This is a genomic window from Cupriavidus sp. 05T313, from assembly GCF_056396665.1.
Genome location: NZ_JBFTLX010000077.1, coordinates 1 through 44558, shown reverse-complemented (window position 1 = coordinate 44558; position 44558 = coordinate 1). Strand labels below are relative to the sequence as shown.

Annotated in this window: 35 protein-coding genes and 1 pseudogene; 25 read left to right on the top strand and 11 right to left on the bottom strand. The window is 66.5% G+C overall.

Going from position 1 to position 44558, the window contains the following annotated elements:
* On the bottom strand, positions 1-354 hold a 354-nt coding region (locus AC1DKD_RS18310), incomplete at its 3' end, for a segregation and condensation protein A (protein WP_477143541.1).
* 34 nt (positions 355-388) lie between these two features.
* Positions 389-577 (bottom strand): DUF3460 family protein, encoded by a 189-nt coding sequence (locus tag AC1DKD_RS18305; protein WP_035863727.1) that lies wholly within the window; start codon positions 575-577, stop codon positions 389-391.
* A 202-nt stretch (positions 578-779) separates the two neighbouring features.
* On the opposite strand from AC1DKD_RS18305, the gene AC1DKD_RS18300 reads away from it, so the two are divergent.
* The 3 genes from AC1DKD_RS18300 to bamE all read left to right on the top strand — a co-directional run bounded on the left by AC1DKD_RS18300 (position 780) and on the right by bamE (position 7504).
* Entirely contained in the window at positions 780-2666 is a 1887-nt protein-coding gene (locus AC1DKD_RS18300; RefSeq protein WP_477111292.1) for an autotransporter assembly complex protein TamA, read from the top strand.
* Between the two features lie 64 nt (positions 2667-2730).
* Positions 2731-6897: a translocation/assembly module TamB domain-containing protein gene (locus AC1DKD_RS18295; RefSeq protein WP_477111291.1), complete on the top strand. Its 4167-nt coding sequence runs from the start codon at positions 2731-2733 to the stop codon at positions 6895-6897.
* A 58-nt stretch (positions 6898-6955) separates the two neighbouring features.
* Positions 6956-7504, top strand: a complete 549-nt coding sequence (gene bamE / locus AC1DKD_RS18290) for an outer membrane protein assembly factor BamE domain-containing protein (RefSeq protein WP_477111290.1) — start codon at positions 6956-6958, stop codon at positions 7502-7504.
* A 104-nt stretch (positions 7505-7608) separates the two neighbouring features.
* On the opposite strand, the gene metG is transcribed toward bamE, so the two are convergent.
* Both metG and AC1DKD_RS18280 read right to left on the bottom strand, forming a co-directional pair.
* Complete coding sequence (gene metG / locus AC1DKD_RS18285) at positions 7609-9678, bottom strand: methionine--tRNA ligase (RefSeq protein WP_477111289.1); 2070 nt, start codon at positions 9676-9678, stop codon at positions 7609-7611.
* Positions 9679-9991: 313 nt separating this feature from the next.
* On the bottom strand, positions 9992-10624 hold the full coding sequence (locus AC1DKD_RS18280; protein ID WP_035863736.1) for a YiaD family glycine zipper/OmpA-like lipoprotein: 633 nt from the start codon (positions 10622-10624) through the stop codon (positions 9992-9994).
* Between the two features lie 305 nt (positions 10625-10929).
* On the opposite strand from AC1DKD_RS18280, the gene apbC reads away from it, so the two are divergent.
* The 16 genes and pseudogenes from apbC to AC1DKD_RS18200 all read left to right on the top strand — a co-directional run bounded on the left by apbC (position 10930) and on the right by AC1DKD_RS18200 (position 27896).
* Positions 10930-12018, top strand: coding sequence for an iron-sulfur cluster carrier protein ApbC (apbC, locus tag AC1DKD_RS18275; protein WP_035863737.1), 1089 nt, complete (start codon positions 10930-10932; stop codon positions 12016-12018).
* A 5-nt stretch (positions 12019-12023) separates the two neighbouring features.
* On the top strand, positions 12024-12602 hold the full coding sequence (locus AC1DKD_RS18270) for a DUF3305 domain-containing protein (RefSeq protein ID WP_477111288.1): 579 nt from the start codon (positions 12024-12026) through the stop codon (positions 12600-12602).
* Between the two features lie 16 nt (positions 12603-12618).
* On the top strand, positions 12619-13272 hold the full coding sequence (locus AC1DKD_RS18265) for a DUF3306 domain-containing protein (protein WP_477102993.1): 654 nt from the start codon (positions 12619-12621) through the stop codon (positions 13270-13272).
* 100 nt (positions 13273-13372) lie between these two features.
* Positions 13373-15541 carry a 4Fe-4S binding protein gene (locus AC1DKD_RS18260; protein ID WP_477111287.1) on the top strand — a complete coding sequence of 723 codons (2169 nt, stop codon included), beginning with the start codon at positions 13373-13375 and terminating at the stop codon, positions 15539-15541.
* Between the two features lie 107 nt (positions 15542-15648).
* Positions 15649-16287 (top strand): TorD/DmsD family molecular chaperone, encoded by a 639-nt coding sequence (locus tag AC1DKD_RS18255; protein WP_441625022.1) that lies wholly within the window; start codon positions 15649-15651, stop codon positions 16285-16287.
* 207 nt (positions 16288-16494) lie between these two features.
* Positions 16495-16704 carry a formate dehydrogenase gene (locus AC1DKD_RS18250; RefSeq protein ID WP_441625004.1) on the top strand — a complete coding sequence of 70 codons (210 nt, stop codon included), beginning with the start codon at positions 16495-16497 and terminating at the stop codon, positions 16702-16704.
* 56 nt (positions 16705-16760) lie between these two features.
* Complete coding sequence (locus tag AC1DKD_RS18245) at positions 16761-19778, top strand: molybdopterin-dependent oxidoreductase (RefSeq protein ID WP_441625002.1); 3018 nt, start codon at positions 16761-16763, stop codon at positions 19776-19778.
* A 37-nt stretch (positions 19779-19815) separates the two neighbouring features.
* Positions 19816-20484: a formate dehydrogenase FDH3 subunit beta gene (fdh3B, locus tag AC1DKD_RS18240; RefSeq protein ID WP_477111286.1), complete on the top strand. Its 669-nt coding sequence runs from the start codon at positions 19816-19818 to the stop codon at positions 20482-20484.
* Entirely contained in the window at positions 20481-20714 is a 234-nt protein-coding gene (locus tag AC1DKD_RS18235; protein ID WP_477111285.1) for a hypothetical protein, read from the top strand. The genes fdh3B and AC1DKD_RS18235 overlap by 4 nt, the downstream gene beginning before the upstream one ends.
* Before the next feature lie 40 nt (positions 20715-20754).
* Entirely contained in the window at positions 20755-21963 is a 1209-nt protein-coding gene (locus tag AC1DKD_RS18230) for a formate dehydrogenase subunit gamma (RefSeq protein ID WP_441624996.1), read from the top strand.
* A gap of 48 nt (positions 21964-22011) precedes the next feature.
* Complete coding sequence (locus AC1DKD_RS18225) at positions 22012-22413, top strand: hypothetical protein (protein ID WP_441624994.1); 402 nt, start codon at positions 22012-22014, stop codon at positions 22411-22413.
* Between the two features lie 13 nt (positions 22414-22426).
* Complete coding sequence (locus AC1DKD_RS18220; RefSeq protein ID WP_477111284.1) at positions 22427-22969, top strand: superoxide dismutase family protein; 543 nt, start codon at positions 22427-22429, stop codon at positions 22967-22969.
* Between the two features lie 57 nt (positions 22970-23026).
* Positions 23027-23857 carry a formate dehydrogenase accessory sulfurtransferase FdhD gene (locus AC1DKD_RS18215; RefSeq protein WP_477111283.1) on the top strand — a complete coding sequence of 277 codons (831 nt, stop codon included), beginning with the start codon at positions 23027-23029 and terminating at the stop codon, positions 23855-23857.
* 203 nt (positions 23858-24060) lie between these two features.
* Positions 24061-24627 carry a dCTP deaminase gene (gene dcd, locus AC1DKD_RS18210; protein WP_017230746.1) on the top strand — a complete coding sequence of 189 codons (567 nt, stop codon included), beginning with the start codon at positions 24061-24063 and terminating at the stop codon, positions 24625-24627.
* 153 nt (positions 24628-24780) lie between these two features.
* Positions 24781-26738 (top strand): annotated as a pseudogene (locus tag AC1DKD_RS18205) (Orn/Lys/Arg family decarboxylase).
* A gap of 177 nt (positions 26739-26915) precedes the next feature.
* The gene (locus AC1DKD_RS18200; protein ID WP_441624987.1) at positions 26916-27896 is read left to right on the top strand and encodes a quinone oxidoreductase family protein; all 981 of its coding nucleotides are present in this window, start codon (positions 26916-26918) and stop codon (positions 27894-27896) included.
* An 82-nt stretch (positions 27897-27978) separates the two neighbouring features.
* On the opposite strand, the gene AC1DKD_RS18195 is transcribed toward AC1DKD_RS18200, so the two are convergent.
* From AC1DKD_RS18195 to AC1DKD_RS18175, 5 genes are all read right to left on the bottom strand, one after another.
* Complete coding sequence (locus tag AC1DKD_RS18195; protein ID WP_441624985.1) at positions 27979-29718, bottom strand: TRAP transporter large permease; 1740 nt, start codon at positions 29716-29718, stop codon at positions 27979-27981.
* Complete coding sequence (locus AC1DKD_RS18190) at positions 29715-30257, bottom strand: TRAP transporter small permease subunit (RefSeq protein ID WP_477143540.1); 543 nt, start codon at positions 30255-30257, stop codon at positions 29715-29717. Before AC1DKD_RS18190 ends, AC1DKD_RS18195 begins: the two co-directional genes overlap by 4 nt.
* Before the next feature lie 205 nt (positions 30258-30462).
* Positions 30463-31872, bottom strand: a complete 1410-nt coding sequence (gene argH, locus AC1DKD_RS18185; RefSeq protein ID WP_441624983.1) for an argininosuccinate lyase — start codon at positions 31870-31872, stop codon at positions 30463-30465.
* Positions 31873-31979: 107 nt separating this feature from the next.
* Positions 31980-32717 carry an anti-sigma factor gene (locus AC1DKD_RS18180; RefSeq protein ID WP_477111282.1) on the bottom strand — a complete coding sequence of 246 codons (738 nt, stop codon included), beginning with the start codon at positions 32715-32717 and terminating at the stop codon, positions 31980-31982.
* Entirely contained in the window at positions 32714-33385 is a 672-nt protein-coding gene (locus tag AC1DKD_RS18175) for a sigma-70 family RNA polymerase sigma factor (RefSeq protein ID WP_441624979.1), read from the bottom strand. Before AC1DKD_RS18175 ends, AC1DKD_RS18180 begins: the two co-directional genes overlap by 4 nt.
* 155 nt (positions 33386-33540) lie before the next feature.
* Between AC1DKD_RS18175 and AC1DKD_RS18170 the strand changes: the two genes are divergently transcribed.
* On the top strand, positions 33541-34158 hold the full coding sequence (locus AC1DKD_RS18170; RefSeq protein WP_428177847.1) for a ferritin-like domain-containing protein: 618 nt from the start codon (positions 33541-33543) through the stop codon (positions 34156-34158).
* Positions 34159-34325: 167 nt separating this feature from the next.
* Here AC1DKD_RS18170 and ppc read toward each other — a convergent pair whose 3' ends face one another.
* Complete coding sequence (gene ppc / locus AC1DKD_RS18165; RefSeq protein WP_477111281.1) at positions 34326-37331, bottom strand: phosphoenolpyruvate carboxylase; 3006 nt, start codon at positions 37329-37331, stop codon at positions 34326-34328.
* Between the two features lie 79 nt (positions 37332-37410).
* Between ppc and hemC the strand changes: the two genes are divergently transcribed.
* Genes hemC through AC1DKD_RS18150 form a run of 3 tightly spaced genes read left to right on the top strand, consistent with a single transcriptional unit; the run spans position 37411 to position 41802 of the window.
* Positions 37411-38415, top strand: a complete 1005-nt coding sequence (gene hemC, locus AC1DKD_RS18160) for a hydroxymethylbilane synthase (RefSeq protein ID WP_441624975.1) — start codon at positions 37411-37413, stop codon at positions 38413-38415.
* 9 nt (positions 38416-38424) lie between these two features.
* Positions 38425-40608: a fused uroporphyrinogen-III synthase HemD/membrane protein HemX gene (gene hemDX / locus AC1DKD_RS18155; protein ID WP_477111280.1), complete on the top strand. Its 2184-nt coding sequence runs from the start codon at positions 38425-38427 to the stop codon at positions 40606-40608.
* A 3-nt stretch (positions 40609-40611) separates the two neighbouring features.
* Positions 40612-41802, top strand: a complete 1191-nt coding sequence (locus tag AC1DKD_RS18150; RefSeq protein ID WP_045235965.1) for a heme biosynthesis protein HemY — start codon at positions 40612-40614, stop codon at positions 41800-41802.
* Positions 41803-41916: 114 nt separating this feature from the next.
* Here the strand turns inward: AC1DKD_RS18150 and AC1DKD_RS18145 are convergent, their stop codons facing one another.
* A complete protein-coding gene (locus tag AC1DKD_RS18145) occupies positions 41917-43431 on the bottom strand; it encodes a cryptochrome/photolyase family protein (RefSeq protein WP_477111301.1) in 1515 nt (504 codons plus the stop codon).
* 184 nt (positions 43432-43615) lie between these two features.
* On the opposite strand from AC1DKD_RS18145, the gene AC1DKD_RS18140 reads away from it, so the two are divergent.
* Both AC1DKD_RS18140 and AC1DKD_RS18135 read left to right on the top strand, forming a co-directional pair.
* Positions 43616-44323 (top strand): pseudouridine synthase, encoded by a 708-nt coding sequence (locus AC1DKD_RS18140; protein ID WP_441625018.1) that lies wholly within the window; start codon positions 43616-43618, stop codon positions 44321-44323.
* Positions 44324-44428: 105 nt separating this feature from the next.
* A partial coding sequence (locus AC1DKD_RS18135; protein WP_477143542.1) for a YqgE/AlgH family protein occupies positions 44429-44558 on the top strand: 130 nt, incomplete at its 3' end.

Below are 44558 nucleotides of genomic sequence, written 5' to 3'. Positions count from 1 at the left end.
CAGCATGGCCGCCATCAGCAGGTACTCGGCCGCCAGCTCAAGATTGCTCTTGCGGATCTGGTCGATATACGTGAGGTACTGGCGCGTCACTTGCGCCATCGGGATATCGAGGACGTTGAAGTTCTGCCTGCGGATCAGGTAGAGCAGCAGGTCCAGCGGCCCTTCGAACGCTTCCAGGAAGATTTCCAGCGCATCCGGCGGGATGTACAGGTCCTGGGGCAGCTTGAACAGCGGCTCGCCATACAGGCGCGCGAAGGCCATGCCGTCGACGGCGGCCGGCGTGGAGTCCTGTCCGGGTGCCACGCTGGGCAGCTCGATCGGCGGCTTCAGCTTGTCCTGCTCGCTCTGGTTCATCTAGGGGCGGGCGCTCGAGGGGGCGGGTACGGCTTCAGTCCAGCGAATAGACGTAAGGCTTCTGCGCCACGCGGGAGGCGTCGGCGCGGGCACGTTCTTCGAGATTGATCGGGCTCTTGTCCCACAGCAGGGCGCGGCCCTGGCGTTGTTCCGCTTCGAGGGAAGGGCGCTCATCCTTGAGCGACTTCAGGAACTGGGTGATATCCGATTCGTAGAGAGCCATGACGGGAAACAGTGGGGAATTGTCGAACGAGCCCGGATTTTACCGTATTGGCAGGGTCAGTAACGGGATTGCACGCGATTCCGCCATTTTGATCCCACACCCCTGATGCGCGGCCGCCCGGGGGTGGTCTTTTTGGCGCCATCGGGCAGGCTGGCCGCCCGGGTGTGGTCAAATATCGACTTTGCGTGACGTGCACCAATCGATGAGGATGGATCCAGGGTCCCCGCGTACCAGGCCCGCCGGCTTTGTCGCCGCCTCCGGCGCAGAGCCGGGGGCGGCGGCCGCGCTGCGCCGCCTGGCGTGTCCGTTGCTGGCGGCCCTGGCGCTGTCCGCGGGGCCGGCCGCTGCCGCCTACAAGGTCGAGGTGGAGGCGCCCAAGGCGATCAAGGAAATCCTGCAAGACCACCTGGACCTGTCACGCTACAGCGCGCGCGACGACATCTCGCCGGACCAGTTCAACTACATGGTCGAGACGGTTGGCGAGCAGGTCCGCCAGTTCACCTCCACCGAAGGCTATTTCGATCCGCAGACCACCGCCAAGGTGGAAGGCAGCGGCGATAAGCGCACCGTGACCATCACGGTGGACCCTGGCGCGCGCACCGTGATCCGTGCGGTCGACGTTAGCGTGAGCGGCCCCGCCGCCACCCAGTCGCCGGAGCAGATTGCCGAAATCCGGGCCAAATGGGGCCTGCCGGTGGGCGAGCCGTTCCGGCAGGCGGACTGGTCCAAGGCCAAGGAGGACGCCCTGGTGGAGTTGCAGAGCCATACCTACTACGGCGCCCGCATGACCGGCTCGCAGGCGCGCGTCGAGCCGGACGAACATGCGGCGGACCTCAGCGCGCGTTTTGCCAGCGGCCCGGCATACCGCATGGGACCGCTGAAGATCAGCGGGTTGCGGCGTTATCCCGAGCAGATCATCCGCAACGTCAATCCGCTGTACGAGGGCGAGCCGTACCGCGTGGAGCGCCTGCTGGAATTCCAGCGGGCAATCCAGAACCAGCCCTATTTTTCCAACGTGCAGATCGACCTGGGCCAGCAGGAGTCGACGGATCAGGGCAAGGTGACCGAGGCGGGCACGGCCAGCGACGCCGAGCCAAAGGTCGACATGAACGCCGACAAGGTCACCGTGCCGGTGTATGTGCGCGTGCGCGAGTATCCCGTCAACCGGCTCTCGAGCGGCGTGGGCTACACCACCGATACCGGCGCCCAGGTCGAAGGCCGCTATTCCTATTACAACCTGTTCAACCGTGCCTGGGTGTTCGACTCGCAGGCACGCATCGAGCAAAAACGCCAGTACGTTTTCGCCGAGATGGCCATGCCGCCCGATAGCAGGACGTACCGCAACAGCGTCTACAGCAGCTACGAACGCACCATCGACCTGGAAAGCACCGACCTGACCAGCCTGCGCACCGGCCTGAAGCGCTCCCGCTCGCGCGAGAATTACGACACCACCATCTCGCTGGACTATTACTACGACAACCTGCAGCCCTTCGGCGAGCCGAACCAGCTCAGCCGGGCGCTGGTGCCGGCTTTCGCATGGACGCGGCGCGACGTGGACAACCCGGTGTTCCCGCGCCGCGGCAATGTCATCAACACGCAGGTTGGCGTGGCGGCCCAGCACGTGCTGAGCGACGAGACCTTCTTCCGTGTCTATGGCCGTATCCGCCAGTACATCCCGGTGGGCAAACGCGACCTGGTGGTGGCCCGGCTGGAACTGGGCGCCGATATCACCAGAGGCGACGTCACCAAGGTGCCGGCCTCGCTGCGCTTTCGCGCCGGCGGCACCGATTCGATCCGGGGCTACAGCTATCAGTCGATCGGCACGCGCGACGGCGCCAGCGTGCTGCCCGCCAAATACCTCGGCACTGCCAGCCTGGAATACCAGTACTGGTTCCTGCCCGACTGGGGCGCCGCGGTTTTCTGGGACGTGGGGACCGCCACCGACAACCTGACGGGCGTCAAGCTCTACAACGGCGTGGGTATCGGGGCGCGCTGGCGCAGCCCGGTCGGGCCGGTGCAGCTCGATATCGGCTACGGCATCCAGGAGACGCAGTTCCGCCCGCATATATCACTTGGAGTTGCGTTCTGATGGCGATGCGACCCTGCCGGCAGGCCGGCGCCTCCCGTCCACGCAGCCGCAAGGCGTTTGCCGCATGAGTATCCCCGACATGCCTCCCGTTCCCGCCCGCGATGCTGGCGCACCCGGACCGGCGCGTCCGCGCCGGGCGCGCGTCTGGCTCTGGCTGGCGTGGCTGGTGGCGGTGTTGCTCGTGCTGCTGCTGGCGGCGCTGTCGGCCGTGGCGCTGGCCCTGCGCACCGAGGCGGGTACGCGCCAGCTGTGGTCAATGGCCACGCGGCTGTCCGACGGCGCCTTGTCCGGCAAGCTGGAGGGCGGCACGGTGGCCCAAGGCCTGCGCCTGCGCGATGTGGTGTTCGCGAGCGGCGAGACACGCGTGACGGTGGACCGCCTCGATGGCGACTGGTCGTTCAACTGGTCGCCGACCCGCTTGCATGTCAAATGGCTGCGCATCGGTGCGGTGACGCTGCGTTTGCCCCCGGCCCAGCCCGACAGCGCGCCTGCGACGCTGCCCAAGTCGCTCGAGCTGCCGCTGTCGGTGGACGTGGATACGCTCACCCTGGCACGCCTGGCCTTGCTGGAGGGGCCGCCGGCCACGCCCAGCGAGATGGTGTTTGCCGATCTGGCGGGTTCGCTGCACTCCGACGGGCAGCACCATCGCGCCAGCGTGGAACACCTGGTCACGCCGTATGGCAAGCTCGCCGCCAATGCGCAGATCGCCGGCCAGGCGCCTTTCGCGTTGACCGGCGCGGGCCTGCTGGAGGGCAGCTGGGAGAAGGAGTCCTTCAGCATCAGCGCCAGCATGCGTGGCTCGCTCGCCGCCCTGCGCGCGGAAGTCGAGGCCAGCGGCGATCGAATGCGCGGCCGCGCCGGGGCCGACCTGACGCCGTTCGGCAAGGTGCCGTTCACCCATGTGGTGGTCAACGGCGAGCATATCAATCCGCGCCTGTTCAGCGCTTCGGCGCCGCAAGCCAACCTGTCCGTGCAGGCCGAGTTGCGGCCGGTGGACGGGGCGGGCGCACCGGCACCGGCGGCGGCGGTATCCTCGTCGGCGGCTGCCAGCGCCCCGGTTGCAACGGCATCGGCGGTTCCCGCCTCCGCCGCCGGCGCAAAGCCCGCCGGCGCCACCGACGAGGCGCCCCTGCGGGTAGCGGGCGACGTGCGCATCGTCAACCATGACGCCGGCAAGCTCGACGCCGAGCGCCTGCCGGTGGAATCGGTGCAGGGGCACATCGAGGTCAGCGAGACGGCACAGGCGGTGCGCGACCTGCGCGTGGCACTGGCCGGTGGCGGCGAGATCCGTGGCGGCGGCGCGCTGCACGAGGGCCGCGGCGGCTTTGACCTCGACGTGCGCAACCTCGACCCGCAAGCCCTCTATGGCAGCCTGAAGCGCGTGCGTTTGTCCGGCCCGGTGATCCTGCGGCTGGAGCCCGGCCGCCAGAGCGCGGCGCTGGACCTTGCCGGCGGCGAGTTCAAGCTGTTCGCCGATGCGCGCCTGGACGCCGAGGCAGTGACGCTGACCGCGCTGCGCGCCGGCATCGGCTCGGGCACGCTCAACGCCGAGGGCAAGCTTTCGCTCAAGGACGAGCAGCCCTTCAGCTTCAAGGGCAAGCTCACCAACTTCGACCCCGCGCGCGTCGCCACGGTGGCGCCCGGCCGCATCAATGCCGATTTCACTGCCAGCGGGACACTTGCGCCGGAGTTGCGCGTGGGGCTCGATTTCTCGGTGCGCGACAGCGTCTATGCGGGGCTGCCTATGCGCGGCGAGGGCAAGCTGCGCCTGGCCGGCGAGCGCCTGCTGCCGAGCCAGGCCACGATTGACATGGCCGGCAACCAGGCTCAGCTCAGCGGCAGTTTCGGCGCGCGCGGCGACCGCCTGAAGCTGCACGTGGACGCGCCGCAGCTCGAGCGGCTCAAGTTCGGCGTGGCCGGCGTGCTCAAGCTCGATGCCGACGTCACCGGCACCCTGGCGCGGCCGGAAATCGTGGGCACCTATAGCGCCCAGTCGCTGGTGGTGGGCCCGCACCATGTCGCCAGCGCCAGCGGCAGCGCGGAGCTGCGCGGGGGCCTGGATGGCACGCTCGCGCTGCAACTGAACGCACGCGACTATCGCGGCCCGGTTGCCACGCTGCGCACGCTCGACGTGACACTCAGCGGCACCCAGGCCAGGCACAGCTTCGAGCTGAAGACGGCCGGCGCGCTGCACGACAAGCCGATGCAGCTGACGCTGGCGGGGCAGGGTGCCTGGCAGGGCCAGGCCGGCTGGAACGGCACCATCCGCACCCTGGAAGAACGCGGCACCGTCAATGTGCGGCTGATAGCGCCTGCACAGCTGCTGGTGGCCGACCAGCATGTGCGGCTGGGCGCCGCCGGCCTGCAGTTCGAGCGCGCCCGCGTCAATGTGGACAGTTTCGAGTTCGATCATGGCCGCATCCGCACGCAGGGCAAACTCGACGGCTTGCAGGTGGCAAACCTGCTGCGCCTGGCCGAGGCGCTCAGCGGCGAGGCGCCGCCGGTGCGCTCGGACCTGGTGCTGGACGGGCGCTGGAACATCACGCTGGCCGAGACCGCCTCCGGCTTCGCCGAGTTGCGCCGCCGCAGCGGCGATGTCTCAGTGAGCGCGGGTCGGGGCTTCACCACGCTGGGACTTGGCGAGAGCGCGCTGCGCGCCGAGTTTGCCGGCAGCCGCGTCAACCTGCGCGGCGGCGTCGAAGCCGCGCGCCTCGGGAAGCTGGTGGTGGACGCGTCCGCCGGGCTGCTCCAGGACCAGGGCTTGATGACGGTGACGCCGGCTTCCGCGCTGGCGGGCAAGGTGTCGCTGGATGTGCCGAAGATCAAGACGCTGGAAGCGTTCACCGGGCCGCAATACGCGTTCGATGGCAAGCTGGCGGCCACCCTGCAGCTTGCCGGCACGGTCGGCAACCCGTTGCTCACCGGCAATATCGACGGCAGTGGCATCGCTATCACGCTGTACGACCTGGGCATCCGCCTGACCGACGGCATCGTGCGCGTCGCGCTCGATCAGAACGCCATTGAGCTCAAGCAAGTGGAATTCCGCGGCGGCGACGGCAAGATCGTGGCCACCGGCAACGTGAAGCTGGGCGAGACCGATCCCAACCTGACTGGCAAGATCGTGGCCGACAAGCTCCAGATCTTTGCCAGCCCCGAGCGCACCCTGATCGTTTCCGGCGATGCCAGTATCGTGAACGAGAACCGCCAGATCGTGATCCGCGGCAAGTTCCGCGTGGACAGCGGCCTGTTCGACCTGCCCAAGGCCGGTGCCCCGGAGCTGGGCGACGACGTGGTGGTGGTGCGCCGCCGCGACCAGCGCGAGATCAAGACTGCCGCCACGCCCGTGCCGGAAACCAGGCCGGCCAGCCGCTTCAGCCCGCTGATCGATCTCACGCTCGACCTGGGAGACAACTTCCGCTTCCGCGGGGCCGGCGCGGACCTGCGCCTGGGCGGCCAGCTCGGCATCAAGAGCGCGCCGCTGACCCCCCTGCGCGCCACCGGCACCATTCGTGTGACCGACGGCACCTATGAAGCCTTCGGGCGCAAGCTGAACATCGAGCGCGGCATCGTCAATTTCAACGGTCCGGTGGACAATCCCAACATCAATATCCGCGCCATGCGCCGCAACCAGGAGGTGGAGGCCGGCGTGGAGGTGACCGGCACGGTGCGCCTGCCGCGCGTCAGGCTGGTGTCGGAGCCGAATGTGCCGGAGGAGGATAAGCTGTCATGGCTGATGTTCGGTTATGGTGCCGAATCCGCCGCCGCCGGACAGCAGAAGCAACTGGGTGGCGCGGCCCTGGGCGGCGCTGCGCTGGGGATGATCGGCGGGCGTGCCGGCAAGGGAATCGTGCAGCATTTCGGCATCGATGAGTTTTCCATCGGTCCGAGTACCGCGGGCCTTAACGACCAGCAGGTGGTAAGCGTGGGCAAGGCCGTGACCGAGCAGATCTCGGTGGGCTATGAGCAGAGCCTGACCAGTGCTTCCAGCGTGTTCAAGCTGACCTGGGCATTCTCGCGGCGCTGGTCCCTGGTTGCCAAGGGTGGTTCGATCAGTGGCCTGTCCCTGTTGTTCAACCGCCGCTTTGACAGTTGGGGCAATCTGTTCACCGGCGCGGGCGGCCGCGCCAGATCCGAAGGGAGCCAGACCGATGGCAGCAATGAAATCAACAGCAAAACCGGCGACGATGCCCCCCGCGGTGCCACCTCGGATGCCGCGCCTGCGCGGCCCTGAGGGGCAACGCTATCGCCCCCCTTCAGATACTGCCGCGTCGTACCGACGCCTTGCCGCCATGGGACTGATTTCCTCCGTGCTTGCCCTGTTCGGGTGCGACCAGCAGAAGGTCGACGAAGCGATGAAGAAGGCGGGTGATGCCGCGCGCTCTACCTGGAACTCGGTCAAGCCCGATAGCCAGCTGTTCAAGGGCATCGTGGTCGGCGAGTCGGGCGAGGAGGACGTGCGGCGCCAGGCCGGGCGCCCGGAGATTGTCTGGGAAGAGGATGGGGGCGGGCGCCGCCTCGAATACCCGCGCGGGCCGGAGGGCGGCACTACCTGGATGGTGACGATCGGCGCAGACGGCAAGGTGCGCGCCATCGAGCAGGTGCTGACAGCGGAAAACTTCGCGCGCGTGCGGGCCGGAATGAGCCGCGACGACATCCGCCGCCTGCTGGGCAAGCCCACCAAGGTGGAAGCCTTCGCGCTCAAGAAGGAGGAGGTCTGGGGCTATCGCTGGTGGGAAAGCTCGCAGGAGAAGGCCTTCTTCAACGTGCATTTCAATGCCGACGGCAAGGTAACCCACACCTCGCGCAGCGACGATCCCTCCAAGATGCAGGGCGGCTAGCCCACTACGGGCAGCGGGGCTTGCTGGCGGCGCGGCGTCAATCGACGCCGGCGCCGTTGCGGCATTGGCGGATCAGCGCGGGCGCGCCTCACCGCCTCGGTACATCAGCGGATACGCATGCCCGGGACAGCGCCTTCGTGCGGCTCCAGGATCCAGAGCCCGGGCGTGGCCTTCTCGTCCGCCGCGGAAGCGGCCAGCACCATGCCTTCGGACAGGCCGAACTTCATCTTGCGCGGCGCCAGGTTGGCCACCATCACGGTGAGCTTGCCCACCAGCTGTTCGGGCGTGTAGGCCGACTGGATGCCGGAGAAGACGTTGCGCGTCTTGCCTTCGCCCAGATCCAGCGTCAGCTGCAGCAGCTTGTTCGAGCCTTCCACCTTCTGGCATGCCACGATCTTGGCGACGCGCAGGTCGATCTTGGCGAAGTCGTCGATGGTGATGGTCTCGGCGATCGGCTCGATCGAGGCGGCGGCATCGTCCGCCGTGGCGGCGGGGGCGGTGGCTTGCAGCGAATCGCGGTTGGCGGCCAGCAGGGCATCGACCTGCTTGGCATCCACGCGGGTCATCAGGTGCGAGTACGGCTGCACCGGACGCGAGGCCGACAGCTGCTTGTCGATGCCGCGCCAGTCCAGCGGCTCGATATTGAGGAAGCGCTCAACGCCCGCGGCCATCTGCGGCACCACCGGCTTGAGATAGACGGTGAGCAGGCGGAAGGCTTCCAGCGAGACCGAGCAGGCGGCGTGCAGGGCGGCACGCCTGGCTTCGTCCTTGGCCAGTTCCCACGGCTTCTCGGTGTCGACGAAGGCGTTCACTGCATCGGTGAGTTCCATCACCAGGCGCAGCGCCTTGCTGTACTCGCGGCCTTCATAGAAGTGCGCCACCTGCGGCGCGGCTTCACGCAGTTGCTTGAGCAGCGGGTGGGCCAGCGCGGCGTCGTCCACCACGCCATCGAAGCGCTTGACCAGGAAGCCGGCAGCGCGGCTGGCGATATTCACGTACTTTCCGATCAGGTCGCTGTTCACGCGTGCGATGAAGTCGTCGAGGTTGAGGTCGAGGTCTTCCATGCTGGCGTTGAGCTTGGCGGCGAAGTAGTAGCGCAGCCACTCCGGGTTCATGCCGGTATCGACGTAGCTCTGCGCGGTGATGAAGGTGCCGCGCGACTTGCTCATCTTGGCGCCGTCGACCGTCAGGAAACCATGCGCGAACACGTTGGTGGGCGTGCGGTAGCCCGAGAAACGCAGCATGGCCGGCCAGAACAGCGTGTGGAAATACAGGATGTCCTTGCCGATGAAGTGGTACTGCTCGGCGGTGGAATGCGGGCCTACCCAGGCGTCGAAATCGATGCCCTTCTTCTCGGCCAGGTTCTTGAAGCTGGCGTAGTAGCCGATCGGCGCATCCAGCCACACGTAGAAGTACTTGCCGGGTGCCCCGGGAATCTCGAAGCCGAAGTACGGCGCGTCACGCGAGATGTCCCAGTCCGACAGCGTCGAGGCCTCGCCTTCGGCGCCAAGCCATTCCTGCATCTTGTTGGCCGCTTCCGGCTGGGCCAGGTCGGCCACCCACTCGCGCAGGAAGGTTTCGCAGCGCGGGTCGGAGAGCTTGAAAAAGTAATGGGCGGAAGATTTGCGCACCGGCGTGGCGCCGGACACCACCGAATACGGGTTCTTCAGGTCGGTGGGCACGTAGGTGGTGCCGCAGACCTCGCAGGAGTCGCCGTACTGGTCCTTGGCGCCGCACTTCGGGCACTCGCCCTTGATGAAGCGGTCCGGCAGGAACATGTTCTTGACGGGGTCGTAGAACTGCTCGACCTCGCGTTCGGCAATCAGGTCTTCGGCCTTCAGCGCCAGGTAGATCTTCTCGGAGAGCTGCTTGTTCTCGTCGGAGTCGGTGCTGTAGTAGTTGTCGAACGACACCATGAAGCTGTCGAAATCGCGCTTATGCTCGGTCCACACGCGGTCGATCAGCTGCTTGGGGGTGATGCCTTCCTTTTCGGCCCGCAGCATCACCGGGGTGCCGTGCGTATCGTCCGCGCCCACGTAGTACACCTCGTTGCCCATCATGCGCTGGAAGCGCACCCAGATGTCGGTCTGGATGTACTCCACCAGGTGGCCGATATGGATCTGGCCGTTGGCGTATGGCAGGGCAGATGTGACGAGGATGCGACGTGCGGTCATGGAAAAATTGCCGGTCAGGAGGGGGTTGGACAGTAAGGCGGGGGCGCCGCCGCGAGAATCAGGCGGGCACCGTGAGAGGGCTATTCTAGCAAGCGGGGCAGGCAGCGCGTGCACTCCGGCAGGGCGGAGCGGGAAGAGAGTGCTGCAAGTGCCTGAAAAGGCACTGAAAAACATCTGGGCAAAAAAAGCGCCGGTTAGTACCGGCGCAGCTTTCCACAACGGAAAAGGAGGAGAAATCAGGTACCGCCCGGGAGGTCAGCCACCCATCGCGAGCCAGCAACGGTGACAAGCGGTACCTGTTTCTATGACAGCATCATCGCTGAATTGGTTTCAAATAAATTTCGACCCGGCGATTTTGTGCGCGACCCGCCTCAGTGGCGTTGTCCGCCAAGGGCTGGGTTTGCCCCCGGCCTTCGGCTGCCAGGCGGGTCCGGGCCACGCCGCGGTCACCCAGATAGGTCGCCACGCTCTGCGCGCGGCGCTGCGACAGTTGCATGTTGTAGCTGGGATTGCCCGTGCTGTCGGTATGGCCGACCACGGTGGCGGAGACGTCCTGTTGCTGGGCAAGGGTCTGCGAAACCTGGTCCAGCACCGAGCGGAACGAGGGCTTGATGGTGGCGCTGTCGGTGTCGAAGGTTACCTGGCTCGGGATATTTACCTTCAGCGAGCCATCCGGCTGCTCGGTGATCTGGGTCCCGGTGCCGGCAGTGTCCTTGTTCAGCTTGCCGCGGATCGCGTTCCAGTTGTAACCCGTAGCTCCGCCGAGTGCCCCGCCTACCGCCGCGCCGACGAGCGTGCCGGTAGTGTTACCGCCGATCAGGTTGCCCAGGCCGGCACCGACCGCAGCGCCCACACCGGTTCCGACCGCGGTCTGCGTGCCTTGTTCTGTAGCGCAGCCGGCGGCAAGAATGGCGACAACGGCAAGGCTGGCAAGCTTGAATTTCATGCTTTCTCCTTCAGGACGGATCTTGTTGAGATGATTGTTGAAATGGTGTGAGCTACACCACTAGAAATAACGCGGACGGCACGTGAACACAAGAGTCCGGGCGGTATTCCGCTGGCGTGCGTTCCTGGCGCACTACAATAAGGAGATGAAGCCGGGTGCACAAGTCTGTTGCTGTGACAGTTGTAAGTGCGTGTAATTCCACGCCCGCGTGAGGGGCTTGTCGTCCGCGCGCCACCCGCCGCCTGCGCTTCGCTCATACTTTGATACAGTACGCGCCTTCCCCATATTCAGTAGCGGAGATTGTCTTGAGCCTCACCGTCGACCAGGTTACCGAAGTCCTGCGCACCGTGATCGACCCCAACACGGGCCGGGATCTGGTGTCTACCCGCTCTGCCCGCAACGTTCGGGTCGAAGGCGGCGATGTGTCGCTTGAAGTCGAGCTGGGCTATCCCGGCAAGAGCCAGCTGGAACCGATCCGCAAGCAGGTGGTTGCTGCGCTGCGGCAACTGCCGGGCGTGACCAATGCCAGCGTGGCCGTCAGCATGAAGATCGTCGCGCATGCCGTACAGCGCGGCGTCAAGCTGCTGCCGGGCGTGAAGAACGTGATCGCCGTGGCGTCGGGCAAGGGCGGGGTGGGCAAGTCCACCACCGCCGTCAACCTGGCGCTGGCATTGTCCGCCGAGGGCGCCCGCGTGGGCATGCTCGACGCCGACATCTACGGTCCCAGCCTGCCGATGATGCTCGGCATCGACGGCCGCCCGGAGTCCTCCGATGGCCAGACCATGGAGCCGCTTGAAGGCCACGGCCTGCAGGCCAACTCCATCGGTTTCCTGATCGAGCAGGACAATCCCATGGTGTGGCGCGGCCCGATGGTGACCTCGGCGCTGGAGCAGTTGCTGCGCCAGACCAACTGGCACGATCTCGATTACCTGATCGTCGACATGCCGCCGGGCACCGGCGACATCCAGCTGACGCTGTCGCAGAAAGTGCCGGTTACGGGCGCCGTGATTGTCACGACGCCCCAGGACATTGCCTTGCTGGACGCCAAGAAGGGCCTGAAGATGTTCGAGAAGGTGGGGATTCCCATTCTCGGCCTTGTTGAGAACATGGCGGTCTACTGCTGCCCGAACTGCGGCCACGTCGAGCATATCTTCGGCGAAGGCGGCGGCGAGAAGATGTGCGAGGACTACGGCGTGGAGTTGCTCGGCAGCATGCCGCTGAACCGTTCGATCCGCGAGCAGGCCGACACTGGCCGCCCGACTGTGGTGTCCGACCCTGACAGCCCGATCGCCGAGCTTTACCGAGCCATGGCGCGCAAGGTGGCCGTGAAGGTGGCCGACCGTGCCCGCGACATGACCAGCAAGTTCCCCAGCATCGTGGTGCAGAACACCTGAACGCCATGGGCACGCCAGCCGATCCCGCCGCAGGCATCCCGGCCACCGGGGCCGATGCTGTGCCCGCTGGCCGGCCCGGCGTCACCATGGCCGTGGTGATGCGCCGCGTGGCGCTGCGCAGCCCCTGGCAACCGTGGAAATGGGAACTCGACGCCGTCCTGCCCGACCTCGGCGAGTTCGGTGCCGTGCCGCACTGCCTGGCGCAGGACGAGTATGGCGCGCGCTGGCTGTATCCAGGCTACGGCGTCACGCTGTTCCGCGATGAGGCGGAGGGGTATTACCTCAACCTGACCTCCACCGCGCCCTGCTGGTTCGTGCTCTGGCGCATGGCGGAGGAGGGCGGCCAGGCCGCCGTCCCCGCATCGGACGATGGCGAGCCGTTGCCGCTGCCGGTCACCGTGACACTCTCCTACAACGAGGCCGGACGCTGGCTCGATGCCGGCGAAACCGTCGAGAATGTGCCGCTGGCGCCCGAGCAACTCGACTGGCTGCGCGCCTACGTGGCAGAGCATTACCGCCCGGAGCCCAAGAAACGCCGCCGCCCGGAATCGTTCAAGGCGCCGGAGGACCGGGCGCGCTACTGATGCAGGCTGGTACCGCATGAGCGATGACACTTTCCTGTCGCGCTGGTCACGCCGCAAGGCCGCGGCGCGCCAGGGGCAGCCGCTGGCGCCCGAGCCGGCGCCACCCGTGCCGGCCGAACCGCCAGCCCCCGCTGACCGGTGGCAGGTGGAACCTGCCGCGCCGGCCGAGCCCCTTCCCACGCTTGCCGACGCCGCCTTGCTGCAGCCGGGCGACAGCATCGCGCGATTCGTGGCGCGCGGCGTAGACGAAACCGTCAAGCGCGCCGCGCTCAAGACCTTGTTTGCCGATCCGCATTTCAATGTGATGGACGGGCTCGATATCTACATCGACGACTACAGCAAGCCCGACCCGATTCCCCTCGATGTGTTGCGGCGCATGCGCCAGTCCGAGACGCTGGGCCTGTTCGCGCCGACCGACGACGAACTGGCTGCGGCACGCGCGGCGGAACAGGCGCCGGATGCGCCCGGAGCTGCGGTGCCGCAGGCGGAGCAGGCCAGCCCTGGCCAGTCCGCGACGCCGGAGCCTGTGGATGCCGTGCCGCCTGAAATGCAGGGGGGCGCGCAAGAACATGGTGGCGATCCAATCGCACCCACGCCAGTCGCGGCCGGGCCCGGTTTGCCGGGCACGGAGCGCCAGACGGACGATTCCGCCCCAGGCAAACACGCGTAGCCGCTGCCGCCGCGGCGGCCTACAATGGGCTTCCCCCCACAATTCGCCGGCCGCAAGACTCCTTAAAAAGGGAGCAACCACGCCGGCCAGCCGCATCGCCATGCCGACGCTGATTTGCAATTGCAACGACACCATGCCGCTTGACGGGGCGACGCTGTCGGGCAATGGTTCCACGACCGCAGGCGGCACCAGCCCGCCGCTCAAGGTGCACCACTTGCTGTGCCGCCGCGAAATCGGCGACTTCACTGCCGCGCTCGATGGCACGGACGATGTCATCGTGGCCTGCACGCAGGAGCGCGCCTTGTTCACCGAGGTAGCTGCCCGGCGCCAGGCCGAAGGCACCATGACGGCACCGGTGCGCTTCGTCAATATCCGGGAAACCGGCGGATGGTCGCAGGGGGCGCGGCGCGATCCCAAGACCGCCAACGCCAAGATCGCCGCGCTGCTGGCCGCTGCCGCGCTACCCGATCCGGAGCCGGTGCCCGTGGTGGACTACCGTTCGGGCGGAGCCGTGCTGGTGCTCGGCCCGGCCGCCCGTGCCATGCCCTGGGCCGGCAAGCTGGCCGAATCCGGCATGGAAGTGTCGGTGCTGCTGGGCGGCACCGGTGAGGCCATGGGCGCAGCCACTCAGCCCGCCTCGCGGGACTTCCCGGTGCACAGCGGCAAGCTGGTCAAGCTCGGCGGCTGGCTCGGCGCCTTCGAGGCAAGCTGGGAGACCGGCGCGGGGCGCGGCAACCCGATCGACCTGGATCTTTGCACGCGCTGCAACGCCTGCATCGAGGCGTGCCCCGAGGACGCCATTGATTTCAGCTACCAGGTCGACCTGGACCGTTGCCGTTCCCACCGCGCCTGCGTGAAGGCTTGCGGGGCCGCCGCCGCGATCGACTTCGATCGTCCCGTCAAGACCGCCACCGAGCGCTTCGACCTGGTGTTCGACCTGGCCGATACGCCGGCCTTCACCATGCACTCGCCGCCGCAAGGCTACCTCTACGCCGGCGCGGATCCGGTGCGTCAGCAGGCGCAGGCACTGGCCCTGGTCCAGATGGTGGGCGAGTTCGAGAAGCCGAAGTTCTTCCAGTACAAGGAGAAAATCTGCGCGCATGGCCGCAACAAGACCACCGGCTGCACGGCCTGCATCGATATCTGTTCCACCGAGGCGATCCGCTCGCAATGGCATGACGGGCGCGGCCGTATCGAGGTCACGCCCAACCTGTGCATGGGCTGCGGCGCCTGCACGACGGTGTGCCCGACCGGCGCCATCAGCTACGCCTACCCCAAGCCGGACTATCTCGGCGAGCGCTTGCGCACGCTGGTTTCGGCCTACCGCGCCGCAGGTGGCCGCGACGCCGTACTGCTGCTGCACGGCGAGGAATACGGTAACGCTCCCATCCTGGCGCTTGGCCGCGCCGCGCGCGCCGGCCAGGCGAGGGGCATGCCGCCCAATGTGATACCGGTGGCGCTGTTCCATCCGGCCGCGAGCGGACTTGAATTGTGGTTGTCTGCCATTTGCTGGGGCGCCAGCCGCGTCGCGGTGATGTTCACGGGCGACGAAGCGCCGCAATATCGCACGGCGCTGGTAGAGCAGATGGCGGTAGGACAGGCGATTCTCGCGGGCCTTGGCTATGAGGGCGAATGCCTGTCGCTGGTGGATGGCCCTGATGCCGCCACGCTGGATGCGCAACTGGCGCAACTGGCGCAATCGAGCAGCCGGCCGGCGCTCCCGCCGGCGCTGTTCCATGCCGCGGCGGCCAAACGCGAGACGCTGGATTTCGCGCTCGACTACCTGGTGCGCAACGCGCCGCGCTCTCAGGCAAGCGTGCCGCTGCCGGCCGGGGCACCGTTGGGTGCGGTAGCTGTCGATACCACGCGCTGCACGCTTTGCATGGCCTGCGTCGGTGCTTGTCCCTCGCAGGCCTTGCGCGATAATCCCGAGCGTCCGGTGCTTGGCTTCCTGGAACGCAACTGCGTACAGTGCGGCCTGTGCGAAAGCACCTGCCCGGAAGATGCCATCACCCTGGTGCCGCGGCTGCTGACCGGCGAGGACGCGCGCCGCACGGTAACACTGGCCGAAACCCAACCCTTCCATTGCATCCGCTGCGCCAAGCCGTTTGGCACCGCGCAGATGGTGCATGCCATGCTGGCCAGGCTCGCGGACCACCCCGCGTTCGCCGGCGAGGCTGCCGAACGCCTGAAGATGTGTGGCGACTGCCGCGTCGTCGATATGATGGAAAAGAGCAGCGGCACCCCAAGCGGTACCGTGGTGCGGTAGTACAGCCGGTGGGACGCAAGCGTGCCTTGCCGCGTGAGCGGCAAGGCGCGCTTGCGCCGGCCAAGTCAGCAATCCGGTCTCCCGGTACCCTTGAGAACCATCACGAAATGACAGATTTCCAGCCCATCCAGCTGATTCCCCCGGTCATCGAAGCCACGGCCAATGCCGAGGACACCGCCCGCGCTGACCTGTACGGTCTGCTGGCCACGCTGTTGTATCGCGCGCCAGATGCCGCGCTGCTGCACCATATCGCCGCCAACCGCGCCATTGGCGAGGACGCCGCGACCACGCTGGGCGAAGCCTGGAATGATTTGTGCGATGCAGCATCGATCGCGACGGCCGCCGAGACGGCCGACGAGTACCAGGAATTGTTCATCGGCGTGGGCAAGCCGGAAGTCCTTCTCTACGGCTCCTACTACCAGACCGGTTTCCTCAACGAACGCCCTGTGGTGGCGCTGCGAGACGACCTGGCACGCTATGGCCTGGTGCGCCAGGACAATGTCAGCGAGACAGAGGACCATATCGCCACGCTGTGCGAAGTGATGCGTTTCCTGGTGGCGGGCGAGGATGCGGGTGTTTCCAATCTCGCAGAGCAGCAACACTTCTTTGCGCGCCATGTTCAGCCATGGGTGGAGACGCTTTGCGATGCCATGGCGGCGCATCCGCAAGCCCGTTTCTATGTACAGGTAGCCGCTTTGCTGAAAGCCTTCATGGCGGTCGAGGCGATCGCGCTCGACATGCGCTGAGCCTTCAAGGCGGATCGCCGGGATCGCCGGAAGGAGGCCGCCTCGCCTGCCACCTTGTTTCAAACAAGCCGGGCATGGTATTTTTTAAACGCAGGTATCAGTAAAAACCCGCGTATTGCATGGTCTTTCAGCACATATCAATCTAAAATAGGCAAAAGAATACATAACAGGATTGGTTATCGGCTTTAATCTGCCGAGGAGCCCCACATGAAAGACAAGCAGCCCAGGGTCGCACGCCGTACTTTTCTCGCCGGCACGGGGGTTGTTGCCGCCGCCGGCGCGGCCGCTGCGCTGACCGCGCGCGGACCGGCCATGCCCACGCAGGCCGCGGCCATTCCGGATGTCACGCCCGGCGACGGCGAGGGCTACCGGGTTACCGAACACATTCGCAAGTACTACCGGACAACGCTGGTGTGAGCCGAGTCGCGTCTTGTGCGCGCCCGTTCGACCTCGTTTCCATCCAGGGGTGATACATGATCTTGACCCGCAAGCGCGCGGCGCAGGGCAGCGCATCCTCGCAACTGGCCGGCACCGTGGCCGGGCATGCCACCGGCAGGCTATCCGACCGCCTGGCCGCCGGCCTGGCTGGCGCGATGCCCACCATGGACCGCCGCAGTTTCCTCAAGCGCTCCGGCATCGGGGTGGGGGCGGGTCTGGCGGCCTCGCAACTGACGCTGTTGCGCCATGCGGACGCCGCGGATGCGCCGGGGAGCGGCGGCGAGGGTAAGAGCAATATCGTGGTGCGCCGCACCGTCTGCGGCCATTGCTCGGTGGGTTGCGCGGTCGATGCGGTGGTGCAGAACGGCGTATGGGTACGCCAGGATCCGGTCTTCGATTCGCCGATCAATATGGGCGCGCACTGCGCCAAGGGCGCCGCGCTGCGCGAGCACGGCCATGGCGAGTATCGCCTGAAGTACCCGATGAAGCTGGTGAACGGCAAGTACCAGCGCATCGGCTGGGACCAGGCGCTCGACGAGATCTCCGCCAGGATGAAGGAGATCCGCCAGCAGACCGGGCCGGACTCGATGTTCTTCGTCGGCTCCTCCAAGCACAGCAACGAGGGCGCTTACCTGCTGCGCAAGTGGGTGTCGTTCTTCGGCACCAACAACACCGACCACCAGGCTCGCATCTGCCACTCCACCACGGTGGCCGGCGTGGCGAATACCTGGGGCTACGGTGCGATGACCAACTCGTACAACGATATGCAGAACGCCAGGGCGGCGCTGTATATCGGCTCCAACGCGGCCGAGGCGCACCCGGTATCGATGCTGCACCTGCTGCACGCGAAGGAGAATGGCTGCAAGGTGATCGTGGTCGATCCGCGCTATACACGCACGGCGGCCAAGTCCGATTACTACGTGCGCATCCGTTCCGGCACCGACATCGCCTTCCTGTTCGGCGTGCTGTACCACATCTTCAAGAACGGCTGGGAAGACCCGAAGTATCTCAACGACCGCGTCTACGGCATGGACAAGGTCAAGGAGGAAGTCCTCGCCAAGTGGACGCCGGACAAGGTCGAGGAAGTCTGCGGCGTGCCCGAGGCCCAGGTCCACCAGGTTGCCGAGATCATGGCCAAGAACCGCCCCAGCACGCTGGTGTGGTGCATGGGCCAGACCCAGCACACCATCGGCAACGCGATCGTGCGGGCCTCCTGCCTGGTGCAGCTGGCGCTGGGCAATATCGGCGTGTCGGGCGGCGGCGCGAATATCTTCCGCGGCCACGACAACGTGCAGGGCGCCACCGACGTGGGCCCCAACCCCGACTCGCTGCCGGGCTACTACGGCCTGGCCACCGGCGCGTGGAAGCATTTCGCAGCGGTGTGGGGCGTGGATTACGAATGGATCAAGAAACAGTACGCCTCGCAGGCGATGATGGAGAAGTCCGGCACCACCGTATCGCGATGGATCGATATCGTCACCGAGAAGCCCGACCTGATCGATCAGGACAACAACGTCCGCGGCGTGTTTTTCTGGGGCCACGCACCCAACTCGCAGACGCGCGGGCTGGAGATGAAGAAGGCCCTCGACAAGCTCGACCTGCTGGTGATCATCGACCCCTATCCGTCGGCCACCGCGGCGATGGCCAATATGCCGCCGGCCGAAGGCGACAAGGTCAACCCGAACCGAGCGGTCTACCTGCTCCCGGCCTGCACGCAATTCGAGACCTCCGGGACCTGCACGGCCTCCAACCGCTCGCTGCAATGGCGCGAGAAGGTGATCGAGCCGCTGTTCGAGTCCATGCCGGACCACACCATCATGCAGGCCTTCGCCGATCGCCTGGGGTTTGGCAAGGAACTGTCGAAGAACTTCAAGCTGCTCGAGGTCAAGCGCGCGGGGCGTACCTGGATGGAGCCGGAGCCCGAGTCCATCCTGCGCGAGATCAACGCCAGCAACTGGACCATCGGCTATACCGGGCAATCGCCCGAGCGGCTCAAGTCGCATATGCGCAATATGCAGATGTTCGATGTGCGCACGCTGCGCTGCAAGGGCGGCAAGGATCCGGTGACCGGCTACGACCTGACGGGCGATTATTTCGGCCTGCCGTGGCCCTGCTACGGCACGCCGGAGCTTAAGCACCCGGGATCGCCCAACCTGTACGACACCAGCAAGCACGTCATGGACGGCGGAGGCAACTTCCGCGCCAACTTTGGCGTGGAGCGCGATGGCGTCAGCCTGCTTGCCGAGGATGGCTCATGCTCTAAGGGCGCGGACATCACCACCGGCTATCCCGAGTTCGATCATGTGCTGCTGAAGAAGCTGGGCTGGTGGGATGAGCTGACCGACGCCGAGAAGCAGAAGGCCGAGGGCAAGAACTGGAAGACCGACCTGTCCGGTGGCATCCAGCGCGTGGTGCTGAAGAACCATGGCTGCCACCCCTTTGGCAACGCCAAGGCGCGCGCGATCGTGTGGAACTTCCCCGACCCGATCCCGCAGCACCGCGAGCCGCTGTATTCCACGCGGCCCGACATGGTCGCCAAGTACCCGACGCATGACGACAAGATGGCGTTCTGGCGGCTGCCCACGCTGTACAAGTCACTGCAGCAGCGCAATATCGATAACAAGCTCTATGAGAAGTTTCCCATCATCCTCACCTCGGGCCGCCTGGTCGAGTACGAGGGCGGTGGCGAGGAAACTCGTTCCAATCCGTGGCTGGCCGAACTGCAGCAGGAGAACTTCGTCGAGATCAACCCGCGCGCGGCTTCCGAGCGAGGCATTCGCAATGGCGACTTCTGCTGGGTCAGCACACCCCCCGGCGCGCGCATCAAGGTGCGTGCCCTGGTGACGGAGCGCGTCGGCGTGGATACCGCCTTCATCCCGTTCCACTTCTCGGGCTGGTGGCAGGGCAAGGACCTCAAGGACTACTACCCCGAGGGCGCGATGCCGATCGTGCGCGGCGAGGCGGTCAACACCGCCACCACCTACGGCTATGACGCGGTGACGATGATGCAGGAAACCAAGACCACGATCTGCCAGATCGAACGGTTCGCCTGATTGCGACAGAGACTGAGATCAAGGGCAAGGAACGACCATGGCACGCATGAAATTCATCTGTGACGCCGAGCGATGCATCGAATGCAATAGCTGCGTCACCGCCTGCAAGAACGAGCACGAAGTGCCGTGGGGCGTCAACCGGCGCCGCGTGGTGACCGTCAACGACGGCATCGTCGGCGCCGAGAAGTCCATCTCGGTGGCCTGCATGCATTGCTCGGACGCGCCCTGCATGGCGGTCTGCCCGGTCGACTGCTTCTACCGCACCGACGACGGCGTGGTGCTGCACGACAAGGACGTCTGCATCGGCTGCGGCTACTGCTCCTACGCCTGCCCGTTCGGCGCGCCCCAGTTCCCCAGCGCCGGGACTTTCGGCGTGCGCGGCAAGATGGACAAGTGCACCTTCTGCGCGGGCGGCCCGGAGAAGAACGGCAGCGAGGAAGAGTTCGAGAAGTACGGCCGCAACCGCCTGGCCGAAGGCAAGCTGCCGCTGTGCGCGGAAATGTGCTCGACCAAGGCCCTGCTGGGCGGCGATGGCGACGTGATCGCCGACATCCTGCGCAACCGCGTGATCAAGCGCGGCAAGGGCGGCGATGTGTTCGGCTGGGGGACGGCCTATGGCAACAAGGGCGCCGCGCAGGGAGCCCCGGCCGCGCCCGCGGCACCGCCGCCTGTCGCACCAGCCGCGTCCGGAGCGCAGCCATCATGACCCGCTTGCTCATGATCCTGCTGGCCGCCGGCAGCACCGTGCTGGCCGCCTGCGGCGAACGCCCGCAGACATCCACCGCGGCGCACAAGAAATCCGACGCGGCGGCTTACGAGGGCGCGCCGGGCGATCCCTTCGTGGCCAAGGGCTGGACGCCGGGCGACAAGACCAGCTGGCAGAACCAGATCCACGAGCGCAACCAGAACCAGAACGAATACAACCGCACGCCATGACCCCGGCAACGCGAACCCCGGCCGAGCCGATGGAGGGCATATGAAGCCGACGCTCAATCCTGGCTGGTTCCGCTACCTGGCGGGAGTGGCCTGCGCGCTGGCCTTGCTGGCGCCGCTTGGCGCCGCGCGGGCCCAGGCATCGTCGCCACAGGCCACGCCCGCCACGCCTGCCGCCGCGGTGACTGCCGACGCGAACAATCCGGCCACGCACCCGGTCCAGCCCTTCGCGGGCATCGCGTCGGAGAACATCTTCAATGTGCCCAAGCGCGATATCGCCGCCGAGGCGCAGGCCCAGCAGGCGCGCACGCAATCGCAGCCCGGCAATAACGCGCCGGTGTGGCGCGAGGTGAATTCCGACCAGGCGCACTACAGCAGCCTGCCCGCCAAGGAGGCCGGCGTGCTGATCCAGCGCACCGGCCAGAAGTGGCGGCTGTTCCGCAACGGCGTGATCACGGTCTGGGGTGGCTGGCTGATCGTCGCCGTGCCCGCCGCGATCCTGGCCTTCTTTTTCTGGCGCGGCACCATCCCGCTCAAGACGCCGCGTACCGGCCGCATGATCCAGCGCTTCACGCCGCTGGAGCGCGTGGTGCACTGGACCATGGCGATCTCATTCGTCACGCTGGCGGTTTCGGGCATCGTCATGTTGTTCGGCAAGCATTTTCTGCTGCCGCTGATGGGCCACACCTTGTTCGGCTGGCTGACCTACCTGCTGAAGAACGTCCACAACATCGTCGGGCCGGTCTTCACGCTGGCCGTGATCGTCGGCTTTGTGATCTTCGTGCGCGACAACCTGCCCGCCCGCGAGGACTGGCAGTGGCTCGCCAAGCTGGGTGGGCTCGTTTCCGGCAAGCATGTGCCAAGCGGGCGCTTCAACGCCGGCGAAAAGGCATGGTTCTGGGGTGGGCTGGTGCTGTTCGGCCTGATCCTGTCCGCTTCCGGCTGGGTGCTCGATATGATCGTGCCTGGCATGGATTTCTACCGTGCCACCATGCAGATCGCCAATGTGATCCATGGCATCGCGGCGGTGCTGATGATGGCGATGGCCTGCGGTCATATCTACATGGGCACCATCGGCATGGAAGGCGCCTACCGCGCCATGCGCGACGGCTGGGTCGACGAAGCCTGGGCCAAGGAGCATCACGAACTCTGGTACGACGATATCAAGTCCGGCAAGATCCCGGCGCAGCGGGCGGCCGAGCCGCAACCCGGCGAGCGTGCCGGTGGCCGGGCCAGCACCGGCGAAGCCTGAGCGAACGCGGCGTCGCGCCACAGATCCCGAGGAAGAGGAATCAGACCAATGAAACGCATCCTGCTGCTGCTCGCCCTCGCACTTGGCGGCACGGGCGCCCTGGCCAAGCTGCCGCCCCCTACCGAAGCGCAAAAGCTCAAGGCCGACGAGGCCAAGGCACGTGCAGCCTGGGCCGACAAGGTGGCCGCCTACCAGCTCTGCCGTTCACAAGACAAGACGGCTGCGTACTATTTCAACGATATGAAAGCCAAGGGCAAAGAAGTACCGGCCGGCGCGGCAGCCCCGCCGTGTGCCGATCCGGGACCATTTGTGGCGGCGGCGCCCGCCACCGGGGAAGCCGCCGCTACCGCCGGCGGCCCGTCCACCGCCCCTGTCGCGGCACCTTCGGATCACAAACCGGCCGCAGCGCCGGGCACCGGAGCGGTACAATCGCCCCGGACATCACCGTGAGAGGAGGTTCGGCATGAAGCATGTACGCGTACTTTTCGGTCTGGCGGTAGCGGGAACCCTGGCAGGCGGCCTGGCCGGCTGCGCCGGTACGGGAATGGGAGATGGTTCGGACACCGCCGTCGCCGCGCTGGCATCCAGGAGCGGCACCGCGACGCAGGGCAGCGTGACATTCACCCAGCGCGGCAACACGGTGCTGGTCAAAGCCGATGTGACGGGCTTGCCACCCAATACCGAGCATGGTTTCCACGTGCACGAGAAGGGTGACTGCTCCACGCCCGACGCCATGAGCGCCGGCGGTCACTTCAACCCGACGGCCAAGCCGCACGGATCGATGTCGATGCCCGACCATCATGCCGGCGATATCAACAACCTCAAGGCCGACGCCAGCGGGCGCGCCCAGGCCAGCTTCGAGCTGGCCGACGTGACCGTGGCCCCCGGCCCGAACAGCGTGGTGGGCCGCGCGGTGGTCGTGCATAAGGACCCGGACGACTACAAGACCCAGCCTACCGGCAACTCCGGCGGCCGCATCGCCTGCGGCGTGATCGCCAAGTCCTGACGGACGGGGCAGGGCAGCGCCGCCCGGTCGCGCTGCCCATCCATTTTTCCCCTACCCATGCCCCTGCGTCCCGAACTCACCCATGCTTGCGTTCCCCTGATCGAAGAAGTCGAGGTGGTCGATGAGCAGGGGCGCGTGCGGCCGGCCTTCCTGCCGGGCGAGCGTCCGCTCACGGTCTACCTGGACAAGCGGGAGCTGGTGACGCTGATGACGCTGGGCGGTGCGCCCGAGGCACTCGTGCTGGGCTACCTGCGCAACCAGCGCCTGGTCGAGTCGATCGAGGATATCGCCGCGATCCAGGTCGACTGGGAAACCGAATCCGCCGCCGTCACGACCCGCACGGGCGTGGACCGTATCGAGGAGCGTACCTCCCGCCGCGTGGTGACCACCGGCTGCGGCCAGGGCACGGTGTTCGGCTCGCTGCTGGACGAGGTCGACAATATCCGCCTGCCGGACGACGCCACCCTGGACCAGGAAACGCTCTACAGCATCGTCGATACCATCCGGCTGCAGCAGTCGGTCTACAAGCAGGCCGGCTCGGTACATGGCTGTGCGCTGTTCCGCGGGCGCGAGCTGTTGATGTTCATCGAGGACGTGGGCCGGCACAACGCCGTGGATGCCATCGCCGGCCTGATGTGGCTGGAGGATATGAGTGGCGCCGACAAGGTTTTCTACACCACCGGCCGGCTGACCTCCGAGATGGTGATCAAGGGCGCCCAGATGGGCATTCCCTTCCTGCTGTCGCGCTCGGGTGTGACCCAGATGGGCTACCAGATGGCCCGGCGCGTCAACCTGGCCCTGTTCGCGCGGTGCACCGGACGTCATTTCCTGCTCTATACCGGCCGCGAGCGCTTCCGGCACCAGTTACCGGAGCAGGCTACCGCCTGAGGCGGGGCTCCGGGCCGCCTGTCCCAGCCATGTGCCGCAGGGACGGGTGCTATTGCGGCGGGGGCGCCGGTTTTTGGTTGTACAATGCGGCCCATCGCAAGGCCCCGGCAGGTCCGGCGCGCCTGTGAGCAAATGCGAGCAGTGTTCCCGGTGAGTCCTGACCGCGCCCGAGCCTGCCCTCATTTGTTCATCCCGATACCCCTATGAGCATCAAATCCGATAAGTGGATCCGCCGCATGGCGGAACAGCACGGCATGATCGAGCCGTTCGAGCCCGGCCAGGTACGGGAGGAAGACGGCCGCAAGATCGTGTCGTACGGCACCTCGAGCTACGGCTACGATATCCGCTGCGCCGACGAATTCAAGATATTCACCAATATCAACAGCACCATCGTCGATCCCAAGAACTTCGACGAGAAGTCCTTTGTCGACTTCAAGGGCGATGTCTGCATCATCCCGCCGAACTCCTTCGCGCTGGCCCGCACGATGGAGTATTTCCGCATTCCGCGCAGCGTGCTGACCATCTGCCTGGGCAAGAGCACCTACGCGCGTTGCGGCATCATCGTCAACGTGACCCCGTTCGAACCGGAATGGGAAGGATATGTGACGCTGGAGTTCTCCAACACCACGCCGCTACCCGCCAAGATCTACGCCGGCGAAGGCTGTGCGCAGGTGCTGTTCTTCGAAAGCGATGAGATCTGCGAGACTTCCTACCGCGATCGCGGCGGGAAGTACCAGGGTCAGCAGGGTGTCACACTGCCGAAAACCTGATCGCATACAATGCGCGCGTTGCGGCACGACCGGTAGCACAGCAGGGCGAGCCGGGCCGCGCGCGAAGCCTGAACGTCGAGCCACATGCCGACCCAGGGGGATGAGTCCCCGGGCCATGTGGCTCAAGTCCTTCTTGCCGTCCAAGGATGCCAAATGAAATTCCGCTTCCCCGTCATCATCATCGATGAAGACTTCCGCTCCGAGAACATTTCCGGCTCGGGCATTCGCGCGCTGGCGCAGGCCATCGAGCAAGAAGGCATGGAGGTGATGGGCCTGACCAGCTATGGCGACCTGACCTCGTTCGCGCAGCAGTCCAGCCGTGCCTCCTCGTTCATCGTGTCGATCGACGACGATGAGTTCGTCAGCGAGGACGACCGGCCCGAAGCCGCGGCCATCGAGAAACTGCGTGCCTTCGTCAACGAAGTGCGCCGCCGCAATACCGACCTGCCCATTTTCCTGTACGGCGAGACCCGTACTTCGCGGCATATCCCCAACGATATCCTGCGCGAGCTGCACGGCTTCATCCACATGTTCGAGGACACGCCGGAATTCGTCGCGCGCCACATCATCCGTGAAGCCAGGGTCTACCTGGATTCGCTGGCACCGCCGTTCTTCAAGGCGCTGATCGCCTACGCGCAGGACAGCTCCTACTCGTGGCACTGCCCGGGGCACTCCGGCGGCGTGGCGTTCCTGAAGAGCCCGGTCGGCCAGGTGTTCCACCAGTTCTTCGGCGAGAACATGCTGCGCGCCGACGTCTGCAACGCCGTCGATGAACTCGGCCAGCTGCTTGACCACACCGGCCCGGTGGCGGCATCGGAGCGCAACGCCGCGCGCATCTTCAACTCCGATCACATGTATTTCGTCACCAACGGCACGTCCACCTCGAACAAGATGGTGTGGCATGCCAACGTGGCGCCGGGCGACATCGTGGTGGTGGACCGCAACTGCCACAAGTCGATCCTGCACGCGATCATGATGACGGGCGCGATTCCGGTGTTCCTGATGCCCACGCGCAATCACTACGGCATCATCGGCCCGATCCCGAAGAGCGAGTTCGATCCGGAAACCATCCGCCGCAAGATTGCCGCGCACCCGTTCGCCAGCCAGGCCAAGAACCAGAAGCCGCGCATCCTGACCATCACCCAGGGCACCTACGACGGCGTGCTGTACAACGCCGAGCAGATCAAGGAGATGCTGGCCACCGAGATCGACACGCGCTGGTGGAGGAAAGCATCCAGGAAGCGATGGACTTCCGCCGCGCCATGCGCAAGGTGGAAGGCGACTACGATGCCGGCAACAACGGCGACTGGTGGTTCAAGGTGTGGGGCCCCGAGGCGCTGGTCGAGGACGACATCGGCGACCGCGAAGAGTGGATGCTCAAGGCCAACGAACGCTGGCACGGCTTCGGCGACCTGGCCGATGGCTTCAACCTGCTCGACCCGATCAAGGCCACCATCATCACCCCGGGCCTGGACGTGGACGGCGAGTTCAGCGATCGCGGCATTCCGGCGGCCATCGTCACCAAGTACCTGGCCGAGCACGGCATCATCATCGAGAAGACCGGGTTGTACTCGTTCTTCATCATGTTCACCATCGGCATCACCAAGGGCCGCTGGAACTCGCTGGTAACGGAGCTGCAGCAGTTCAAGGACGACTACGACCAGAACCAGCCGCTGTGGCGCGTGCTGCCGGAATTCGTCGGCAAGCATCCGCAGTATGAGAAGCTCGGCCTGCGCGACCTGTGCGACGCCATCCACAGCGTCTACAAGGCCAACGACGTGGCACGCGTGACCACCGAGATGTACCTGTCGGATATGGAGCCGGCGATGAAGCCCTCGGACGCCTGGGCCATGATGGCCCACCGCGAGATCGAACGCGTGGCGGTCGACGAACTGGAAGGCCGCGTCACCGCCATCCTGCTCACGCCGTACCCGCCGGGCATCCCGCTGCTGATCCCGGGCGAACGCTTCAACCGCATCATCGTGCAGTACCTGAAGTTCGCGCGCGACTTCAACAAGCTGTTCCCCGGTTTCGAAACCGACATCCACGGCCTGGTCGAGGAAGAGGTCGAAGGCGGCGGCAAGGCGTACTTCGTGGATTGCGTGAAGTAAGGCAAGTCGATGGAAAAAGGGCCTCGCATGCGCGAGGCCCTTTTTCTTTTCCCCGGCCTCGGCGGGCAGGCCGGCGCCACGCGCGAGATTGCGATAGAGTTGCGCTCTGTATCCTGGCTCGTGCCCCGCGGTAGTGGCCGGGACTGGACCTATCCAAGCAACTTCGACGGAGCGGAAATGGCATCAGCACGTGCGGTGGAATTGACAGAGTTCGGTGGTCCTGAAGTGATGCGCCTGGTGACGTCGGTGCTGCCGGCGCCGTCGGCCGGCCAGGTGCAACTGCGCCAGACCGCGATCGGTTTCAACTACATCGACATCTACCAGCGTGCGGGCAAGTATCCCTTGCCGTCGCCCACGGGGCTGGGCCACGAAGCCGCCGGCGTGGTCGAGGCCGTGGGCGAGGGCGTGACCGGCCTGCGCGAAGGCGACCGCGTGGTCTACATGCATGCCGGCATCGGCGCCTATGCCGACCGGCGCAACGTGCCGGCCGACAAGCTGGTCAAGTTGCCCGACGGCATTGACGACGTCACGGCGGCGGCAGTCTTCTTCAAGGCAATGACAGCGCAATACCTCGTCAGGAAGACGCATCGCGTGGCGGCCGGCGACATCGTGCTGGTGCATGCCGCCGCGGGTGGCGTGGGGCAGATTCTCAGCAGCTGGGCCAAGGCGCTCGGCGCCACGGTGATCGGCACCGCGGGCTCGCCGGCAAAATGCGAAGTCGCGCTGGCGGCAGGGTGCGATATCGCCATCGACTATTCGCAGCCGGACTGGGTGCGCCAGGTGATTGACGCCAGCGGCGGACGCAAGGCGCGCGTGGTCTACGACTCCGTGGGCAAGCACACCTTCATGGGTTCGCTGGACTGCGCGGCGCCGTTCGGACTGGTGGCGCTGTATGGCGCGGCCTCGGGGCCGGCGCCGGCCATCGAGCCCGAACTGCTCAACAAGAAGGGCTGCCTGTTCCTGACGCGGCCGTCGGTGTTCCCGCACAACGCCGATGCGCAGACCTTCCGCGCCAACGCGGCGGACGTATTCCAGGCCATCGGGCAGGGTGCGATCCGGGCAGCCGTCGGCGCGCGGTATCCGCTTGGGCAGGTGGCCGAAGCGCACCGTGCAGCGGAGGCGCGTGCTACCACCGGCGCTATCGTATTGCTGCCCTGATATTCGTGTCACGGCAGCAAGAAGGCCCCGACTCGCGGGGCCTTCTTGCTGCCGGCGGCCACGGCCGCCGGCGATTCCACTGCTATTTCTTCTTGTCGAACTCGAACTGCGGTGCGGCGGGTTCGCTCTCGGCCGGTGCTGCCGGCAACTCCAGCGTGCCACTGCCAGGACTGCGGGCAGGCAATGGCGCCGAGGCTGGCCCGCTACTCTCACCGCCCAGCGGGATCGTGACCTCCGCCGCGTTGGTATGGTGCAGCGACCCCTTGTCGAGGAACATCGTCACCATGCCCGGCCAGAACATCACCAGCGCCACCATGATCATCTGCAGGCCGACCCAGGGCAGCGCGCCCCAGTAGATGTCGGAGCTCTTCACTTCCTTGGGCGCGATGCCACGCAGGTAGAACAGCGCGAAACCGAAGGGCGGGTGCATGAAGGAGGTCTGCATGTTCACGCACAGCATCACGCCGAACCACACCAGCGCCGCGGTGGCCGCCGCTTCCGGGTTGCCGCCCATCGAGTCGGCGACGACCGGGGCCAGTACCTTGACCGCAACCGGCGCCAGCATCGGCACCACGATGAATGCGATCTCGAAGAAGTCCAGGAAGAAGGCCAGGAAGAAGATGAACAGGTTGACCACCAGCAGGAAGCCGATCCAGCCACCGGGCAGCGAGGTGAACATATGCTCCACCCAGGCGCCGCCGTCCACGCCCTGGAACACCACGGAGAAGCAGGTGGAGCCGATCAGGATGAACACCACCATGGCCGTGATGCGCGCCGTGGACTGGTAGGCATCGATGATCAGCGCGCGCAGCGCGCTTAGTTGTCCGGCACGCAGCAGCAGCCAGGCAATCACCAGGTAGACCACCGCCAGCGGGATGCGGAAGGCGTGCGAGCCAAAGGCGACGGTGCCGACGATGATGGCCACGCCGGTGGCGGCAAGGCCGATGCGGTAGATGGTGCGGTCGAGCTTGCCGAAACCGGGGTCGCGCAGCACCGCCAGCACCAGCGCGCCGACCGCGCCCATGGCGCCGGATTCGGTCGGCGTGGCGATGCCCAGCATGATCGTGCCCAGCACCAGGAAGATCAGCACCGCGCAGGGGATGATGCCGCGCAGGCATTTGCGCCACAGGGGCCAGCCGCGCAGCGTGCGTTCTTCCACCGGCACTGGCGGCAGCCAGTCAGGCTTGATGCGGGTCAGCACGAAGGTGTAGAGCGCGAACAGCGCGATCTGGATCACCGACGGGCCCCAGGCGCCAAGGTACATGCTGCCCACGTCGGCGCTGCCCATCGGGGTCTTGAGCTGGTCGGCCAGCACCACCAGCACCAGCGACGGCGGCACCAGCTGCGTGATGGTGCCCGACGCCGCCAGCACGCCGGTGGCGTACTTCATGTTGTAGCGGTAGCGCATCATCACCGGCAGCGAGATCATTGCCATGGCGATCACCTGGGCCGCCACGGTGCCGGTAATGGCTCCGAGGATAAAGCCCACGATGATGACCGAGTAGCCCAGGCCGCCGCGCACCGGGCCGAACAACTGGCCCATGGAGTCGAGCATATCCTCGGCCAGCCCGCACTTCTCCAGGATCGCCCCCATGAAGGTGAAGAACGGGATGGCCAGCAGCAACTCGTTGGCCAGCACGCTGCCGAACACGCGGCTCGGCACCGCCTGCAGGAAGCTGACCGGGAAGTAACCAAACTGGATGGACAGGATGCCGAAGGCAAGACCCACGGCCGACAGCGAAAATGCGACCGGGAAACCGATCAGCATGAATACCACCAGGCCGCCGAACATCAGCGGCGGCATATATTCCAATGGAATCATTGCACCGGCCTCTCGTATTTCGATTCGATGCGCACCAGGCCCTTGAGGGCGGCAACGCGCTTGATCAGCTCGGATACGCCCTGCAAGGCAAGCAGGCCGAAGCCGAGGGGCACCACCAGCTTGATCGGGTAACGCGGCAGACCGCCGGAATTACCGGATTGCTCGAGGATGCGCCACGAGGGCAGGAACAGCGATTCCCACGACAGCCACATGAACAGCACGCAGGAAGGCAGCAGGAAGAAAATAATGCCGAAGATATCGATCCAGTGTTGCGCGCGCTCCGATACGTTGCCGTAGATCAGGTCCACGCGCACATGCTCGTTGCGCTGGAAGGTATAGGAGGCGCCGAACATCACCGCGATGGCGAACATATACCACTGCAGTTCAAGCGGCCAGTTGTCACTAAGGTTGAAGCCGTAACGCAGCAGGGCGTTGCCTGCGCTGATCAGGCACGACAGCAGGATCATGATGTTTGCAAGCCTGCCCGCGTGCTGATTCAACCTGTCGATCTGTCGTGACAGACCAAGCAAGTAATACATGGGTTGTCTCCCCTGTTTTTGCGGCAATTAGTTTATCTGTAACAATATGCTTCGGCGCTTGGGGCTAATACCTACCGCATTGCGCAAAAATAGAACCAGATAAAAAAAAGCCACCGGGCATGCGCCCTGGCGGCTTTTTTTCAAAGCATTACTTACGTGAAACTTACATTGGCATGCTGCGCTGCAGTGTCGCCAGTGCGTCCGCTTAAAGCGTCGCGCGTACAGCGGCAATGGCTGCGCGAACCTGCGCCGGCGCGGTGCCGCCGATGTGGTTGCGTGCCGCGACCGAGCCTTCCAGCGTCAGCACCTCGTGCACGTCGTCGCCGATCAGCGCCGCCTTGTCGCCCAGGCCGGTGACTTCGCGCAGCTCGGTCACGGTGAGGTCGGCCAGGTCGCAGCGGCGGTCGTCGCAGGCGCGCACCGCGTGGGCCACGGCTTCGTGGGCATCGCGGAAGGGCAGGCCGCGCTTGACCAGGTAGTCGGCCAGGTCCGTGGCGGTGGCGTAGCCCTGCAGCGCGGCGGCGCGCATGGCTTCCGGCTTGACGGAGATGCCCGGCACCATGTCGGCGAAGATGCGCAGCGTGTCGGCCACGGTGTCCACCGTGTCGAACAGCGGCTCCTTGTCTTCCTGGTTATCCTTGTTGTAGGCCAGCGGCTGGCCTTTCATCAGGGTCAGCAGGCCGATCAGGTGGCCGTTGACGCGGCCGGTCTTGCCGCGCGCCAGCTCGGGCACGTCCGGGTTCTTCTTCTGCGGCATGATCGAGCTGCCGGTGCAGAAGCGGTCGGCGATGTCGATAAAGCCCACGCGCGGGCTCATCCAGATCACCAGCTCCTCGGAGAAGCGCGAGATGTGGGTCATCACCAGCGCGGCGGCGGCGCAGAACTCGATGGCGAAGTCGCGGTCGGAGACGGCGTCCAGCGAGTTGCGGCATACGCCGTCGAAACCGAGCTGCTGCGCGACGAATTCACGGTCGATCGGGTAGCTGGTGCCGGCCAGCGCGGCGGCGCCCAGCGGCAGGCGGTTGACGCGGCGGCGGCAGTCGGCCATGCGCTCTGCGTCGCGCGTGAACATTTCCACGTAAGCCAGCAGATGGTGGCCGAAGGTGACCGGCTGGGCCACCTGCAGGTGGGTGAAGCCCGGCAGGATGGTGTCGGCGTTCTTCTCGGCCAGGTCCAGCAGCGCGCCGCGCAGCGCGCCCAGCAGGCCGATGATGGTATCGATTTCGCTGCGCAGCCACAGGCGGATATCGGTGGCGACCTGGTCGTTGCGCGAGCGGCCGGTGTGCAGGCGCTTGCCGGCGTCGCCGACCAGGGCGGTCAGGCGCGCTTCGATATTCAGGTGGACGTCTTCCAGGTCGAGCTTCCACTCGAAGTTGCCCGCCTCGATCTCGCCGCGGATCTGCGTCATGCCGCGCTCGATCTCGGCGCGGTCGGCTTCGGCGATGATCCCTTGCTTGGCCAGCATGGCGGCGTGCGCCAGAGAGCCCTGGATATCGAACAGGGCCAGGCGCTTGTCGAAGAACACCGAAGCGGTGTAGCGCTTCACCAGGTCGGACATCGGTTCGGAGAAGCGGGCGGACCAGGCTTCGCCTTTCTTGGCAAGTTGGGAGGTCATGGGCGGTAAGGCTGGGTTGGCTCGCAAGCCGGCGGCAGGCCGCGGGGCAAACGAGAAAAATCGGCGAAACCGGGATTATATCGCTGCCGGGCGTCTCCCAGCCTTGCCTAAAGCGTGTTGTCGATGACGCGGCCCTTGAACACCACGGGCCCGGTCGGCCCGTTGGGGTCGGGCGAGCCACCCGGCGGCTCCACGCTGATGGCCAGCGCCGGCACCTTGCCCACCGCCTGCGCCACCGCGAGGCGCAATTGCCGCTGGTGTCCGAGCACGCCGAGGGATTGCGGCTTGCCACCGTCCGGCAAGGCCCAGAGCTGCAATACCTGCTCGTCGCTCAGCGGCAGGTGATCCAGGCGGCGCAACGTCAGCGAATGCGAGCGGGCATCCCACGTCACAAGCACGGCGGCTTCGGCGCGGTCGTCGTTCAGCACGGCCACGGCGTTGACCAGGGGCGTGATATCCAGCTGGCGCGCCATGCGCATATTGAGCCCGATCGCCACCGCGGCCACGGCAGCCGTCGCCAGGGTGACGCCGCGCCAGAAGCCTGGCACGTTCCACAGGCGCCGCCACCAGTGCTCCGGTATGCCAGCCTTGGCGGCCGCGTCGGGCATGGGCTGCCAGCCCAGCCGCTGCTCGATGCCGCACCACACCTTGTCGACCGGTTCGGCGGCGGGCTGCAGCTCCGCGATGCCGGACAGCCGCGCCTGCCAGTGCCCGATCGCGTCGCGGATGGCGGGTTCCTGCCGCGCCAGTTGCTCGAGCCGGCGGCGCGCGCCGCCGCGCAACACGCCCAGCGCGTACTGCGCGGCGAGGCGGTCGATCAGGTCGGGGTGGCGGCTGAGATTCATGACAGGCTTTCCAGGCACATGCGCAGCCGTTCCAGGCCGCGCCGTATCCATGACTTGATGGTGCCCAGCGGTACCTGCAACTGTTCGGACAGTTCGCTATGGCTCATGTCCTTCAGGTAGGCCAGCGAGATCGCCTGCCGTTGCGGCTGCTCCAGCCGTTGCAGGCACTGGTTCAACGCCCGCGCTTCCTGGCTGGCGAGCGCCAGTTCGGCCGGGCCGGCCGCATCGTCGGCCATCCACTCGCCCAGGCTGTCGTCCAGTTCCACGGTCTGGCTGGCGCGCGCTGCCGCCTGCCGGCGCAGGCAGTCCAGCGCCCGGTTGCGCACGATGGCCGTCATCCAGGTCATCGGGGCAGCCAGGTGCGGCCGGTAATCGCCGGCGTGATGCCAGATGCTGACGAAACTCTCTTGCACTACGTCCTCGGCCCAGTCATGTCTGTTGGTGATACGCAGCGCGAGGCCAAACAGTTTCGTGGCTGTTTCGTCGTAGAGCTGGCGCAGGGCTTGCCGGTCGCCCAGTGCCGCGGCTTGCAGCAAGGCAGCGAGCCGGTCGGCATCGGCCGGCCTGGGGGCAAAGGACGCGTTGGCGGAGGAGGACACCGTGGGGGATCCCTGGTGAAAAGAGGCAAGTGACGTTTCCGGATTATAGGCACGGCTTGCCGGCGGCATGGCATCGATCGCACCGGTTGTTGCATCCGATCGCGATGCCAGTGCGTAGAAGTGAAAGGCGCCGGCATTTCAACGGATTGCCCTTCGATAACGCAACGCAATCGAGGCGCCACTTCACCCCAAGACAGGAGAACACCATGGAACGCATGCAGTCGATGACCGAGGCGGCGAAGCGCCAGGCAAGCGAGGACACGGAGAGCCGCATCCTTGTTGCGCCGGATGCGCGCCGGCGCGGCCTGCTCAAAGTCCCCGGCCTATTTGCGCTTGGATCGCTGGCGGTGATGAGCCTGGGCGAGTCGATGCCCGCCTGGGCACAGGCCCAGTCCGGCAGCACCAAGGACGATATCGCCATTCTGAATGTAGCCCTCGGGCTGGAATACCAGGCCATCGCGGCTTATCAGGTCGGCGCGGAGAGCGGCCTGCTGCAAAAGCCGGTGCTGGATACCGCGGTCAAGTTCCAGACGCACCACAAGGCGCACGCGCAAGTGCTGGCGGGCACCGTGTCCAAGCTGGGCGGCAGCCCGGTGATGGCGAAGAAGCCGGCCGAGTACAGCTTCCCGACCGACCAGCTCAAGACGCAGGCCGATGTGCTGCGCTTTGCCGCCGGGCTGGAAAAAGGTGCCACCGCGGCTTATCTGGGCGTGCTGCCAAATTTCCATAACCGCGAGCTGACCAAGGCCGCGGGCAGCATCCTGGGCGATGAGGCGATGCATTGGGCGGTGCTGCTGTCCGTGCTCGGCGAAGATCCGGTGCCGGGCGCGTTCGTTGGCTGAGCCGCAGGCGGGGGGTGTGGGCTCGCTTGCCGCCCTGGCCGGGAGATAAGCTGCTGTAAGGCAAGCCATGCTCTGCGCCGTCCGGCCTGCGGGCCGGACGGGTTCTCCCGCCATGGTGCCAGTCACCATGGCGGGACTTTTTTGCAACGCCAGGGCGTCGCCTTGCTTCAGCCGCTGTTGCGCAGGCCCGCGGCCACGCCGTTGATGGTCAGGTGGATGCCGCGCCGCACGCGGATGTCGTCGCCATCCTTGCCCGAGCGGTAGCGCTTGAGCAATTCCACCTGCAAGTGGTTGAGCGGGTCCAGGTAGGCGAAGCGGTTCTTGATCGAGCGGGCCAGCAGCGGGTTGTCGGCCAGGCGCTCATGACGGCCGGTGATCAGCGCCAGCATCTCGCAGGTCAGGTGCCACTCGGCGCTGATGCGCGCGAACACGCTCTTGCGCAGCGCGGGATCCTCGCAAAGCTGCGCGTAGCGCGAGGCCACGGCCAGGTCGGTCTTGGCCAGCACCATGTCCATATTGGACAGCAGCGTGGAGAAGAACGGCCAGCTCTTGACCATGCGGCGCAGCGTGGCGACGGCCGCCTTGTGCGCCTTCTCGTCCGGCGCCTCGTCCAGCAGCGCCTTGACCGCGCTGCCGAAACCGTACCAGCCCGGCAGCAGCAGGCGGCACTGGCCCCAGGAAAAGCCCCAGGGAATCGCGCGCAGGTCTTCGATGCGGCGCTGCTTCTTGTCCATCAGCTTGCGCGAAGCCGGACGCGAACCCAGGTTCAGGTCGGCGATCTCGGTGATCGGCGTGGTGGCGAAGAAGTAGTCCTTGAAGCCCGGGGTCTCGTAGACGAGGGCGCGATAGGAGCTGAAAGCGCGATCGGAGAGCTGTTGCATCACCGCTTCGAACGTGACGAGGTCCTTGGGCGCGTTCTGCGTCGGCAGCAGGGAGGCTTCCAGCGTGGCGGCGATCACCGTTTCCAGGTTGCGCCGGCCGATCTCGGCGTTGGCGAACTTGCTGTTGATGATCTCGCCCTGCTCGGTCAGGCGGATCTGCCCGTTGACCGTGCCAGGCGGCTGCGACAGGATGGCCTGGTAGGTCGGGCCACCGCCACGGCCGACGGTGCCGCCGCGGCCGTGGAACAGGCGCAGCTTGACGCGCCGCGCCTCGAACACCTGCACCAGCGCCAGCTCGGCCTTGTACAGCTCCCAGTTGGAGGTGAGGAAGCCGCCGTCCTTGTTGGAGTCGGAGTAGCCCAGCATCACTTCCTGCTCGCCGCCGTGATGGGCGATCACCGAGGCGAAGCCCGGCAACTCCAGCAGCGACTGCATGATGCCGGCGGCGTTGCGCAGATCCTCGATGGTCTCGAACAGCGGGATCACCATCAGTTCCGGGCGTGCCGGGTCGGTCTTGCTGCCCAGCGTGCCGCGCAGCATGCCGGCTTCCTTCTGCAGCAGCATCACTTCGACCAGGTCCGACAGCGTCTCGGTGTGCGAGATGATGTAGTTGCGGGCCACGCGCGCGCCGTAGCGGGCGCGTAGCTCGCGGGCCATGTTCAGGATGGCCAGCTCGCTGCGGGTCTGCTCGGAATAGGTATGCCAGGGCAGGGTCAGCAGGCGCGGCTGGCGCAGCTCGGCCAGCAGCAGCTCCAGCTTGCGCGCTTCCGTCAGGGCGGCATAGTTGGCCTCCACACCAGCGGCGGCGAACAGTTCCGTGATCACGGCCTCGTGCACGTCGGACACCTGGCGCATGTCGATCGACGCCAGGTGGAAGCCGAACACGGCGATGGCCTTGGCCAGCGCGTCGATGCGGGTGCGTGCCAGCGCCTCGCCGTGGTGGGCGCGCAGCGAGTCGATCACGACCTGCACGTCGGCGCCGAAGGACTGCGCGTCGGCATAGGGCGCGGCGTCGGCCACCGGGTGGCGCGGCGCGGCCTGCCCGGTGACGGCCAGGCAGGTTGCCGCCAGGCGCGCATAGATGCCGATCAGGGCGCGGCGGTACGGCTCGTCGGCGCGGTGCTCGGAATGGTCGGGCGAGGCTTCGGCCAGCGCCAGCAGTGCCGGGCTCGCTTCCACCATCAGGCTCGACATCGACAGCTCCGCGCCCAGCACGTGGACTTCGTCCAGGTACCACTCCAGGATCAGCGCGGACTGCTTGCTGGCAGCCTGCTCCAGCGTGTCGGCGGTGACGTTGGGGTTGCCGTCGCGGTCGCCGCCGATCCACGAGCCCATCTGGAAGAAGGGCGCGAGCTGGGTCGAGGCGGCCGGCGCGGCCTTGTTCTTGCGCGTGGCGGGGAACACCGCGGCGATGTCCTCTTCCAGTTCGCTCATCAGCTGCGGGATGCCGCGCAGGAAACAGGTACGGTAGTAGGACAGTGCGTTCTCGATCTCGTCAACCACCATCAGCCGCGTATTGCGCAGCATGCGGGTCTGCCACAGCGTGGTGACGCGGGCGCGCAGCAGTGCGGTGTTGTGGTCGCGCTCGCGCGCGGTCATCGGCAGATCGCGCTCGGCCAGCAGGCGGGCGATCTCGCGCTCGGCGTCGAGAATACTCTTGCGCTGGACTTCGGTCGGGTGGGCGGTCAGCACCGGCACGATCAGCGCTTCGTCGAAGAACTTGCGCAGCGTCTTGCCGGTCACGCCGGCCGCGTCGATGGCCTGCAGCGCGTGCGCCAGGCTGCCCGGCTGCGGCGGCGAGCCGGCCAGTGCGTGCACGCGCCGGCGGCGGTTGTGGTGCTGGTCCTCGGCGATATTGGCCAGGTGCGAGAAATAGCTGAAGGCACGCACCACCGAGTTGGTCTGGTCGCGCGACAGGCGCTTGAGCAGCCGGTCCAGCTCGGCGCCGGCGGCGCGGTCGTTCTCGCGGCGAAAGCGCACGGCGGTCTGGCGGATGGTCTCGACCACCTCGAAGGCGGCGTCGCCTTCCTGCTCGCGCAGGCACTCACCCAGCAAGCGGCCCAGGAAGCGGATGTCCTCGCGCAGGGGGACGTCCTTGTCACTGGCGCGCCGCGCCGGGGCGCTTGCCGCAGGCTTCGCGACGGCGGTGCGCTTGCGGCCGGCGGTCTTGGCAGATGGAGTGGCTGGGGTACTTGCGGGAACCAAAGCGGAAGCTACTACGGTATCGGGGGCGTCTGCCCGGCTGGCGGTTGGCTTACGCCGGCCGGCGGGGCGCGCAGCTTGCTGCGTCATGCAATCTCCTGTCATCTCTTATTTAATGTCTGCTGTCTATTGGCCCGGAGCCGCTTGGGGTGCGTGCTAACATTCGCGGATGCAAGCATCCGTTCCCCCGTCTTCCTCCAGCGCCGCACCGCGCAAGCTAGTCATCGCCTCCCGCGAAAGCCGTCTGGCTATGTGGCAGGCCGAGCATGTGCGTGCTGCGTTGCAACAATACTATCCCGCGTGCGATGTGTCCATTCTCGGAATGACTACGCGCGGAGATCAGATTCTAGACCGTACCTTGTCCAAAGTCGGCGGCAAGGGCCTGTTCGTAAAGGAACTCGAGATCGCGATGGCCGAAGGCCGCGCCGACCTCGCCGTGCACTCCCTGAAAGATGTGCCGATGGAGTTACCTGAAGGCTTTGCCCTGGCCGCCATCATGGAACGCGAGGATCCGCGCGACGCGCTGGTTTCGGCCCGCTTCGGCTCGCTCGAAGCCATGCCAGCGGGTACCGTGGTCGGCACTTCCAGCCTGCGCCGCGAGGCCGCGCTGCGCACCCGCTACCCGCATCTTGTGATCCAGCCGCTGCGTGGCAATCTCGACACCCGGCTCGGCAAGCTCGATCGCGGCGATTATGGGGCCATCATCCTGGCCGCCGCCGGCCTCAAGCGCCTGGGCCTGGGCGATCGCATCCGCGCCGTGCTCGATCCCGTCAGTTCGCTGCCGGCCGCCGGGCAGGGGGCGCTTGGCATCGAGATTCCGGCCGGGCGTCCCGAGCTGGCCGCCTGGCTGGCGCCGCTCAACCATGCGCCCAGCGCGCTGGCCGTTACCGCCGAGCGCGCCGTGTCGCGCATGCTGGGCGGTTCCTGCCAGGTGCCGTTGGCAGCCCACGCAAGCTGGGATGGCGCAACGCTGAAGATCGAGGCCTTCGTGGCGTTGCCCGACGGCAGCCGCTGCGTGCGGGCCCGGTCCGAAGCGGTGGTCGAGGGTGCCGATGCACCCCACCAGGCGGAAGCGCTCGGCAAGGCCGTCGCCCAGGATCTGCTGGGACAAGGCGCAGCCGAGATCCTGGCGACGCTGGCGGATCCCGCCTCCCATCAAGCTCCTCCTGCCTGAGACCGGCCCATGCCCCGCCCGACTGTCGTTGTAACACGACCCGCCGGGCAGTCCCGGCAACTCACCGAGGCCTTGTCGGCCGCGGGCCTGGACGTGCTTGGCTTTCCCCTGCTGGCGATCGGCCCCGCGGCCGACGATGCACCCTTGCGCGCGGCGCTGGCGCAACTGGCGGACTTTGCGCTGGTGGTCTTCGTCAGCCCCAATGCTGTGGCTTTCGCGCTCGACGCGCTGGCCCAGATTCAGGACAAGCCCGTACCGCAATGGCCTGAATCCGTGCCGGTGGCCGTGGTCGGCCCAGCCAGCGTGGCCGCACTGGCCGAGCGTGGCATTGCCGCGCCTGCCTGCCGGGTGATCGCGCCCGCCGGCTGCACGACCGGCCATGAGGCCGACAACGGTGATGCCGCCAATGGTGGCGAAGGCGCCGAAGCCCGCTTCGATTCCGAGGCGCTGTGGCAGCAACTCGAGGCCCAGCTTGACGCCGGCGCCCTGCAAGGGCGCCAGGTCTTGATCATCCGTGGCAACGGGGGACGCGACTGGCTGGCCGAACGCCTGCGCGGCGCGGGCGCCGAGGTGCGCGCGGTCGAGGCCTACCAGCGCTCCGTCCCCACGCCCGGCAGCATGCAATGGCAGGCCGTGCGCGACGGCCTCAAGCCGGGCGCGCCGCCGCAGGCGTGGCTGCTGACCAGTTCCGAGGCGGTGCGCAATCTCGATGAAATGGCGCGCCAGGCACTGAGCCCGCAAGAACTGGCTTGCCTGCGCCAGGTGCAGTGCATCGCGCCCCATGCGAGAATCGCCGAACAGGCCCAGGCCCTGGGGTTCTCGCACCTGCTGCGCGCGGCGCCGGGGGACGATGGTCTGCTGGCGGCTTGCCGCCAGTGGGCGCAGGCGCATGCCGGTCCGCCGGAGCCGATGCCCGCGCCACCGGTCGCCCCGGCGCCAGTCCCGGCCGTGGCACCGCCGCCGGTGCTTGCGCCGGACCCGCAAATCAATCCACCGCCCGCAACGTCAACGAAGGTCGATCGCGTGACGCAAGACAATACCGCTCCTCCCGCCTCCAGTCCGCCCCCCGCGGCTGGCGCCCCGCTGCCCGTCCGCGGCACGCCTCGCATCAACCCGTGGTGGGTGCTGCTGCTCCTGTTGATCCTCGCCATTGGTGGCGGGTTCTGGTGGTTGCAGCAGCGCGTCGACCACCTGACCCAGGAGTTGGCGCGGCGCCAGCAGAGCAACGATGCGCTGGTGCAGGAAACCCGCGTGCTGTCGCGCAATGCGCAGGAAACCGTGAAGGAGTTGCAGGCCAAGGTTGGCGCGCTGGACGGGCAGGTGGGCGAGGCGCGCGACAAGCAAGCCGCGCTGGAGCAGGTCTACCAGGACCTGATGCGCAACCGTGACGATTGGGAGATCGCGGAGATCCAGCAACTGCTGACCAACGCGGGCCAGCAACTGCAGCTGACAGGCAATGTGCAGGTCGCGCTGGCGGCGCTGCAAAGCGCCGATACGCGCCTGGCGCGCACTGACAAGCCGCAATACAATCTGCTGCGCCGGGCCATCGCACGCGATGTGGCGCGCATGAAAGCCGTGCCGGATACCGACCTGACCGGCGCCGCCATCAAGCTCGACGAAGCCATCAACCAGATCGACACGCTGCCACTGCTGTCGAGCGAGCGCATGCTCGAGCGCAGCGAAGCCGATGCGCGCAAATCGGACGCAAAGGCGGAGGTGGCCGAAAAAGCGGAAAAAGCCGATAAGGCCGATACGGCCGCAAAGCCGGCCACCGGCAAGGGCGCCAGGAATGCCACCAAGGCCGAGCCGGCACCGGCCGGCAACACGGTCGGCAAATGGTTTGGCGGCCTGTGGGCCAGCGTGCGCGACGAGTTGATGCAGGTTATCCGCATCCGGCGCGTGGACGATGCCCAGGCCTTGCTGCTGACCGGCGACCAGGGCTGGTTCCTGCGCGAGAACGTCAAGCTGCGCCTGCTCAATGCGAGGCTGGCGCTGCTGTCGCGCAACGAACCGGTGTTCCGCAATGACCTGGCGGCCGCGCAAGCCATGCTGGGGCGCTATTTCGACACCAAGTCGCGCCGCGTTCAGGCCGCGCTGACCCTGCTCAAGCAGGCCCAGGCTGGTGCCGTCACGGTGCAGTTGCCGACCATGGCGGAAAGCCTCGGCGCGCTGCAGGCGCTCAAGAAGGAGTAGCGCATGCGGCTTCTTTTCTGGGTGGCTATCCTGTTTGGCGGCGCGGTCGGGCTGGCGCTGTTCACGCAATTCAACCAAAGCAACGTGGTCCTGTTCTACCCGCCTTACCGGGTCGAACTCTCGCTGAACCTGGCACTGGCGCTGCTGCTGCTGACGTTCTTCGTGGTCTGGACCATCCTCACTACCGTGCGGCACCTGTCCGAGATGCCGGCGCGCGCCGCCGCGTATCGCGAGCGCAGCCGCATGAACCGGGCGCAGGCCGCCTTGCGCGAGGCGATCGAGAACCTCTTCGCCGGCCGTTTCGCCCGCGCCGAACGCACCGCGCGTGAAGCCCAGGCCTGGCCCGAGCAGGCCCAGACCGCGGCGCTGATCGGCGCGCGCGCGGCACACCGCATGCAGGAAACCGAGCGGCGCGATGCCTGGATGGCGCAGGTGACCGATCCCGAGCGCGAACAGGCGCGGCTGGTGTCGATGGCCGAGTTGCTGGTCGACGCGCGCGATGCCGACGGCGCGCTGGAAACCATCGCCCAACTGCAGGCGCAGGGCGCGCGCCAGATCCACGTGCAGCGTATCGCGCTGCGGGCTCACCAGCACCTGAAGAACTGGACCGAAGTCCTGCGCCTGGCGCGCTCGCTGGAAAAGCGCAATGCGCTGCATCCGGTGCTGGCGCTGCGTCTCAAGCAGATGGCCTGCGAAGCCCTGTTGGAAGAGCGCCGCCACGACGGCGACGCGCTGCATGATTTCTGGCGCTCGTTATCGACCGACGAACGGCGTGCGGCCCGCATCGCCGAACCCGCGGCGCGCTATTTCGCTGCGCTGGGCCGGCAGGATGAGGCGCGCAAGATTGTGGAGGATGCGCTCAAGGCCAACTGGGATAGCCGGCTGGTATTGCGCTACGCGGAGTGCGCCGAGCCGGGACGTGCGCTGCCGCAGATCCAGCAGGCGGAGAAATGGCTGGCGCAGCATCCGGTCGATGCGGACCTTTACTTCACGCTGGGTGTGCTTTGCCTTGGAGAGAAGCTGTGGGGCAAGGCGCAGTCGAGTTTTGAGCGGGCGTTGCGCTATGCGGATGTGGATTCGCAGCGACGGCTGCGGGTCCGGGCGCATCTGGCGCTGGCCAAGATGTTTGAGGAAACCGAGCGGCCCGACGAGGCGCAGAAGCACTATCGGGAGAGTGCGATTCTGGCGGCGTGAGGGTTGGGTTGGGGGTGTTCCTCCCCTCTCCCTGAGGGGAGAGGGAGAGACCGCCGTCGTCATGGCAGATGGTTTTGGCCCAGCCAGTCGGCTTCGTTCCGCGTCGCGGGTTTTTCAGGCCGTCCCAATCCTGGCCTTTTCCTTCACCACCGCATACCGCGCCAATGTCTCCTTCCGGGCAACGTCATGCTGGACGATGGGCCGCGGGTAGTGTTCCCCGAGCCTGACACCGGCCGCCAGCAGCACGTCCTCCGAAGCCGTCCACGGCGCATGTATGTACTTGTCCGGCAATCGCGCCAGTTGCGGCAGGTACTTCCGGATAAACCGTCCCTGCGGATCGAACTTTTCCGATTGCGTGGTCGGGTTGAAGATCCGGAAGTAGGGCTGGGCATCGCAGCCCGTGGACGCGGCCCATTGCCAGCCGCCGTTGTTCGCCGAGAAATCGAAGTCGTTCAGCTGGTCGGCAAAGTACTGCTCCCCTCGCCGCCAGTCCACACCCAGATCCTTGACCAGGAAACTCGCCGCCACCATCCGCAGCCGGTTGTGCATGTAACCGCTTTGCCGGATCTGCAGCATGGCCGCATCCACCAGCGGATAGCCGGTCCGCGCGTCGCACCAGGCCTGGAAATAGCGCTCGCCGGTCTCGCCGCCGAGCCAGCGGATGGCGTCATAGGCTGCGTGGAAGGCATGGCCCGCGGCAACGCGCGGATGGTGGTGCAGGATCATGAAATAAAAATCCCGCCAGATCAGTTCCGATAGCCAGGTAGCGGCGCCCGCGCTTTCCGCGCCGCCGCGCAGCGTGGCAGCGTGGGCGGCGCGGGCCAGCGTCCGGATCGACAGGGTGCCAAAGCGCAGGTGGACCGACAGGTAGCTCGGGCCGCGCAGGGCGGGGAAGTCGCGCCGGCGCGCGTAGTCGCCCATGCGGCCGCAGAACTCGTCGAATAGCGCGTGGGCGCCGGCGCTGCCGGCGGGCATGGCGATCTCGGCGAGGTTGGAGGGAGCGAATCCCAGAGACGCCAGTGCAGGCAGCGGCCGCGCATACGGCCGGGGTACGGGAGCCAGCGTTTTCAGATATGGCTCGACCGGATAGGGCTTGAGGTCGAACGGCAGCAGCGCCTTGAGCCAGGCGTTCTTATAGGGCGTGAATACCGAGAACGGCTTGCCCTGGCCGGTCAGGATCTCATCCCGCTCGAAGATCACCTGGTCCTTGAAGGTGAAGAAGGCGCAGGACTGGTCCGCGAGCGTTTGCCGCACCTCGGCATCGCGGGCCTGCGCGGCGGGTTCGTAGTCGTGGTTGGCGAACACGGCTTCGGCGCCCAGTTCGGCCGCCAGCGCGGGAACGGCCTTGCGCGCGTGGTCGTGCAGCACGATCAGGCCGCCGCCGGCGGCGCGCAGGGTGGCATGGAGGGGTGCCAGCGAGGCGAGGATGAATGCCACCCGGCGGTCGGCGGCCAGGCCGCGTGCCAGCAGCGGATCCAGGATCTCGCGGTCGAATACGAACACGCACCATACCTGGCGGCAGTGCTTGAGGGCATAATGCAGCGCCGCGTGATCGTCGGCGCGCAGGTCGCGCCGGAACCAGGCCAGCCCGCGCGCGAACCGCCGGTCGATCCGGTAGGGCTGGCGCATATCGGCGGTGGGCGAGGGCAAGATCGGACGCTCCGGAAACGGGTGGAAGAAGCCTGTTACCCTACCATACCGGCAGGGGTGCGCCGCACCGCGGACAGCCCCCCGGCAAACCGGGCAGAGGCGCCGTTCCGGCGGCGCCGCACCAGTAATCCAGAATTCAGATATCAAGAAGCAAGCCATGGCCATGACACTCGACCGCATCCTTCAATCCCAGGGCTTCGGGACCCGCCGCTATTGCGGCGACCTGATCGGCGCCGGCCTGGTGGAGGTCGACGGCGTCCTGTGCGAGGATCCGGCCGCAAAGTTCGAAGTCGACGGACTGCGCCTGACCGTGGACGGCGAGGAGTGGATCGGCCACACCAAGGCCTATCTGCTGCTGAACAAGCCGGTGGGCTACGAATGCTCGCAACGGCCGCGCCACCATCCCAGCGTGTATAACCTGCTGCCGGTGCCGTTGCGCCAGCGCGAGGTGCAGGCGGTGGGGCGGCTGGACCAGGACACCACCGGCCTGCTGCTGCTGTCGGACGACGGCCAGTTCATCCATGCCCAGACTTCGCCCAAGAAGAAGGTACCCAAGGTCTACGAAGTGACAACAGCCGAGCCGGTCACCCAGGCGCAGGTCGATGCCCTGCTGGCGGGCGTGAAGCTGGACGACGAACCCGTGTCGATCGCTGCCGCCGCCTGCGAGGCCACCAGCGAGCGCAGCCTGCGCCTCAGCCTGACCGAAGGCAAATACCATCAGGTCAAGCGGATGGTGGCCGCGGCCGGCAACCATGTGGAAGCCCTGCACCGCAGCGCCATCGGCGGGCTCGTGCTGGAGCCGACGCTGGCGCTGGGCGAGTGGCGCTGGCTCACGCAGGAAGACCTGGCCGCGCTCACGCGCAAGGAGTAGGGAACAGGGCCGGCAGGAAAGCGCACCGGGAAGCGTCGGGATGCTGCAATGCGGCATCCGCGAATCTTTTCCGGAAGGATGGCAACGATTTGATAAAATGCAGGGATGGCGACGCTGGAAGCCCCAATCAATCTCACCAATCAGTTCCTGATTGCCATGCCCGGCATGGCAGACCCGACTTTTTCGGGTTCCGTCGTCTACTTGTGCGAGCACAATGACCGCGGCGCGCTGGGCC

Coding starts and splice junctions, on each gene's coding strand:
- AC1DKD_RS18305 (WP_035863727.1), bottom strand. CDS start 577: ATGGCTCTCTACGAATCGGATATCACCCAGTTCCTGAAGTCGCTCAAG.
- AC1DKD_RS18300 (WP_477111292.1), top strand. CDS start 780: ATGAGGATGGATCCAGGGTCCCCGCGTACCAGGCCCGCCGGCTTTGTC.
- AC1DKD_RS18295 (WP_477111291.1), top strand. CDS start 2,731: ATGAGTATCCCCGACATGCCTCCCGTTCCCGCCCGCGATGCTGGCGCA.
- bamE (WP_477111290.1), top strand. CDS start 6,956: ATGGGACTGATTTCCTCCGTGCTTGCCCTGTTCGGGTGCGACCAGCAG.
- metG (WP_477111289.1), bottom strand. CDS start 9,678: ATGACCGCACGTCGCATCCTCGTCACATCTGCCCTGCCATACGCCAAC.
- AC1DKD_RS18280 (WP_035863736.1), bottom strand. CDS start 10,624: ATGAAATTCAAGCTTGCCAGCCTTGCCGTTGTCGCCATTCTTGCCGCC.
- AC1DKD_RS18270 (WP_477111288.1), top strand. CDS start 12,024: ATGGGCACGCCAGCCGATCCCGCCGCAGGCATCCCGGCCACCGGGGCC.
- AC1DKD_RS18265 (WP_477102993.1), top strand. CDS start 12,619: ATGAGCGATGACACTTTCCTGTCGCGCTGGTCACGCCGCAAGGCCGCG.
- AC1DKD_RS18260 (WP_477111287.1), top strand. CDS start 13,373: ATGCCGACGCTGATTTGCAATTGCAACGACACCATGCCGCTTGACGGG.
- AC1DKD_RS18255 (WP_441625022.1), top strand. CDS start 15,649: ATGACAGATTTCCAGCCCATCCAGCTGATTCCCCCGGTCATCGAAGCC.
- AC1DKD_RS18250 (WP_441625004.1), top strand. CDS start 16,495: ATGAAAGACAAGCAGCCCAGGGTCGCACGCCGTACTTTTCTCGCCGGC.
- AC1DKD_RS18245 (WP_441625002.1), top strand. CDS start 16,761: ATGATCTTGACCCGCAAGCGCGCGGCGCAGGGCAGCGCATCCTCGCAA.
- fdh3B (WP_477111286.1), top strand. CDS start 19,816: ATGGCACGCATGAAATTCATCTGTGACGCCGAGCGATGCATCGAATGC.
- AC1DKD_RS18235 (WP_477111285.1), top strand. CDS start 20,481: ATGACCCGCTTGCTCATGATCCTGCTGGCCGCCGGCAGCACCGTGCTG.
- AC1DKD_RS18230 (WP_441624996.1), top strand. CDS start 20,755: ATGAAGCCGACGCTCAATCCTGGCTGGTTCCGCTACCTGGCGGGAGTG.
- AC1DKD_RS18225 (WP_441624994.1), top strand. CDS start 22,012: ATGAAACGCATCCTGCTGCTGCTCGCCCTCGCACTTGGCGGCACGGGC.
- AC1DKD_RS18220 (WP_477111284.1), top strand. CDS start 22,427: ATGAAGCATGTACGCGTACTTTTCGGTCTGGCGGTAGCGGGAACCCTG.
- AC1DKD_RS18215 (WP_477111283.1), top strand. CDS start 23,027: ATGCCCCTGCGTCCCGAACTCACCCATGCTTGCGTTCCCCTGATCGAA.
- dcd (WP_017230746.1), top strand. CDS start 24,061: ATGAGCATCAAATCCGATAAGTGGATCCGCCGCATGGCGGAACAGCAC.
- AC1DKD_RS18200 (WP_441624987.1), top strand. CDS start 26,916: ATGGCATCAGCACGTGCGGTGGAATTGACAGAGTTCGGTGGTCCTGAA.
- AC1DKD_RS18195 (WP_441624985.1), bottom strand. CDS start 29,718: ATGATTCCATTGGAATATATGCCGCCGCTGATGTTCGGCGGCCTGGTG.
- AC1DKD_RS18190 (WP_477143540.1), bottom strand. CDS start 30,257: ATGTATTACTTGCTTGGTCTGTCACGACAGATCGACAGGTTGAATCAG.
- argH (WP_441624983.1), bottom strand. CDS start 31,872: ATGACCTCCCAACTTGCCAAGAAAGGCGAAGCCTGGTCCGCCCGCTTC.
- AC1DKD_RS18180 (WP_477111282.1), bottom strand. CDS start 32,717: ATGAATCTCAGCCGCCACCCCGACCTGATCGACCGCCTCGCCGCGCAG.
- AC1DKD_RS18175 (WP_441624979.1), bottom strand. CDS start 33,385: ATGCCGCCGGCAAGCCGTGCCTATAATCCGGAAACGTCACTTGCCTCT.
- AC1DKD_RS18170 (WP_428177847.1), top strand. CDS start 33,541: ATGACCGAGGCGGCGAAGCGCCAGGCAAGCGAGGACACGGAGAGCCGC.
- ppc (WP_477111281.1), bottom strand. CDS start 37,331: ATGACGCAGCAAGCTGCGCGCCCCGCCGGCCGGCGTAAGCCAACCGCC.
- hemC (WP_441624975.1), top strand. CDS start 37,411: ATGCAAGCATCCGTTCCCCCGTCTTCCTCCAGCGCCGCACCGCGCAAG.
- hemDX (WP_477111280.1), top strand. CDS start 38,425: ATGCCCCGCCCGACTGTCGTTGTAACACGACCCGCCGGGCAGTCCCGG.
- AC1DKD_RS18150 (WP_045235965.1), top strand. CDS start 40,612: ATGCGGCTTCTTTTCTGGGTGGCTATCCTGTTTGGCGGCGCGGTCGGG.
- AC1DKD_RS18145 (WP_477111301.1), bottom strand. CDS start 43,431: ATGCGCCAGCCCTACCGGATCGACCGGCGGTTCGCGCGCGGGCTGGCC.
- AC1DKD_RS18140 (WP_441625018.1), top strand. CDS start 43,616: ATGACACTCGACCGCATCCTTCAATCCCAGGGCTTCGGGACCCGCCGC.